This window comes from Allobosea sp. P2_A10 (assembly GCF_056405115.1).
In genome coordinates this window covers 1-55,324 of the sequence record NZ_JBFUCS010000012.1, presented here as the reverse complement: position 1 = coordinate 55,324, position 55,324 = coordinate 1, and the positions used below count along the sequence as shown (strand labels likewise).

Annotated in this window: 56 protein-coding genes (1 of these 56 cut by a window edge); 35 read left to right on the top strand and 21 right to left on the bottom strand. The window is 62.9% G+C overall.

The genetic code is table 11. From position 1 onward, the window contains the following. The 3 genes from AC1DZY_RS17365 to AC1DZY_RS17355 all read left to right on the top strand — a co-directional run. Positions 1-1,630: the 3' portion of a methyl-accepting chemotaxis protein gene (locus AC1DZY_RS17365; RefSeq protein ID WP_476821389.1), read on the top strand. The gene continues 230 nt to the left of window position 1, outside the view; 1,630 of the gene's 1,860 nt are visible here — the last part of the coding sequence; its start codon lies beyond the left edge, outside the window; it ends in the stop codon at positions 1,628-1,630. 108 nt (positions 1,631-1,738) lie between these two features. After that, on the top strand, positions 1,739-2,557 hold the full coding sequence (locus AC1DZY_RS17360) for an RNA methyltransferase (protein ID WP_476821388.1): 819 nt from the start codon (positions 1,739-1,741) through the stop codon (positions 2,555-2,557). A gap of 223 nt (positions 2,558-2,780) precedes the next feature. Next, entirely contained in the window at positions 2,781-4,100 is a 1,320-nt protein-coding gene (locus AC1DZY_RS17355; RefSeq protein WP_476821387.1) for a flavin monoamine oxidase family protein, read from the top strand. Here AC1DZY_RS17355 and AC1DZY_RS17350 read toward each other — a convergent pair. Continuing rightward, positions 4,097-5,029 carry a bifunctional helix-turn-helix transcriptional regulator/GNAT family N-acetyltransferase gene (locus tag AC1DZY_RS17350; protein WP_476821386.1) on the bottom strand — a complete coding sequence of 311 codons (933 nt, stop codon included), beginning with the start codon at positions 5,027-5,029 and terminating at the stop codon, positions 4,097-4,099. The two genes, AC1DZY_RS17355 and AC1DZY_RS17350, sit on opposite strands and share 4 nt — an antisense overlap. Positions 5,030-5,171: 142 nt before the next feature. Here AC1DZY_RS17350 and murI point away from each other — a divergent pair, with 142 nt between their 5' ends. Beyond that, the gene (murI, locus tag AC1DZY_RS17345; RefSeq protein WP_476821385.1) at positions 5,172-6,041 is read left to right on the top strand and encodes a glutamate racemase; all 870 of its coding nucleotides are present in this window, start codon (positions 5,172-5,174) and stop codon (positions 6,039-6,041) included. 367 nt (positions 6,042-6,408) lie between these two features. Continuing rightward, positions 6,409-7,026, top strand: a complete 618-nt coding sequence (gene rpsD, locus AC1DZY_RS17340) for a 30S ribosomal protein S4 (protein ID WP_476821384.1) — start codon at positions 6,409-6,411, stop codon at positions 7,024-7,026. Positions 7,027-7,319: 293 nt separating this feature from the next. On the opposite strand, the gene AC1DZY_RS17335 is transcribed toward rpsD, so the two are convergent. Continuing rightward, a complete protein-coding gene (locus AC1DZY_RS17335; protein WP_476821383.1) occupies positions 7,320-7,799 on the bottom strand; it encodes a hypothetical protein in 480 nt (159 codons plus the stop codon). A 193-nt stretch (positions 7,800-7,992) separates the two neighbouring features. Between AC1DZY_RS17335 and AC1DZY_RS17330 the strand changes: the two genes are divergently transcribed. Continuing rightward, positions 7,993-8,583, top strand: coding sequence for an NnrU family protein (locus AC1DZY_RS17330; protein ID WP_476821382.1), 591 nt, complete (start codon positions 7,993-7,995; stop codon positions 8,581-8,583). A 37-nt stretch (positions 8,584-8,620) separates the two neighbouring features. Here the strand turns inward: AC1DZY_RS17330 and AC1DZY_RS17325 are convergent, their stop codons facing one another. Next, positions 8,621-8,773, bottom strand: a complete 153-nt coding sequence (locus tag AC1DZY_RS17325; RefSeq protein ID WP_476821381.1) for a hypothetical protein — start codon at positions 8,771-8,773, stop codon at positions 8,621-8,623. Positions 8,774-8,958: 185 nt separating this feature from the next. On the opposite strand from AC1DZY_RS17325, the gene AC1DZY_RS17320 reads away from it, so the two are divergent. Continuing rightward, the gene (locus tag AC1DZY_RS17320; RefSeq protein WP_476821380.1) at positions 8,959-9,204 is read left to right on the top strand and encodes a hypothetical protein; all 246 of its coding nucleotides are present in this window, start codon (positions 8,959-8,961) and stop codon (positions 9,202-9,204) included. 83 nt (positions 9,205-9,287) lie between these two features. Here AC1DZY_RS17320 and AC1DZY_RS17315 read toward each other — a convergent pair whose 3' ends face one another. Next, entirely contained in the window at positions 9,288-9,917 is a 630-nt protein-coding gene (locus tag AC1DZY_RS17315) for a Spy/CpxP family protein refolding chaperone (RefSeq protein WP_476821379.1), read from the bottom strand. Positions 9,918-10,101: 184 nt separating this feature from the next. On the opposite strand from AC1DZY_RS17315, the gene AC1DZY_RS17310 reads away from it, so the two are divergent. The 3 genes from AC1DZY_RS17310 (at position 10,102) to AC1DZY_RS17300 (ending at position 12,319) form a co-directional block, all read left to right on the top strand. Next, positions 10,102-11,100, top strand: coding sequence for a P1 family peptidase (locus AC1DZY_RS17310; RefSeq protein WP_476821526.1), 999 nt, complete (start codon positions 10,102-10,104; stop codon positions 11,098-11,100). A 31-nt stretch (positions 11,101-11,131) separates the two neighbouring features. After that, positions 11,132-11,920, top strand: coding sequence for an ATP12 family chaperone protein (locus tag AC1DZY_RS17305; RefSeq protein WP_476821378.1), 789 nt, complete (start codon positions 11,132-11,134; stop codon positions 11,918-11,920). A 168-nt stretch (positions 11,921-12,088) separates the two neighbouring features. Then, positions 12,089-12,319 (top strand): hypothetical protein, encoded by a 231-nt coding sequence (locus AC1DZY_RS17300; RefSeq protein ID WP_476821377.1) that lies wholly within the window; start codon positions 12,089-12,091, stop codon positions 12,317-12,319. 6 nt (positions 12,320-12,325) lie between these two features. On the opposite strand, the gene AC1DZY_RS17295 is transcribed toward AC1DZY_RS17300, so the two are convergent. Next, on the bottom strand, positions 12,326-12,811 hold the full coding sequence (locus tag AC1DZY_RS17295; protein WP_476821376.1) for an RrF2 family transcriptional regulator: 486 nt from the start codon (positions 12,809-12,811) through the stop codon (positions 12,326-12,328). After that, positions 12,811-13,290 carry a carboxymuconolactone decarboxylase family protein gene (locus AC1DZY_RS17290; RefSeq protein ID WP_476821375.1) on the bottom strand — a complete coding sequence of 160 codons (480 nt, stop codon included), beginning with the start codon at positions 13,288-13,290 and terminating at the stop codon, positions 12,811-12,813. The genes AC1DZY_RS17295 and AC1DZY_RS17290 overlap by 1 nt, the downstream gene beginning before the upstream one ends. Before the next feature lie 199 nt (positions 13,291-13,489). Here AC1DZY_RS17290 and AC1DZY_RS17285 point away from each other — a divergent pair, with 199 nt between their 5' ends. The 4 genes from AC1DZY_RS17285 to dksA all read left to right on the top strand — a co-directional run bounded on the left by AC1DZY_RS17285 (position 13,490) and on the right by dksA (position 18,095). Further along, complete coding sequence (locus tag AC1DZY_RS17285) at positions 13,490-15,019, top strand: acyl-CoA carboxylase subunit beta (protein WP_476821374.1); 1,530 nt, start codon at positions 13,490-13,492, stop codon at positions 15,017-15,019. A gap of 92 nt (positions 15,020-15,111) precedes the next feature. Next, entirely contained in the window at positions 15,112-16,485 is a 1,374-nt protein-coding gene (locus AC1DZY_RS17280) for an MBOAT family O-acyltransferase (protein ID WP_476821373.1), read from the top strand. After that, entirely contained in the window at positions 16,460-17,482 is a 1,023-nt protein-coding gene (locus AC1DZY_RS17275) for a hypothetical protein (RefSeq protein WP_476821372.1), read from the top strand. Before AC1DZY_RS17280 ends, AC1DZY_RS17275 begins: the two co-directional genes overlap by 26 nt. Positions 17,483-17,672: 190 nt before the next feature. Further along, a complete protein-coding gene (gene dksA, locus AC1DZY_RS17270) occupies positions 17,673-18,095 on the top strand; it encodes an RNA polymerase-binding protein DksA (protein ID WP_476821371.1) in 423 nt (140 codons plus the stop codon). Positions 18,096-18,484: 389 nt separating this feature from the next. On the opposite strand, the gene flgH is transcribed toward dksA, so the two are convergent. Genes flgH through flgF form a run of 4 tightly spaced genes read right to left on the bottom strand, consistent with a single transcriptional unit; the run spans position 18,485 to position 21,913 of the window. Then, positions 18,485-19,237 (bottom strand): flagellar basal body L-ring protein FlgH, encoded by a 753-nt coding sequence (gene flgH / locus AC1DZY_RS17265; RefSeq protein WP_476821370.1) that lies wholly within the window; start codon positions 19,235-19,237, stop codon positions 18,485-18,487. 29 nt (positions 19,238-19,266) lie between these two features. Continuing rightward, the gene (flgA, locus tag AC1DZY_RS17260; RefSeq protein WP_476821369.1) at positions 19,267-20,340 is read right to left on the bottom strand and encodes a flagellar basal body P-ring formation chaperone FlgA; all 1,074 of its coding nucleotides are present in this window, start codon (positions 20,338-20,340) and stop codon (positions 19,267-19,269) included. A 15-nt stretch (positions 20,341-20,355) separates the two neighbouring features. Continuing rightward, entirely contained in the window at positions 20,356-21,147 is a 792-nt protein-coding gene (flgG, locus tag AC1DZY_RS17255; RefSeq protein WP_476821368.1) for a flagellar basal-body rod protein FlgG, read from the bottom strand. Positions 21,148-21,169: 22 nt separating this feature from the next. Next, the gene (flgF, locus tag AC1DZY_RS17250; RefSeq protein ID WP_476821367.1) at positions 21,170-21,913 is read right to left on the bottom strand and encodes a flagellar basal-body rod protein FlgF; all 744 of its coding nucleotides are present in this window, start codon (positions 21,911-21,913) and stop codon (positions 21,170-21,172) included. A gap of 291 nt (positions 21,914-22,204) precedes the next feature. Between flgF and fliL the strand changes: the two genes are divergently transcribed. The 7 genes from fliL (at position 22,205) to AC1DZY_RS17215 (ending at position 29,645) form a co-directional block, all read left to right on the top strand. Beyond that, positions 22,205-22,726 (top strand): flagellar basal body-associated protein FliL, encoded by a 522-nt coding sequence (gene fliL, locus AC1DZY_RS17245; protein WP_476821366.1) that lies wholly within the window; start codon positions 22,205-22,207, stop codon positions 22,724-22,726. Positions 22,727-22,775: 49 nt separating this feature from the next. Then, positions 22,776-23,912, top strand: coding sequence for a flagellar motor switch protein FliM (gene fliM / locus AC1DZY_RS17240; RefSeq protein ID WP_476821365.1), 1,137 nt, complete (start codon positions 22,776-22,778; stop codon positions 23,910-23,912). A gap of 25 nt (positions 23,913-23,937) precedes the next feature. After that, positions 23,938-24,390 carry a DUF6468 domain-containing protein gene (locus AC1DZY_RS17235; RefSeq protein WP_476821364.1) on the top strand — a complete coding sequence of 151 codons (453 nt, stop codon included), beginning with the start codon at positions 23,938-23,940 and terminating at the stop codon, positions 24,388-24,390. Then, positions 24,387-25,232 carry a MotE family protein gene (locus AC1DZY_RS17230; RefSeq protein WP_476821363.1) on the top strand — a complete coding sequence of 282 codons (846 nt, stop codon included), beginning with the start codon at positions 24,387-24,389 and terminating at the stop codon, positions 25,230-25,232. The genes AC1DZY_RS17235 and AC1DZY_RS17230 overlap by 4 nt, the downstream gene beginning before the upstream one ends. A gap of 82 nt (positions 25,233-25,314) precedes the next feature. Then, a complete protein-coding gene (locus AC1DZY_RS17225; RefSeq protein WP_476821362.1) occupies positions 25,315-25,629 on the top strand; it encodes a type II toxin-antitoxin system RelE/ParE family toxin in 315 nt (104 codons plus the stop codon). Beyond that, positions 25,604-25,903: an addiction module antidote protein gene (locus AC1DZY_RS17220; RefSeq protein WP_476821361.1), complete on the top strand. Its 300-nt coding sequence runs from the start codon at positions 25,604-25,606 to the stop codon at positions 25,901-25,903. The genes AC1DZY_RS17225 and AC1DZY_RS17220 overlap by 26 nt, the downstream gene beginning before the upstream one ends. A gap of 253 nt (positions 25,904-26,156) precedes the next feature. Beyond that, positions 26,157-29,645 carry a tetratricopeptide repeat protein gene (locus AC1DZY_RS17215; protein ID WP_476821360.1) on the top strand — a complete coding sequence of 1,163 codons (3,489 nt, stop codon included), beginning with the start codon at positions 26,157-26,159 and terminating at the stop codon, positions 29,643-29,645. Between the two features lie 738 nt (positions 29,646-30,383). On the opposite strand, the gene fliP is transcribed toward AC1DZY_RS17215, so the two are convergent. Together fliP and AC1DZY_RS17205 are read right to left on the bottom strand one after the other, a co-directional pair. After that, positions 30,384-31,085 carry a flagellar type III secretion system pore protein FliP gene (fliP, locus tag AC1DZY_RS17210; RefSeq protein ID WP_476821359.1) on the bottom strand — a complete coding sequence of 234 codons (702 nt, stop codon included), beginning with the start codon at positions 31,083-31,085 and terminating at the stop codon, positions 30,384-30,386. Positions 31,086-31,327: 242 nt separating this feature from the next. Then, the gene (locus tag AC1DZY_RS17205) at positions 31,328-32,704 is read right to left on the bottom strand and encodes a hypothetical protein (RefSeq protein ID WP_476821358.1); all 1,377 of its coding nucleotides are present in this window, start codon (positions 32,702-32,704) and stop codon (positions 31,328-31,330) included. Positions 32,705-32,952: 248 nt separating this feature from the next. On the opposite strand from AC1DZY_RS17205, the gene flgB reads away from it, so the two are divergent. The 8 genes from flgB (at position 32,953) to AC1DZY_RS17165 (ending at position 40,053) form a co-directional block, all read left to right on the top strand. Beyond that, positions 32,953-33,357 (top strand): flagellar basal body rod protein FlgB, encoded by a 405-nt coding sequence (gene flgB / locus AC1DZY_RS17200; RefSeq protein WP_476821357.1) that lies wholly within the window; start codon positions 32,953-32,955, stop codon positions 33,355-33,357. A 45-nt stretch (positions 33,358-33,402) separates the two neighbouring features. Continuing rightward, complete coding sequence (gene flgC, locus AC1DZY_RS17195) at positions 33,403-33,813, top strand: flagellar basal body rod protein FlgC (RefSeq protein WP_476821356.1); 411 nt, start codon at positions 33,403-33,405, stop codon at positions 33,811-33,813. 29 nt (positions 33,814-33,842) lie between these two features. Continuing rightward, positions 33,843-34,169, top strand: a complete 327-nt coding sequence (gene fliE, locus AC1DZY_RS17190) for a flagellar hook-basal body complex protein FliE (protein ID WP_476821355.1) — start codon at positions 33,843-33,845, stop codon at positions 34,167-34,169. Positions 34,170-34,194: 25 nt separating this feature from the next. Then, complete coding sequence (fliQ, locus tag AC1DZY_RS17185; RefSeq protein WP_476821354.1) at positions 34,195-34,461, top strand: flagellar biosynthesis protein FliQ; 267 nt, start codon at positions 34,195-34,197, stop codon at positions 34,459-34,461. A gap of 83 nt (positions 34,462-34,544) precedes the next feature. Beyond that, on the top strand, positions 34,545-35,303 hold the full coding sequence (gene fliR, locus AC1DZY_RS17180) for a flagellar biosynthetic protein FliR (RefSeq protein WP_476821525.1): 759 nt from the start codon (positions 34,545-34,547) through the stop codon (positions 35,301-35,303). A gap of 7 nt (positions 35,304-35,310) precedes the next feature. Further along, a complete protein-coding gene (gene flhB, locus AC1DZY_RS17175) occupies positions 35,311-36,378 on the top strand; it encodes a flagellar biosynthesis protein FlhB (protein ID WP_476821353.1) in 1,068 nt (355 codons plus the stop codon). A 190-nt stretch (positions 36,379-36,568) separates the two neighbouring features. Continuing rightward, positions 36,569-39,076 (top strand): cell cycle histidine kinase CckA, encoded by a 2,508-nt coding sequence (gene cckA, locus AC1DZY_RS17170; RefSeq protein ID WP_476821352.1) that lies wholly within the window; start codon positions 36,569-36,571, stop codon positions 39,074-39,076. A 176-nt stretch (positions 39,077-39,252) separates the two neighbouring features. Continuing rightward, positions 39,253-40,053: a hypothetical protein gene (locus tag AC1DZY_RS17165; protein WP_476821351.1), complete on the top strand. Its 801-nt coding sequence runs from the start codon at positions 39,253-39,255 to the stop codon at positions 40,051-40,053. A 486-nt stretch (positions 40,054-40,539) separates the two neighbouring features. On the opposite strand, the gene AC1DZY_RS17160 is transcribed toward AC1DZY_RS17165, so the two are convergent. Further along, on the bottom strand, positions 40,540-42,180 hold the full coding sequence (locus AC1DZY_RS17160; protein WP_476821350.1) for a hypothetical protein: 1,641 nt from the start codon (positions 42,178-42,180) through the stop codon (positions 40,540-40,542). 508 nt (positions 42,181-42,688) lie between these two features. Between AC1DZY_RS17160 and AC1DZY_RS17155 the strand changes: the two genes are divergently transcribed. After that, positions 42,689-43,654: a phosphatase PAP2 family protein gene (locus AC1DZY_RS17155; RefSeq protein WP_476821349.1), complete on the top strand. Its 966-nt coding sequence runs from the start codon at positions 42,689-42,691 to the stop codon at positions 43,652-43,654. A 121-nt stretch (positions 43,655-43,775) separates the two neighbouring features. Here the strand turns inward: AC1DZY_RS17155 and AC1DZY_RS17150 are convergent, their stop codons facing one another. After that, the gene (locus AC1DZY_RS17150; protein ID WP_476821524.1) at positions 43,776-44,039 is read right to left on the bottom strand and encodes a helix-turn-helix domain-containing protein; all 264 of its coding nucleotides are present in this window, start codon (positions 44,037-44,039) and stop codon (positions 43,776-43,778) included. 97 nt (positions 44,040-44,136) lie between these two features. On the opposite strand from AC1DZY_RS17150, the gene AC1DZY_RS17145 reads away from it, so the two are divergent. After that, a complete protein-coding gene (locus tag AC1DZY_RS17145) occupies positions 44,137-44,604 on the top strand; it encodes a hypothetical protein (RefSeq protein ID WP_476821348.1) in 468 nt (155 codons plus the stop codon). A gap of 131 nt (positions 44,605-44,735) precedes the next feature. Here AC1DZY_RS17145 and AC1DZY_RS17140 read toward each other — a convergent pair whose 3' ends face one another. The 4 genes from AC1DZY_RS17140 to AC1DZY_RS17125 form a co-directional block, all read right to left on the bottom strand. Then, the gene (locus AC1DZY_RS17140) at positions 44,736-47,867 is read right to left on the bottom strand and encodes a DNA polymerase domain-containing protein (RefSeq protein ID WP_476821347.1); all 3,132 of its coding nucleotides are present in this window, start codon (positions 47,865-47,867) and stop codon (positions 44,736-44,738) included. Beyond that, positions 47,864-48,247, bottom strand: a complete 384-nt coding sequence (locus tag AC1DZY_RS17135) for a hypothetical protein (protein ID WP_476821346.1) — start codon at positions 48,245-48,247, stop codon at positions 47,864-47,866. Before AC1DZY_RS17135 ends, AC1DZY_RS17140 begins: the two co-directional genes overlap by 4 nt. 11 nt (positions 48,248-48,258) lie before the next feature. Continuing rightward, complete coding sequence (locus AC1DZY_RS17130) at positions 48,259-48,690, bottom strand: hypothetical protein (protein ID WP_476821345.1); 432 nt, start codon at positions 48,688-48,690, stop codon at positions 48,259-48,261. 252 nt (positions 48,691-48,942) lie between these two features. Then, positions 48,943-49,641 carry a hypothetical protein gene (locus tag AC1DZY_RS17125; protein WP_476821344.1) on the bottom strand — a complete coding sequence of 233 codons (699 nt, stop codon included), beginning with the start codon at positions 49,639-49,641 and terminating at the stop codon, positions 48,943-48,945. On the opposite strand from AC1DZY_RS17125, the gene cas1 reads away from it, so the two are divergent. Continuing rightward, complete coding sequence (cas1, locus tag AC1DZY_RS17120) at positions 49,640-50,692, top strand: CRISPR-associated endonuclease Cas1 (protein WP_476821343.1); 1,053 nt, start codon at positions 49,640-49,642, stop codon at positions 50,690-50,692. The genes AC1DZY_RS17125 and cas1 overlap by 2 nt on opposite strands. 51 nt (positions 50,693-50,743) lie before the next feature. Here the strand turns inward: cas1 and AC1DZY_RS17115 are convergent, their stop codons facing one another. Further along, positions 50,744-51,505, bottom strand: coding sequence for a hypothetical protein (locus tag AC1DZY_RS17115; protein ID WP_476821342.1), 762 nt, complete (start codon positions 51,503-51,505; stop codon positions 50,744-50,746). Then, positions 51,505-52,560 (bottom strand): ComEC/Rec2 family competence protein, encoded by a 1,056-nt coding sequence (locus AC1DZY_RS17110; RefSeq protein ID WP_476821341.1) that lies wholly within the window; start codon positions 52,558-52,560, stop codon positions 51,505-51,507. Before AC1DZY_RS17110 ends, AC1DZY_RS17115 begins: the two co-directional genes overlap by 1 nt. A 186-nt stretch (positions 52,561-52,746) precedes the next feature. On the opposite strand from AC1DZY_RS17110, the gene AC1DZY_RS17105 reads away from it, so the two are divergent. From AC1DZY_RS17105 to AC1DZY_RS17095, 3 genes are read left to right on the top strand one after another with little or no spacing between them, the layout of a single operon-like run. Next, positions 52,747-53,142 carry a Rap1a/Tai family immunity protein gene (locus AC1DZY_RS17105; RefSeq protein WP_476821340.1) on the top strand — a complete coding sequence of 132 codons (396 nt, stop codon included), beginning with the start codon at positions 52,747-52,749 and terminating at the stop codon, positions 53,140-53,142. Continuing rightward, positions 53,130-53,621, top strand: coding sequence for a hypothetical protein (locus tag AC1DZY_RS17100; protein WP_476821339.1), 492 nt, complete (start codon positions 53,130-53,132; stop codon positions 53,619-53,621). The genes AC1DZY_RS17105 and AC1DZY_RS17100 overlap by 13 nt, the downstream gene beginning before the upstream one ends. Before the next feature lie 10 nt (positions 53,622-53,631). Beyond that, on the top strand, positions 53,632-55,035 hold the full coding sequence (locus AC1DZY_RS17095; protein WP_476821338.1) for a Shedu immune nuclease family protein: 1,404 nt from the start codon (positions 53,632-53,634) through the stop codon (positions 55,033-55,035). 194 nt (positions 55,036-55,229) lie between these two features. Here the strand turns inward: AC1DZY_RS17095 and AC1DZY_RS17090 are convergent. After that, positions 55,230-55,324 (bottom strand): ATP-binding protein (locus AC1DZY_RS17090; protein WP_476821523.1); only part of this gene is annotated, 95 nt, incomplete at its 5' end.

The window sequence follows — 55,324 nt, the reverse complement described above, 5'->3', positions numbered from 1 at the left end:
CTATCCGGCCGGCGCGGCCGGAATCGCCGAAGCCAAGACGCAAGGCGAAACCTCCTACAAGACGACCCTCTCCCATCTTGCCGACGCGGCGACCGCGATGCCCGAGGCGAAGGAGCGTCTGGACGCATTCGCTACGCAGGTGCGCGGTCTGAAAGCGTTCGTCGATCAGGCCGTGACGCTTGGCGAGAAGGATGAAAACGAAAAAGCGCTGATGGTGATGAGCACGCTCGACGGCAGGCTTCGCAGCCTCGTCAACGAGATCGTGGCGCTCAATACCTCGCTCATCAGGGACCTCGACGCCAAGTCCCAGGCTCTCAACGAGACGACGAACCACACTTTTGTCGTCACCATCGCCGCCAGCATCGCCGGGCTTCTGATCGGGCTCGTCGGGGCCATGATGATGTCGTCCATGACGATCACCCGTCCCCTCGATCGACTGAAGCTCGCGATGAGAGAGCTCGCAGCCGGGAATTTCGATGCCGCCGTGGCCGGCGAAGCTCGCAAGGACGAAGTCGGCGACATGGCCCGCACCGTCCTTGTCTTCAAGCAGAACGGCCTCGAAATGCGGCGGCTGGAAGCCGAGACCGAGCAGTCCCGCTCGGCCTCGGACGCCCAGCGCTTGCAGGGCGAGCGTGAACGCGCCGCCCGCGTGCAGGAGCAGGAGCGTCTGGCCGCCGAACAGCGCCAGGTCATGACGCTGCTCGGCGACGGGCTCGACCTGCTTTCCAAGGGCGATCTGACCTGCCAGATCAACGCCGGCGTCGCCGCCGACTACGAGAAGCTGCGCGACGACTTCAACGCGGCGGTCTCCCGGCTCAGCGAGACGGTGACGACGATCCAGGCGACCTCGGCCGAGGTCGGCAATTCGGCGCGCGAGATCAACATGGGCGCCGACGACCTGTCGAAGCGCACCGAAGAGCAGGCCTCCTCGCTGGAGGAGACGGCGGCCACGACCGAGGAACTCGCAGCCTCGGTCAAGGCCTCGGCCAACGCCTCGCGGCAGGCGGTCACGCTTGCCCAGGAGGCCATGACCGTCGCCGAGAAGGGCGGCGCCATCGTCACCGACGCCGTCGAGGCGATGTCGCGCATCGAGGACGCCTCGAAGAAGATCTCCGACATCATCCGGGTGATCGACGACATCGCCTTCCAGACCAACCTGCTGGCGCTGAACGCGGCGGTCGAGGCCGCCCGCGCCGGCGACGCCGGCAAGGGTTTCGCCGTGGTCGCAAGCGAGGTCCGCACGCTGGCACAGCGCTCGGGCGACGCCGCCAAGGACATCTCCGGCCTGATCGGCGAATCCGGTCGCGAGGTCGAGCAGGGTGTGGCGCTGGTGCGCTCGGCCGGCGAGGCGCTGAACCAGATCGTCGAGGCCTCGCGCAAGGTCTCGGCCACGGTCTCCGACATCTCGGCGGCTTCGGCCGAGCAGGCCAACGGCATCGACGAGATGAGCCAGACCGTCGCCCATATGGACGAGATGACCCAGCAGAACGCGGCTCTGGCCGAAGAGAGCGCCGCATCCGCGACCCAGCTCAGCAGCCAGATCGCCCGCCTCAACGAACTCGTCGCGAGCTTCAGGACCAACGACACAGCCACGGGCCGTCAGGCCGCGCCGCGCCGCCGCGCCGCCTGAACACCACCTTCGGCGTTCGCGGCAGAAGGCCAAAGACGCGCAACGCCTTGCCGAAGCCGCCCGATCGGTTAAGGGCTCGCTCTCGATCTCATGAGCGAGCCCTTTTCCATGCCCGGTTCCGGCACCGACCACACCCGCCAGCCTGTCGAAACGCCGGCTCCGATCGTCATCCTGGTCGAGCCGCAGATGGGGCGGAACATCGGCATGTGCGCGCGCGCCATGGCGAATTTCGGCCTGTCCGAGATGCGCCTCGTCGCGCCGCGCGATGGCTGGACGGCCGGCGGCGTGCTGAAGGAGGAAGCCCTGTCGACCGCCTCGGGCGCGGGCCACATCCTCGAAAACGCAGGGCTTTTCGCCACGACGGCGCAGGCCATCGCCGACCTCAACCATGTGCTGGCGACGACGGCGCGCGAACGCGGCCAGATGAAGCGCGTGCTGACGCCGGCCGAAGCGATGCCCCCGGTTGCCGACCGCATCGGGGGCGGCGAGCGCGTCGGCATCCTGTTCGGGCGCGAGCGCATCGGCCTGACCAATGAGGAGATCAGCTTCGCCGACGCGATCCTGACCTTTCCGGTCAACCCCGCCTTCGCCTCCCTGAACCTCGCGCAGGCCGTGCTCCTGACCGGCTATGAATGGCTTCAGGCGACGGGCGGCGAACCGCCTTTCCGGGAGGGTGTGCCCTCCCCGCCGGCAACACGCGCGACCGTTTTGTCCATGTTCGACTACGTCGAGGGCGAACTCGACATCTGCGGCTTCTTCCCGCCCGGCAAGAAGCACATCATGACCGCCAATCTGCGCGACATCCTGCATCGGCTGAGCCTGACAGAGCAGGAAGCCCGCACCCTGCGCGGCATCTTCAAATCGCTGGTCGAGGGGCCAAGGCGCCGGAAACTACCTGTTGCGCCGCAGGAAGAGCCCTCATCCTGAGGAGCGATCCGTCAGGATCGCGTCTCGAAGGATGCTCCAGAAGGCGCTGGCTGGAACATCCTTCGAGACGCCGCTTCGCGGCTCCTCAGGATGAGGGCTCCAACAGGCCGCACCCCTCCCGATCTCGTGATCGCCGTGATCCAGCCGCAATGCTGAGCGCGTATTGCAACGCACAAGCAGGCGCGCATCATGCCGTTCCGCGATGTCATGGACTTGAAGCCGCATGCTGGATCGCCGGAGCTTCCTGATGGGCTCGACCACGCTCGCCGCGAGCCTCGCTGGCGCTCGTCGGCAGGCGCATGCCGCGGATGTCGACGTCGTCGTCATCGGCGCGGGCGCGGCCGGCATCGCAGCCGCCCGCACCCTGAAGGCGGCCGGCCGCAAGGCCGTGGTGCTGGAGGCCCGCGACCGCATCGGCGGGCGCGCCTTTACCGATAGCTCGCTGGGGCCGGCCTTCGACGCAGGCGCGATGTTCATCCACTGGGCAGAGCGCAACCCCTGGGTCCAGATCGCCAAAGAGCTCGGCGTCGAGACGCCGACAGAGCCCTGGGGCGGCGGCTTCCAGGTCTTTGCCGACGGCAAGCCGATGGCCGAGACCGACCGTCTCAAGCGCCGCGGCGCCTTCGGCGAGATCGACCGCCGGCTTGAGACCGTCGACATCACCGCCCGCGACATGTCGGTGGCCGAACTCCTCGGCGATCTCGGCCCCGACATGGCCCCGGTCGCTTCCTCCGGGCTCCTGCTTTCGATTGGCGAGGAATCGGGCAGGATTTCCGCGCGCGACTACCAGCGCCTCTGGTCCGGCGACGACCTCGTCGTGCCGTCGGGCTACGGCAATCTCGTCGCCCGCCATGGCGCGGGCCTCGACATCCGGCTGAACGAGCCGGTCAGCGCCATCCGCTGGGACGGGCCGGGTGTCACGATCACGAGCCGTTCGGGAACGCTGCGCGCCAATTCCGTCATCGTGACGGTGCCCGTCGGCGTGCTGAAGGCGGGCGGCATCCGCTTCACGCCGGAACTGCCGGCCCGCACGCGCGACGCGCTCAATGGCATCGGCATGGGCGCGCTCACCAAGATCGCGTTCAGGGTCGAGGGCGACCGCTTCGGCGTGACGCCGGGCATGAGCTTCCTCGAGGCCGGCTCGCCAAGGAGGCTGGTGAATTTCGACATGTTCCCCGACGACCGGGACATCGTCATCGGTTATTTCGGCGGCGACTATGCCCGCGAACTGGCGCATGCCGGCGCAGCCGAGGCGCAGTCCCAGATCACCGCCCTGCTGGCGCAAATGCTCGGCGCCGATGTCCGGAAAGCCGTGAAAGCCTGCTCCTTCCCGGCATGGTCGACCGATCCCTATGCGCTGGGCTCCTATTCCGTTTGCCTGCCCGGCCAGGAGAAAGCGCGCGACGTCCTGGCGCAACCGATCGGCAACGGCCGCATCCTGCTGGCCGGCGAGGCCACGGCCGGCGGCGGCGCGATGACGGTGGGCGGCGCCACGCTCGCAGGGCGCGCGGCGGCTGCGACCGTGGCGCGGCTCAAGGTTTAGGCAGACAGATCGAGCTCCCAGTTCTGCCCGACCAGATCCTGCCCGAAGGAATGGTGTCGCTCCTCCGCGACCAGCCTGAAGCCTTCCGCAACGTAGATCGCGCGTGCGGCGTGCAGGATGTCGTTGGTCCAGAGCACCATGCGCAGATCACCCGCATTGCGCGCAAAGCCGATCGCCTCCCGCACCAGCGCCTTGCCGAGCTTCAGCCCCTGCGCCCTCTTCTCGACCAGAACGAGCCGAAGCTTGGCGACCTCGTCGCTCTCGCGCACCACGAAAGCCGAACCGACCGGCGCGCCATCCAGCTCTGCGATGAAGCAGCGCTCCAGCTCGGGCCTGAACTCGCGCAGGAACTTCGCCGCGATCTCGGCGACCAGCGCCTCGAACGAGATATCCCAGCCGTACTCCTCCGCATAAAGTCGGGCATGCGCCGAAATCACCCAGCCGATGTCGCCGGGCCGATGCGCGCGGATGACCGGCAACGCGGGCGCGGCCCGCCCGCCCGAAAGCAGTGCCTGCGCGCAACCGAGCGCCTCGACCAGCCGCGACTGATCGGACTCCGGCAGGCGGGCGAGGATGGCCGATGCCTGTTCGCGCGAGGCGGAATCGAGCGGCAGGAAGGCCTCCCGGCCCAACCTCGTCAGTTGCAGCCGCCGCGCCCGGCCATCATCGGGCGAGCGCTCGCGCTCAAGCCAGCCCGAAGCGGCAAAGCGCTTGAGGATGCGCGAGAGATAGGCGGGATCGAGCTCCAGATCGCGCGCCAGTTCGCTGGCGAGCCAGCCGTCGCGCTGCGCCAGTTCATAGAGCACGCGCCCCTCTGTCAGCGCGAAACCCGAGCCGTGCAGACTGCCGCCTAGCGCCCCGATCCAGCGGCTGTGGAACCGGTTAAAGCGGCGGATTGCGGCGATGGCGTTGGTCTCGATGTCGGACATGGCGACCTCCAGGCCGCAGGATCAGTCGATTTGATGGACAAAGTCAACTAAATCACGCGCGCTCTGCAAGGCTCTTGTTGACGATGCCTTAACCCGCATCTGGCGCAATCCCGGCTCAACCTCTCTCCCGCAGGCACGGCGCATGCAGGTCGATCTTCTGGCCGGAACGGCCTATCGCAGTGCGGCGATGCCGCGCCGCCAGCCCACCATCCTCGTCTTCGATTCAGGACTTGGCGGTTTGACCGTGCTGGCGCGCGTCATGCAGCGCCAGGCCAATGCCCGCATCGTCTACGCCGCCGACGACGCCGGCTTTCCCTATGGCCGGCTCAGCGAGGCGCAACTGGTCGACCGCGTGCTGGCGGTGATGGAGCGCCTGGTCGCGCGCTGCCACCCCGATCTCGTCGTGATCGCCTGCAACACGGCCTCGACGCTGGTATTGCCGGCGCTGCGGGCGCGATTTTCGATCCCCTTCGTCGGCACCGTGCCGGCGATCAAGCCGGCAGCCGAACTGACGCGCTCGCGGCTGATCTCGGTGCTGGCCACGCCCGGCACCGTCGCGCGCGACTACACGCGCGGGCTGATCGAAACCTATGCCGGAGCCTGCGAGGTCACGCTCGTCGGCTCGACCCGGCTGGCGGCCTTGGCCGAGGCGGCGCTGAAGGGCGAGCCGGTCGAAGACGACGACATCCGCGCCGAGATCGCGCCCTGCTTCGTCGAGAAAGGCGGCGCATGCACCGATGTGGTCACGCTGTCCTGCACGCATTATCCCCTGCTGATCGAACGGATGAAGCGGCTGGCGCCCTGGGATGTCGCCTGGATCGACCCTGCGCCCGCCATCGCAAGCCGGGTTAGCGCGCTGCTGGGGCCGGCCCTGCCCGATCCGACCGGATTGCCGGCTGAGACGGTGGCGCTCTTCACCAGCGGGGCGGGCCTGACCGGCCCGCTCAGAATCGCGCTGGCGGGCCACGGTCTGGCGCAGGTCGAGATAGAGCCGATGCCGCTGGTGAATTGAGCGCGGGGAACCCCTCTCCTGTAAGGAGAGGGGCAGGGGTGAGGTGTTGGCCCCTGGACCAGTGCACGCCAGCCTCACAGCGTGGCCGCTGTCAGGGCACGGCCATGACGTTCAACGGCCGACCCCTCACCCTGCCCTCTCCCTACGGGAGAGGGTTCCCCGCGCGCTTCGTCGCTGTGACGCCCTTCCGGTTTGACAAACCGGCTCCCGCATGGTTCTAGGCGTGCGTCACGCGGGCCCAAAAGGCCCGCGTGACTTTTTCCGCACCCGTGATCCGCTCTCGAAGAGCCGGATCTGTCGCCCCGGCCACATCGCTGGGGAGCAGGAGGGCGCGGTCCTCACTCGCGAACCTGAGAGGACACGCGATATGTCGAAGCGCCATGAGGCGAAGTACAAGATTGACCGCCGTCTCGGTCAGAACATCTGGGGCCGCCCGAAATCCCCGGTCAACCGTCGTGAATACGGCCCCGGCCAGCACGGCCAGCGCCGCAAGGGCAAGCCCTCCGACTTCGGCACGCAGCTGCGCGCCAAGCAGAAGCTCAAGGGCTATTACGGCTCGATCTCCGAGAAGCAGTTCCGCCGCTATTACGCCGAGGCGATCCGCCTCAAGGGCGATTCGGGCGAGAACCTGATCGGCCTGCTCGAGCGCCGCCTCGACGCGGTGATCTACCGCGCCAAGTTCGTCGCGACGGTCTTCGCCGCCCGCCAGTTCGTCAACCACGGCCACGTCACCGTGAACGGCAAGCGCGTCAACATCGCCTCCTACCAGGTCAAGCCGGGCGACGTGATCGCGGTCAAGGAGAGCTCGCGCCAGCTCGCCATCGTGATCGAGGCAGCAGGGCTCGCCGAGCGCGACGTGCCCGATTATCTCGACACCGACCACACCAAGTCGACCGCCACCTTCACCCGCACGCCGACCCTGACGGACGTGCCCTATGCGGTGCAGATGGAACCGAACCTGGTCATCGAGTTCTACTCGCGCTGATCGGATGGAGACGGCCGAAAGGCCCGTTTGCTGGAGATATTCTGGGGGATGGCGAGCAATCGCCGTCCCCTCTTTTGTTGTCCGGCAGGATTAGGTCACCGGACCATCCACCCAACCTCGACCTCATTACGGACAAGCCGCGAAGCGGCGCTGATCCGGAATCCAGCATAGAGCACGACGGTGCCTTGCGATGGATTCCAGGCCTTTGCTTCGCTCGCCCGGAATGACGGCGAGGGCCTCGTCGAGGGCAGAACGATAGAGCTCGGGAGGGTTCCGGGCGCTCCCCAGTGCGCTTAGGTGGCCCAAACGACAGCAGCTAAGCCGATGACGAAGAAGCCATAGGCTGCCCATAGAAGTCCTTCCTGAGCGTTTCGCATGCCGCCCAAAAAGCCCGGCGTTTGGCCGAGGTCTAACTCACTAAGCTGATCCTTCAGGGATTGCAGTTCGCGTCGAACCTCCGCCGTCCGCGCACTGAGTTCGCCCTGGGCGATTGCGTCGGCGAGACTTCCCTCCAGCTTGTCAGAGAGACTTTGCACCTTCTTGTTGGCCTCAACGCCCTTGCTCTCCAGCGCGTATACAAAACTGCAGACGAGATGCAGCCCACTCGCCACAAGGCCGAGAAAGAAGCACCAAATAGGAAATTTTCCGATGGTTGCGCTAAGCTGGACCACCGGCGTTTTACCGATCGAGCTGAGCGCGAGAGTAAGCGCCGTACCATTGGCGACAGCGGAGTACCTGACGATTTGCTTCCAGAGTTCGCTAGGATCAGTCATACCGCCCCCCCGAGGGCTTAGCTTCTAGAACTGCTCGGCCCGGTTCAACGGACAGCGGCGACTTGTCCCCGCCTAAGCGGCATTAATCGGCCCACTAGACCCTGCCACAATCACCCATGGCCACAGCCCCATGGCCAAACCCCACCCCGCCAGTCCATGGTTGGAATCGCTCCAACTTGAGGCGACCAACCACATGCTCCTGCTGATCCTCGGGCTGATCCTGTTCCTCGGCATGCATGCCGTCACGATCACGCGGGGCTTCCGCGCGCAATTGATCGGCCGGCTCGGCGAGGGCGGCTACAAGGGGCTCTATTCCCTCGTCTCCATCGTCGGCTTCGTCCTGCTGATCTATGGGTACGGGCTCCAACGCGCGGCCGGCTACACGGTCGTCTGGGAGCCGCCGGTCTGGACGCGGCATCTGGCGCTGCTGCTCAACCTTCCGATCTTCATCCTGCTCACTGTGGGCAAGCGGCCGGGCAAGATCCTCTCGATCGTCAAGCATCCCATGCTGCTCGCCGTGAAGATCTGGGCCACGGCCCATCTCATCGCGAATGGCGACCTCGGCAGCATGCTCCTGTTCGGCAGCTTTCTGGCCTGGGCCGTGATGGCGCGGATCTCGATCAAGCGCCGTCCCGAGGAAATTGCGCGCATGGCGACCATGGGCACGGTCGCATTCGGACGCAGTGATGCGATCGCGATCGTCGTCGGGCTTGCGGCCTATGTCGTCTTCGCGGTCTGGCTCCATCCCCTGCTGATCGGCGTGCCCGTCATCACACGCGCCTGAACGGCTGTATCAGGATCGGGCTCGACCCGCTCTCCCCTCACAGATGCGAGCCGGCCTCGTCGCGAAACACGTGGCAGCCCAGCCCGAGGCAGCCGATCAGGATCGAGATCGCATAGGGGCCGAGCAGGCAGAGCAGGAAGACGCCGGCGATGAAGCCGCGCATCAGCACGATCGACCATGATGTCTTCATCGGCCAGGCTCCCGTCCAACTCATGTAACCGAACGTAAAGCCGAAAAAATGAACTCAATTTGAATGATTATGGTAAACCTCTGTTTTCCATGATCTTTACCATGAATCGCCGGCTGGCGGCGCGCTGACAGCGCCGCGCGACTCAGGTAATTCTGCCTTCGCTCACTCCTGCGGAGGACGATCCCATGAAGACCCTGATCGCGGCGCTTGCGCTGACCTGCTTTTCCAGCCTCGCTTTTGCCCAGTCTCCAAGCTGCGCCGTCCAGGCCGGCGACAAGAAACTCGCCGGCGCGGCCAAGAACAGTTTCATGACGAAATGCGAGAAGGACGCCGGCGCGGCCTGCGACAAGCAGGCGGCCGACAAGAAGCTTAATGGCGCGGCCAAGACCAGCTTCACCAACAAATGCGTCAAGGACGCCACCGGCGCCTGAGCCGAACCTGCATGACCACATGAAAAAGGGCGGCTCCGCGGAGCCGCCCTGTTCTGTTGACTTGCCGTCAATGCCGGCCTTGTTCAGCCGCGACGGTCGCCGCGCTCCTCGCGCCAGCGACGCGGGCCGCGATCGTCGTCGTCCCGGTCACGCCCGCCGCGACGCTCCTCGAAGCGCTCGCGCATGCGGTGCATCATGCCGCGCCCCTCGGCCATCGCCTCGCGCACCGCGCGTCGCGCCACGGTCTTCTGCTCGTCGCTGAGCGTCGTCCAGAGCGGGCGAACCGCATCCGCCATCTCCTTGGTCCGGCCGGCGCGCTCGGCCTGACGGCCCGATGTCATGTCGAGCTTTTCCATGATGTCGGCATGGCGGAAGGTCTCGCGCTGCTCGCGCATCGCCGACCAGCCCTCGCGGCGCTTTTCGGCGTTCTTCTTGATGACGTTCTCGACGGCGTCGAACAGCGGCACCTGCTCGGGCTTGAGCTTCATGTCGGTGCGCAGCTTGGCGAGGCGCTCGGTCATGCGGGCCTGCATGCGCTCGGCGCGCTGCTCGCGTGCCTCGCCGCGCCGTGCGTCGCGTCCCTCGGTGCGCTCATGGGGCGGACGATCGCGGTCGGCACCGCCGGCGGGCGGAAGCGGCTGCGGCTGTGCGATCGCCAGCGTGGCGGCGACGGCGGCGGCCGACGAAGCGACGATCAGGGCAATGCGTTTCATAGTGTGTCTCCCAAAGGCTGAAATCGGATATCGGGTCGCTGTGCGGGTCTCGAAGCCGGTTCACGATGCTCGCAGAGTGGCCCGGGCGGCGTGACCCGGCGATGGCGCAAGCATGAAAAGATCGTAATGTGCGCCCCGCGCGCGAGCCAGCGCGATTATGTTTCCAACCGTGCCGGCCTTTGCGATGCGCAACCTGATCACCGATGTCCGTGGCGTCCTCGTCGGGCAGGCCCATGACGAGCATGCCGCGACCGGTGTCACCGTCGCGCTGTTCGAGCGCCCGACCATCGCCTCGGTCGCCGTGCTCGGCGGCGCTCCCGGCACCCGCGACATCAGCCTGCTCGAACCGGAGATGACGGTCCAGCATATCGACGCCATCGCGCTGTCGGGCGGTTCGGTCTGGGGGCTGGCCGCCGCCGACGGCGTGCTCTCGGTGCTGGCGGCGCAGGGGCGCGGCTTTCCGGTCGGGAGCCTGCGCGTCCCGATCGTGCCGCAGGCGATCCTGTTCGACCTGCTCAATGGCGGCCAAAAGCCCTGGGCGCGGGGCGACGCCGAGGCGCCCTATCGCCGTCTCGGCGGGCTCGCCGCCGGTCAGGCCGGCCTCGATTTCGCCCTGGGGACGGCGGGCGCGGGCTATGGCGCGACCACGCAGAACCTCAAGGGCGGAATCGGTTCGGCAAGCGCGCGCGCCGCCACCGGCCATGTCGTCGGCGCGCTCGTGGCGGTCAACGCCGTCGGCAGCGCCACCATCGGTGACGGCGCGCAGTTCTGGGCCGCTCCTTACGAGCAGGCCGGCGAGTTCGGCGGTCTCGGCTGGCCGGCGAAAATGACCCCTCGGGACACCGCCCTGCGCTTCAAGGGAGGAGCCGGCCAGAACACCACGATCGCGCTCGTCGCCACCGACGCGGTGCTGACCAAGGCGCAGGCCAAGCGGCTGGCGCTGGCAGCCCATGACGGGCTTGCCCGCGCATTGCGGCCGGTCCATGCGGCGCTCGATGGCGATGTGGTTTTCGCAGCCGCGACCGGCCATGCCGGCGCGCCGTCGGATGCCTATGCGCTGACCGAAATCTGCGCCACGGCGGCCGACGTGCTCGCGCGCGCCATCGCGCGCGGCGTCCATGCCGCGACCGCCCTGCCCTTCGCCGATGCCCGGCCGGCCTGGCGCGACGTTTTCGGCGGCTGACCTTCCGGGATGTCCATGCTAAAGCGCGGCCATGTCGCTCGATGATTTCCTCGCCCGCTTCGGCGCCGCCGGCCAACGCCAGCCCGACCCCGTCGCCGCCGCGCAATCGGGAATGCGCAACGCCCTGCCCCGGCGCTTCTACGAGACGGCGGCCGTGCTGGAACGCGACGGGCTGTTCCATGTCGCGCTGGACGGCCGCACCGCGCGCACGCCGGCGCGCAACCCGCTCGCCGTCACCTCACAGCCAATCGCAGAGGCGCTGGCGGCCGAATGGCAGGCGCAGGCCGAGAAGATCGACCCCTCGCGGATGCCGCTGTCGCGGCTGGTCAACTCGGCGCTCGACGGCGTCGCCGACCAGCACGAGGCCGTGCGCGCCGAGATCGTCCGCTATGCCGGCAGCGACGCGCTCTGCTACCGCGCCGCCGAGCCCGACACGCTGGTCACCAGCCAGAGCGAGATCTGGGACCCGATCCTGCGCGAGACCGAAAGCGCGCTCGGCGCTCGCTTCGTGCTGGCGCAGGGCGTGATGTTCGCGCAGCAGCCCGCCGCGACGCTGGAAGCGGTCGCCCGTCGCGTCGCCGATATCCCCGCCCCGCTCGCGCTCGCCGGCGCGCATAATGTCATGACCCTGACCGGCTCGACCGTGCTGATGCTGGCGTTGGCCGATGGCCGCCTGAGCCCGGACGAAATCTGGGCCGCGGCCCATCTCGACGAGGACTACCAGATCGCGATCTGGGGCCAGGACGAGGACGCAGCCGAGCGTCGCGCCATACGCCGCATCGAGTTCGACGCGGCGGCGCTATTGCTCAGGCAAGGCTAGAGGTTCGGGCGATGGCGACGATGGGACCGGCAGCCGCCTCGCCCGACGCCTATGTCGTGGCGCTGGGCGGCTGGCAGCCGCCCCTCGTCGAGCAGTTGCGCCGCGACGTGCTCGCCACCTCTGCGCTGGACGAGCGCATCAAATGGACACATCTGGTTTATTTCGCCAATGGCCCTGTCCTTGCTGATCCGGGCAGTAGCGCAGCGCGTGCTCTTCGGATTCTGGCGCGGCAGGCGTCTACAGCAGATCGAGTCGCGGCTGAAGCCCGGCGGCAAGTACGAGATAGCGACGCTCGAACCGCGCAAGGGCGACGCCGTGCACACCGAGACCGTTACGGCACTCGTCACAGCGGCCATCCGCCTCAATGCCGAGCTTAGCGATCCGACGAAGCTCGGCTAGCCCTGCTCACGAGCGCTCGGCGATCCATTCGGCCGTCTTCTCCCGCAGTTCGGCGGGGATATCGTCTTTCAGGGTCACCGCCAGATCCGCGAGACTGACGCCGCCGAGCGTGTCGCGCCAGGCGCGATCCGCCTGCCACATCACCCGCGCGATCGCACAGGGCTTGGCGTCGCAGAGGCCGGCGGGCCGGCAGGGATTGTTGCGGCGGATTTCGGTGCAGGCGAAAGTTCGCGCCTTGCCCTCCACCGCTTCGACGATGTCGAGGAAGCTGATCTCCGCGGCCGGCCGCGCCAGGCGGTACCCACCCGACGGTCCCAGCGTGCTCTCGACCAGCCCCGCCTGCGAAAGCCCCTGCAGGGCCTTCGACAGGTATTCCTTTGGGACGCCATGGAGCTCCGCCAGCGCCTTCGTCGCCAGGTAGCGGCCGGCGGGCAGCCCCCCCAGGATCGCGCTGCAATGCAACGCCCACTCGACCTGGTTCTTGAGCTGCATCAGCTAAGGCCTGCCTTGGTCAGTCCGTAGGCAGCGTCCTGCGAGCCCGGAACCGCCCGGAAGGCCACGCTCGCCCGGTTCCAACCGTTGATGGCCATGACCGCGAAGGTCAAGTCGGAGATCTCCTTCTCGTCAAACTCCTCGCGAACGCGCAGATAGACCTCATCCGGCACGCCCTTGTCGGCGAGCTTCGTCAACGCCTCGGTCCATTCCAGCGCTGCGCGCTCGCGCTTGCTGAACAGCGGCGATTCCCACCACACCGCGACATGGTGCAGGCGCAGTTCGCGTTCGCCGGCGATCTTCGCTTCCTTCGCATGCATGTCCACGCAGAAGGCGCAGCCATTGAGCTGCGAGGCGCGGATGTTCACGAGGTCGCGCAGGCCGGGCTCGATCGCGCTCTTCTTCAGCGCCATCGAGAACTCCGCATACTTCTTGAAGAGGTCGGCCGAGAGCCGGCCGTATTCGACACGCTGTGTCATGACGCTTCTCCATTCTTCGGTGCTCGGGCCAGCCTCCATCAGCCGCCCACAATTACGGATATTAAATATCCTTAAGGATGTCAAATATCCTTATTAAAGTCACCCATCCCCCTCCCGACGTTCGAGCAATGGACAGCGCGCGGCGCGCCCCTTAATCCGGAAGTGGCAAAGACAGTTCGTCGGCTCCGGGGCGTTTTCCATGAAAGACATTCTCGAACAGCTCGAAGACCGTCGCGAGGGTGCGCGGGTCGGTGGCGGCGAGCGCCGCGTCGAGGCACAGCACAAGCGCGGCAAGCTGACCGCGCGCGAACGCATCGAACTCCTGCTCGACCGCGACTCCTTCGAGGAGTTCGACATGTTCGTGCAGCATCGCTGCGTCGATTTCGGCATGGACAAGGCCGAGAAGATCCCCGGCGACGGCGTCGTCACCGGCTGGGGCACGGTCAATGGCCGCACCGTCTTCGTCTTCTCCAAGGATTTCACGGTGTTCGGCGGCTCGCTCTCCGAGACGCATGCGCAGAAGATCACCAAGATCCAGGACATGGCGCTGAAGATGCGCGCGCCCGTCGTCGGCCTGTTCGACGCCGGCGGCGCCCGCATCCAGGAGGGCGTTGCGGCGCTCGGAGGCTATGGCGAGGTCTTCAAGCGCAACGTGCAGGCATCCGGCGTGATCCCGCAGATTTCGGTGATCATGGGCCCCTGCGCCGGCGGCGACGTTTATTCGCCGGCGATGACCGACTTCATCTTCATGGTCCGCGACACCTCCTACATGTTCGTCACCGGCCCCGAGGTGGTGAAGACCGTCACCAACGAGACAGTGACCTCGGAGGAACTCGGCGGGGCGAAGGTCCACACGAGCAAATCCTCGGTCGCCGACGGCTCCTTCGAGAACGATGTCGAGGCGCTGCTGCAGGTGCGCCGGCTGATCGACTTCCTGCCCGCCAACAACACCGTCGGCGTGCCGGAATGGCCGAGCTTCGACGTGCCCGACCGGGTCGACATGAGCCTCGACACGCTGGTTCCCGACAACCCCAACAAGCCCTACGACATCAAGGAACTGATCCTCAAAATCCTCGACGAGGGCGATTTCTTCGAGATCCAGCAGGCCTATGCCGGCAACATCGTTACCGGCTTCGGCCGCATCGAGGGCCGCACCGTCGGCGTCGTCGCCAACCAGCCGATGGTGCTGGCTGGCGTCCTCGACTCCGACGCCTCCCGCAAGGCCGCGCGCTTCGTGCGCTATTGCGACGCCTTCGAGATTCCGATCATCACTTTGGTCGACGTTCCCGGCTTCCTGCCCGGCACGGCGCAGGAATATGGCGGGCTGATCAAGCACGGCGCAAAGCTGCTCTATGCCTACAGCGAATGCACCGTGCCGCTCGTCACCGTGATCACCCGCAAGGCCTTCGGCGGCGCCTATGATGTGATGGCGTCCAAGCATATCGGCGCCGATGTGAACTACGCCTGGCCGACAGCGCAGATCGCGGTGATGGGCGCCAAGGGCGCCGTCGAGATCATCTTCCGGGGCGGCGACGCCGAGACCATCGCGCGCCAGACCAAGGAATACGAGGACCGCTTCATGTCGCCCTTCGTCGCGGCCGAGCGCGGCTATGTCGACGAAGTCATCATGCCGCACGGAACACGCCGTCGAATCGCCCGGGCGCTGGCGATGCTGCGGACCAAGAGCGTCGAGCGGCCCTGGCGCAAGCACGACAACATTCCGCTTTAGCCTGCGGACAGCACGGATCGCGCAATCGTCGGCATGACAGTTGTGCCGCAATCCTCTAAGCCGGCGCGCGACACCTGCCTGCGCCGAGCCCGATGCTTTTCAACTCCTTCGCCTTTCTCCTCGCCTTTCTGCCGCTCGCGCTCGGGCTTCACTGGCTTGCCGAGCGTTACGCGCCACATTGGCGGTTGCCGCTACTGCTGGCGCTCTCGTTCGCGTTCTACGGCTATTGGGACTGGCGCTTCGTGCCGCTGCTGGCGCTGTCGATCGGGCTCAACTGGCTGATTGCCGACGCTTTCGAGAAGACCAGAGCCGGCGGCCTGATCACGCTCGCCATCATCGGCAACCTCGCCGTGCTGGCGCTATTCAAATACTTCAACTTCTTCGCCGATCTTGCTGGGATGATTCCCGGATTGCCTGCCCCCAGGCTCGATCTGGCGCTGCCACTGGGCATCTCCTTCTTCACCTTCCACCATGTCATGTACCTGACCGACCTGCGGCGCGGACAGGCGCCGCGCTACGATCTGGTGCGCTACGGGCTCTACATCGCCTTCTTCCCGCAGGTTCTGGCCGGGCCGCTGGTGCGCTGGCGCGAGATCATGCACCAGTTCGAGGAGCGGCCTTATCAGCGCCCCGACGCGGTCGAGCGCGTCGGGCGCGGGCTGATGCTGCTGACGCTGGGGCTGGCCAAGAAGGTGCTGCTCGGCGACCCCCTGTCGGACTACGCCAATCCGGTGTTTGCGGCGGCTGCCGCAGGCAAGGTCGTCAGCGTGGTCGAGGCTTGGCAGGGCACGCTCGCCTTCACCTTCCAGATCTATTTCGACTTCTCCGGCTACACCGATATGGCGCTCGGCCTGGCGCTGCTCTTCGGCATCGTGCTGCCGCAGAATTTCGAGGCGCCCTATCGCTCTGTGAGCATCCAGGAGTTCTGGCGGCGCTGGCACATGACGCTGTCGCGCTTCCTGCGCGACTATCTCTACATCGCGCTCGGCGGCTCGCGCCACGGCCTGCCGACGCAGCTCTGGGCCTTGTTCGCCACCATGGCGCTGGGCGGGCTCTGGCATGGCGCCGGCCTGACCTTCGTCGCTTGGGGCGTCGCCCATGGCCTGGCCCTGATCGTGGCCCTGCTCTGGCGGCGCGCCGGGCTGCCGATGCCGGCTGCGCTCGGCTGGCTGCTGACTTTCGTCTTCGTGATGCTGTGCTGGGTTCTGTTTCGGGCCGCGAATTTCGAGGCGGCGTTGACGCTCTACAAGGGCCTGTTCGGGCTGGCTCCGGTCGGCTCAAGCGTCAAATGGCGCGCCTTCCTGCCGGCGGCGGCCTGCGCCTTCATCGGCCCGACCGCCTGGGCGCTGGTCCATCGCCTGCCACCGGCGCGCTGGCTCGCGGTGCTCGCCGCGGTGCTGTTCGTGATCGTCCTGCTCAAGATCGGCGACGAAGCCAACTATGAATTCATCTACTTCCAGTTTTGAGGTGAAGGCGCTCGGCGCGGCCTCGGACTGGTCGCGATTCGCGCGGGCCTTTTTCGCGACCGCGCTGCTGCTGACGGCGGGCCTCGTCGCGCTGGCCTTCCTGATCGACCCCTATGACACCGGCCGCTCGCCATTGGCGCTCAAACCCGGCGTCCGCCAGCAGGGACCGCGCATGGCGTCGGCGAGCCGGGGGCGCGACCCGGCCTTCGCGGGCGCGATCGTCGGCAATTCCCATATCCAGCTGATCTCGCCGGAGGAACTTGCTGCGCGTTCGGGCATCGCCTTCGTCTCGCTGACGACGCCGGGCACCGGCCCGCGCGAGGCGCTGGCCATGATCGACTGGTTTCTGCGCCAGAAGCGCCCGGCGACGACGGCGATCATCGTCGGCATCGACGAACAATGGTGCACGCCCGATCCGGCGCTGCCGAATGCGCGCCCCTTCCCGTTCTGGCTGCTCGGCCGCAGCCGGATCGACTACATTCTCGGGCTGATCCGTTTCGACGTCGTGCAGGAACTGCCGCAGCGCCTCGCCTATCTTCTCGGCCGGGACGGCGAACGCGCCCGTGCCGACGGCTACTGGAACTACGAGACGAACTTCGCCTCGGGCCCGGAGGCGGAAAGCGCGCGCCGCGCCCTGTTGCAGAACAGGCTCCAGATCGGCGGTGGCAATCTCTCAGGGCCGTTCCCGGCAGCGCTTGCGCTCGAGGAACTGATGAGGATGGCCCCACCCGAGACGAGCCTCATCCTGCTGCGGCCACCGGCCTATGTCACCAGCCTTGCCGTCCCGGGCAGCGCCGATGCGGCAGCCGATTTTGCCTGCCGCGCGGCCTTCGCCGATCTCGCCGCGCGCCGGCCCCGGTCGGCCCTGATCGACTGGCGTGTCGACCGGCCCGAGACCCGCGATCCGAATCGATTCTTCGACCACACGCATTACCGCCGCAGCCTTGCCGGGCCCGTCGAGGCCGACATCGCCGAGGCTCTCGCGGGAATACGCTGAAAAGCAACATGAAAGACGCGTTCGACGCTTCGTTTACCGGTCGAGGCAATGTGTTCACGCAAGCGGTTGAAGATGCCCGCAACCCCGATTGTTCCCACGGATGTCCCTCGCTATAAGGACGCCAAATCGGCGGGCCTCCCACGGCAGAGTCGGTGGGCGCGACGGTCAGACCAACCCAGAGAGTGCGCCTATGTCGAAGCAAATCATTCTCGAAGCGGACTACAAACCCACCGACGGCGAGCCGTTCATGAACGAGCGCCAGCGCGAGTATTTTCGCGGCAAGCTGATGGCCTGGAAGAACGAGATCCTGAAGGAGGCGAAGGAGACCCTCGTCACCCTGCAGAGCGAAAGCGAAAACCACCCCGATATCGCCGACCGCGCCTCGTCGGAAACCGACCGCGCCATCGAGCTGCGCGCCCGCGACCGCCAGCGCAAGCTGATCGCCAAGATCGAATCCGCCATCGCCCGCATCGACGAGGGCTCCTACGGCTATTGCGAGGACACCGGCGAGCCGATCTCGCTGAAGCGGCTCGAAGCCCGCCCGATCGCGACGCTGTCGCTGGAGGCGCAGGAGCGCCACGAGCGCAACGAGCGCGTGTTCCGGGACGACTGAGCGCCTGGGGAAGGCGCATGCCAGGGAATGACGAAACCCCGCGCGGGAGGCGCGGGGTTTCTTTTTGGCCGCCAGCCGGTTGGCTTGGGGAGCGTGGCAGGCGGCCGGGAGCAAGCATGATCCCGAAAAGTGGACGCCGGTTTTCGGCGCGGATCATGCTTCGAGAAGAGGCGGCTCGGGAGAGACCGCCCGCCGAACGGCGCGGAGGAATGCGGGGAGCGTTCCGCGTCGTTCGGGATTGGCATCGAAGTCCGTCCGGCAATTCGCTCTGGTGAGGTGGCTGGAGCGGTTTTCGAGAACCGGAGCGCAGCGGACCTTTGTCCGTGAGCACCGGAAGCGCAGAAAATCGCTTCAGACGCCCACCAGAGTAGAATTGCCGGACGGACGGCTCAGAAGGGGAGAAGGATGTCCATCACCTGCTGGCCATAGCGCGGCTGCTGGACATCGGTGATCTGGCCGCGTCCGCCATAGGCGATCCGGGCCTGGGCGATCTTGCTCGAATCGATCGTGTTGTCGGATTCGATGTCTTCGGGCCGGATCACCCCGGCGACGATGAGCTCGCGGACCTCGAAATTGACCCGGATTTCCTGCTTGCCCTCGATCACGAGGTTTCCGTTGGGCAGCGTCTGCGTCACCACGGCTGCGACGTTCGTCGCCAGCTGCTCGGCGCGGCGCACCGAACCGGTGCCCTCGCTCGAACTGTCTGAATCGAGTTTGAGCAGCGAGCCCGCCTTGGCGCCGTTGGGCAGGAACTTGTCGACCTTGTTCTCGAAGCCGAAGAGGTTCTCCGCCCCGGCATCCTCGCCATTCTTGCGGCTGCGCTTGGTCGTGTTGTCGAGCTGGGCCCGGTCGGTGACCTTGACCTTGACGGTCACGAGGTCACCCACGAGACGGGCGCGCTGGTCCTTGAAGAAGGCGCGCGAGCCGGTTCGCCAGAGCGAGTTCGGCGCGAACGAGGCATGCTCCATCGCTGGCATCGGCATCTGCACCGGCTTGTAGCCTTTGGCTGCGGTCGGATCCTCGATCGCCGACAGTGCCGGGGCCTGGCCGACATTGGCGAGCCGGTCGGCCGCGCCGCAGGCGCTGAGCGCCACGCCGAGCGTCAGCAGGCCGGAGAGTTTGATGAGGGGACGCATTGTCATGATCGCTATGTCCGCGTTGTCGTGTGTGATCAGGGCGCGCTGGCGACGCGGCCGGCGGCGGAGACCTTGACGGAGACCCGGCCTGGGCCGCTGACCGTGCCCTGCAGCACGCGCTTCGATTGGGGGTTGGTGACGTTGACGACATCGCCCATCGCGCCGGCCTCGCCGGCCTTGCCGCGCATCGAGATCAGCAAACCGGGGCTCTCGTAGACGATGGTGACGAGATCGCCCTTGGCGACGATCTCCTCGCGCTGCACGTCGCCGGCCCGCAACGGCATGCCGACGCTGAGCGAGCGGCGTGCGACCTTGTCGATCGCGGCGCGCGCATCCGAGAGCAATTCGGAAACCTGCCCGTCGCGCGGCCGGCGCTCGACCGTGACATCGGCCTTGCTCAGCGTCTCGCCGCGCGAGATCGCGCGATTGGGCACGACGACCTCGACGGTGTCGACAAGCTGCCCGGAGACACGGACTGGCTTGAGCCGCATCGCGGCGCTGCCTGGCACCATGAAGCGCGCCTGCACCCGGCGCGTACGGGCGTCGTAGCCGAGATCGAACACCGCCACCTCGCCGGTCAGCTCCGGTTCGATCGCGATCGCCGGCGCGCCGCCGTCGATCGCGAGCGCCAAGGCACGGGCATCGACGCCGAAGCGCTCCTGCAGGCCGGTCTTGACCGCCGCTTCCAGGTCAGACGCCATCAGGCGGCGGGCATTCCGCGTCACGATCACCTGCGCAAAGCCATGGGGCTCGAGATCGCCGGCCTCACGCACGATTCCGGCGGCGCGAGCCGCGTCCAGAATCCGGTTGACCTGGATCGTCCCGGTTTCGCCCAGCGCCGGCGCCCGGAAGGCCTGCGTCGCCGCCGCCTCCGCCGAAAGCCCCGAAACCAGATCGCCGAAGGTGACGAGGTCGCTCGTCAGGGTGACCTCTGAGCGCATATAGGGCTTGCGGACCGGCTGCGGCGCGGGCGCCGGCGGCTGCACCGCGGTCAAGACCGGCACCGGCCCGCCGCGAACCACGGGATGAGGCTGGGCGGCGAAGGCGGCCCCGGCCAAGCCTGCCCCGGCGATGGCGAAGCTTGCCAGAAGCGTGAACGAACGGATCATGAGACGCTCTCCCCACTAACCGCGGAACATCTGCGTCGTCGCCGACATCATCTGGTCGGCGGCGGTGATGACCTTGGAATTCATCTCGTAGGCGCGCTGCGCCGCGATCAGCGATGAGAGTTCGGTGACCGCCTGGACGTTGCCTTCCTCGAGATAGTTCTGCTGCAGCGTGCCGAAGCCCTCGCCACCGCCAAAGCCGTCGATCGCCTGGCCCGAGGCCGCCGTCTCGACGAACAGGTTGTCGCCGATCGATTCCAGGCCGACCTTGTTGACGAAGCGCGAGAGCTGGATCTGTCCCAGCGACTGCGGCGCGGTCTGGCCGGGAACCTGCACCTCGACGGTGCCCTGGGCGTTGATGCTGACGCTGGTCGCGTTGTTGGGGATCGTGATGCCCGGCTGCACCTGGTAGCCGTCGCGCGTGACGAGCTGCCCCTGCGAATCGAGATCGAAGGAGCCGTCACGGGAATAACCGGTGCGCCCGTCGGGCATCGTGATCTTGAAGAAGCCCTCGCCGCGGATGGCGAGGTCGTACTGCTTTTCCGTCGGCGTGATGTTGCCCTGCGTCATGACGCGGCCGGTCGAGACCGTCTTGACGCCCGAGCCGACGAAGGTGCCGGCAGGCACCTGCGTGTTCTGGTCCGAGGTGGCCGAGCCCGCGCGCCGGAAGTTCTCGTAGAGAAGATCCTGGAAATGCACGCGCTGGCGCTTGTAGCCGGTGGTGCGCACGTTGGCGATGTTGTTGGAGATCACCTGGACGTTGAGTTCCTGGGCGATCATGCCGGTGGCGGCGGTCTGAAGGGCGCGCATGGGTCTGGCTCCTTATCCGCAATCAGGCCTGCTGGTCGGCAAGGCGCGTGATCGCCCGGCTGCGCAGCTCGTCGGATTTCGTCATGATGTTGGCGATGCCTTGATAGGAACGCTGGACCTCCATCAGGCGGGTCATCTCGATCACCGCCTTGACGTTCGACCCTTCGATCGCGCCGACCTCGACGCGCGCCGTCGGCCCCGCCGGCTGCGCCGGCGCGGTCGAGGCGAACAGGTTGTTGCCGTCGCTGCTCAGGGCGCGCGGATTGTCGAAGCGGACCTGCCGCAGCTTGCCCTTGACGCCCTGGTCGCTGGAGACCGTGCCGTCGGAGGCGATCTTGGCGTCGGATTCGCTGGAGCCGAAGCGGATCGGCCCGCCCTCGCCCAGAACCGGAAGGCCGGTCTGGGTGACGAGTTCACCCTGCTGGTTGATGTTGAGAGAGCCGGCCCGCGTATAGCGCTCGCCATTGGGGCCCTGGACCACGAGATAGTTGTCGCCGCGCAGCGCCACGTCGAGCGGATTGCCGGTGCGCTCGAGCGAGCCTTGGCTCAAATCGATCGGCGTGCCCTTGTCGATGACATAGGAAAGCTGGCGATCGCGCACCGGGAAGCCCTCGGCGCTGGCGATCGGCATGATGAATTCGTTGAAGCGCGCCGAGCGCGCCTTGAAACCGTTGGTTCCGACATTCGCCATGTTGTTGGCGATGACATCCAGCTCGCGCGCCAAGGCCATCTGGCGCGACAGGCCGACGAGAAGCGCGTTCTCCACGGCGTGGTCTCCCGAATTGTCCCGCGATCGCTTCGACGCTCCCCAGCGCAGTGATCGCAGACCGACAGCCGCAAGCGCTGTGCCAACATGGTTAACTTCACTCAAGATATTGATTTACAATGGTTATATGCGATTTTGACTGTGCGCTTCAGCCCGGCAGAACCCGTCCATCCGGCAGAAACGACCCGGCAGGAATTGCCGCCCTTAACGACGCGTTAACCGTGATTGATCAGGGTGTTTGCCAGGGGCCGCGCATTCATGCCGCCTGCCCCTGTCCGAGGCGGTGTTGCGATGTCGAAAAAGCCCCAGAAGACCGAGGAAGCGGGCACTGACGGCGAAGCCGCGCCGGCCGCCGGCGGCGGCGGCAAGAAAAAGCTCATCATGATCGTGGGCGGCGTCGTCGCCCTGGCGGCTGCCGGCGGCGGCGGCTGGTTCTTCTTCCTGAAGAAGCCCTCGGCCGAGCAGATGGCGGCGATGGAATTGGCCAAGGCGGCCAAGAAGCCCGCCTCCTTCGTCGAGATGAAAGACATGATGATCGGAATCTCGGCAGGCAGCTCGCAGGAGCGCCAGCCGATCATGAAGATCAAGGTCGTGCTCGAAATCGCCGACGCGAAGGTTTCCGAGGAGATCAAGCCGCTGCTGCCCCGCGTCGAGGACGCCTTCCAGGTCTTCATGCGCGAGCTCAGGCCAGCCGATCTCGAAGGCTCTGCCGGCATGTACCGGCTGAAGGAAGAGCTGCTGCGCCGCGTCAACGTCACGGTCTACCCGGCCAAGATCGACGCCGTGCTGTTCAAGGAACTGCTGGTCCAGTGAGCCTTCCGGCCGCGAAACCGATCAATACAGACAAGATGACGACACACGCATGAGCAACGACGACCTCGACCTGACCTCGGGCAAGCCCAAGGACGAGCCGCTGACCCCGGAAGGGATGGCGGCCGAATGGGCCACCATGCCCGACACGATCGAGGATGAAGGCGAACAGGAAGGCGGTACCGACCGCCTGATGTCGCAGGACGAAATCGACACGATGCTCGGTTTCTCCACCGGCGACGACAAGGACGCCCGCAGCGGCATCCAGGCGATCGTCGATTCCGGCTCGGTGGCCTATGAACGCCTGCCGATGCTCGAAATCATCTTCGAGCGCATGGTCAGGCTGCTCTCGACCAGCCTGCGCAACTTCTTCACCGACAACGTCGAAGTCTCGCTCGAAAGCATCCGCTCGGTCCGTTTCGGCGACTACATCAACTCGATCTCGCTACCCTCGATGCTCTCGGTCTTCAAATGCGAGGAGTGGGACAATTTCGGCCTGATCACGATCGACTCCTCGCTGATCTATTCGGTTCTGGACACGATGTTCGGCGGCAAGCGCGGCCAGCCGGCGCCGCGCGTCGATGGCCGCCCCTTCACCTCGATCGAGATCACCATCCTCAAGCGCGTCATCGCGCTGATCCTGGCCGATGCCGAGGCCGCCTTCCGTCCGCTCTCGCCGGTGAGCTTCACGGTCGACCGGATCGAATCCAATCCGCGCTTCGTCTCGATCTCGCGGCCCGCCAATGCCGCCATCCGCGTCGAACTGCGCTTCGACATGGAGGGGCGCGGCGGCTGCCTGCACCTGCTCCTGCCCTACGCCACCATCGAGCCGATCCGTGAGTTGCTGCTCGAAAGCTTCATGGGTGAGAAGCTCGGCCGCGATTCGATCTGGGAGAACCATCTCGCGACCGAAGTCTGGCAGGCCGATGTCGATGTGACCTGCGTCCTGCACGAGACCCAGATGCCGCTCAAGCGCGTCATGAAGCTCGCGATCGGCGACACGCTGATGTTCGACGCGAGGCCCGATTCGGTGGTGTCCCTGCGCTGCGGCGACTTCATTGTCAGCGAGGGCCGGATCGGGCGCGTCGACGGCAAGATCGCCGTCCAGGTCGTCAGCCCGCTGCGCCGTTCCAAGACGACCATCGCGGCCTTCGACACCGCCACCAGCCATCTCGGCACCCCGTCCTGACCCTCGCAAGATTGCCTGAAAGCCCATGACGATCACCCTCATCGCCGATGCCCTCGTCGCCAGCCTTCTCGTCGCGACGATCATCACCTGCTACGTGCTGGCCAAGCGGATCGAGCGGCTCAAGGCCGATGAAGGCGCGATGCGCCAGACCATCGGCGCGCTGATCTCGGCGACCGACACCGCCGAGCGCGCCATCTCCGGCCTCAAGCTGACGCTGGGCGATTGCGACCGCACACTGGCCGAACGCCTGCGCACCGCCGAACGCTATGCGGCCGATCTCGCGGCCCAGATCGACGCCGGCCAGACCGTGATGGACCGCATCGGACAGATCGTCAGCGCCGCCACCATGATCGCGCCCAAGCCGGTCGAGGCCCCGCCGCCGGAGCTGAGCCAGGCCTCGCGCATGAGCAGCGCGGCCGACGCCGCCGCCGCGATCCGGGCGCGCGCCGCACGACGCCTGGAGGGCCAGGCTGCGTGATCGAGAAGCCCCGCCTGCTTCCAGCAGTCATCCTCGGCGCCATGGGTCTCCTGGCGCTGAAGCTGCTTGCCTGGACGGCGGAGCCTTATCCCGGGCACATACCAGCGAGCGGCCCGGCCTTCTCGTCGGCGAAGGGTCCCGAAGGCTGGAAATTCGCCCAGACGGTCGCAAAGGCGCATGCGCCCGACACCCTTTTTCCCGCGGGCTCCAATCTGCGCGACCCCGAGACGACGGGCTCGGTGCCGGCGCCCGATCCGAATAAGGAAAAAGAGAAGGCCGAGGCCGAAGCCAAGGCCGACGCCGCGCGCGCCGCCAATCCCAACAACAAGGCCGGCATCGTCAACGGCACGAGCAAGCCGCAATCCCCCGCCGAACGCGCCATCCTCGAACGACTCGGCGAGCGGCGCGAGGAGATCGAGACGCGCATCCGCGAACTGGAGATGCGCGAGCGCCTGCTCGACACCGCCGAGAAGAAGCTCGACGGCCGCGTCGGCGATCTCAAGGTGCTCGAGGACAAGGTCGATGGTCCCAAGGGCAAGCCGGCCGCCGAAGAGGCCAAGGCGCTCAAGAACCTCGTGATCATGTACGAGGCGATGAAGCCCAAGGACGCCGCCCGCGTCTTCGACCGCCTCAACCTCGACGTGCTCGTGCCCGTCGTGCAGCAGATGAACCCGCGCAAGATGTCCGACGTGCTGGCGGCGATGTCGCCCGACCGTGCCGAGAAGCTGACGGTGGCGCTGTCGAGCAGCGGGCGCAGCCCCGGCGTCGACCGTCTCGCCGCCGAGCCCATACCGCTGGGCGGCAACGAATTGCAGGCCATCGCCCCCGCCCCGCGGCGCTGATCGCAAAGCTTCTGCTTGTGTCAGATGTAGCTTATGAGCTACAAATCTTAGCTGTCATCTCCGCCTAACAGGCAAACTCCCGTTGATCACGGTTCGCCAGACCCTTGCATTTCGCGGCTGGCTGAAAGCCTTGAAGGATAGGGCAGCGGCCAAGCGTATTGTTCAGCGCCTCGCGAGGCTCGAAATTAGGAATTTTGGTGACGTAAAATTTTTCGATGGCATCGGCGAACTGCGGATCGACGTTGGCCCCGGCTATCGGGTCTATTTCGCAAAGGAGGGAAACACCGTCGTCATTCTGCTCTGCGGTGGAGACAAGAGCACGCAGCAGAAAGATATCCGGATGGCGAAGACAATGGCCATGGAGGGCCGCGATGGTACTGAAAACGATCCCCTTTGACGCCGCCGAGTTTCTTGAAACCGAGAACGACCGCGCCGAATTCATCGCCGACGCTCTTGCCGAGGGCGATCCTTCCTACATCGCTCACGCGCTCGGGATCGTCGCAAGGGCGCAAGGCATGACGCAGGTCGCCAAGGACGCCGGAGTATCCCGCGAAGCGCTGTATCGCGCGCTGTCGCCCGAGGGCGATCCACGTCTCTCCACTTTTTTTGGTGTGCTCAGATCGCTTGGTCTGAAGCTGACGGTCGCCAATGCCGGGCCAACTTCACCCTAGAGCGGGCGGCTTGCGTCCCTGGACCTGGTCCATTTTCGTCTTGCATGGCGGCCGGCGACTAAAGACTGCACGCGAACCATCGGCGGTCGGCAAGACCTCGACTGTTCTTAGCCTAAGTATCTGATTTCAAACAGGTGGAAACGCGGGAGCGTTAACCGCGCATTATCCTTGACGCGCTAGCGTGACCGACGGGCAGGCCGTGCGAGCATCGCGGCGCGCGCCTGTTCGTGTCGCGTTGCGTGAGTTCCCCGGTTTGCGTGTTCCGCGTTCCATCGCCGTCGGTATCGGATTGGCAGCGCTCGCCATCGGCGCGGGCCTGAGCGGGCCGGCGCTTGCCGCCAGTGCGACGCTGCGCGGGCAGGCCATGCCGCCGGGTTTCGGCCGTCTGGCGCTGTCCTTCACTGAAACGACGCCGACGCGCATACGCCTGGCCAACGGCGTCCTCGTCGTCGCCTTCGCCGGCCCGGTCACGATCGATGTCGGCAAGATCGCCAAGGAACTGCCGGACTACATCTCCGTCGCCCGCGTCGACCCCGACGGGCGCGGCATGCGCTTTGCGCTCTCAAAACCCTATCGCGCCAATCTGATCGAGGCCGGCGACAAGGCTTTCATCGACCTGCTGCCCGAAAGCTGGACCGGGCTGCTGCCGGGCCCGCCGCCCGAGGTCATCGCGGAGTTGGCCGAGCGCCTGCGCAACGCCGAGGCCCGCGCAAAGGAGGTGGCGCGCCAGCCGCAGGTCACGCGCAAGACGCTCGGCCTGCGCAGCGCAAAACTGCCGACGCTGGAGCGCCTGATCTTCCAGACGCCCGCCGAAACCACGCTGACGCCGCAGCTGACGGACGGCGCGCTCGCTTTGACCTTCGATCAGCCGATGACGGTCGATGCCGGCGCGATCCGTCGCGCCCTGCCCGAAGGCGTGACGCTGGTCTCGCAGGAGACGACCGAAAACAGGACGCAGCTGACGCTTGCCATTCCCAAGGACTGGCAATTACGGCACTTCAAAGACGATGAAGGGCTGATGCTCGATCTGCTGCGCCCGGCCAAGCCCGGTGGCGTCACCCTGGCGAGCCTGCAGGACAGCGCGGCCCCGGGCGGCAAGCCCGCCCCCGCCCCTGCCCCTGCTACCGCGCCTGCGGCGTCCAAACCCGCCATGCCGGACGACAAGCCTGCTGTCGCGGCCCAGACCCCGCCGGTCCCTGCCGCGGCACAGGCCAAGCCGGTCGTCGATCCGGCGCCGCAGCCGGTGAAGATCGAAGCCTCAAGCAGCGCGCAGGGCGGTCGCATCGACTTTCGCTTTCCGCGACTGACCGGAGCGGCGGCCTTCGTCGATGCCGGCATCGTCACGCTCGTTTTCGATACGCGCGACACCATCAACCCGGCCGATCTCAAGGGCGTCCTGCCGCAACTGGTGGAGGATGCCGTCGTAACGCGCGAGGGCAAGGTCACGCTGGTGCGCCTGCGCCTGGCAAGCCAACAGCTGGTCCGACTCGCCGATGACGGCCCGGTCTGGGGCCTGTCGTTTGGCGACCAGCCGGCCAGGCCCGCCGATCCGATCGCGCCGCGCCGCGCCGTCGACGAGCGCGGCCAGACGATCCTCACCGTGCCGCTGCCGGGCATGACCGGCATCCACTGGCTCGAACCCGGCCCATCCGGCGCACCGATCGCGGTCGCGACCGCGATCGGCCCGGTCCGCTCGCTGGTCAAACCCTACCAGTTCGTCGAGTTCGCCCTGCTGCCGACCGCCCATGGGCTTGCGGTGTCGCCACGCTCGGACGATCTCGTGGTGCGGGCGGGGACCGAGCAGGCACGGATCGGTCGCCTGGGCGGGCTCACCGTGACGCTCGACGCTGCGCCCGAACCCGGCGGCGAACCGGCCAAGGAAGCGACGGCCCTGCCGCCGCTGCTCGATGCCGAGCTGTGGACGAAATTGCGCATGGGCTCGGTCCGCGATGGCGCGCGCGCCTTGCAGCGCGAGGCCGGCGAAGCCTCGCGCAGCCGCAAATCGGAAGCCCGGCTCGCGCTGGCGCGCTTTTATGCCGCCAACGGCATGATGCCGGAGGCCATCGGGCCGCTCTCCGTGATGATGCTCGACGACGCCGCCATGCGCAGCCATCGCGAGGCGCTCTTTCTCAAGGGGCTGGTTGCGACGCGGATGCATCGCAATCAGGAGGCCATCGCCGCATTCGACGCCGGGCCGATCAAGGAGGATGCGGAAGCCGGGCTCTGGCGTGCTCTGGCCGAGCAGCGGCTCGGCCGCAATGCGCAGGCGCTGGTCGGCTTTCGCCGCGCCGAGGCGCTGCTCGACCGCTATCCGCCCGAACTCCAGGCAGAGCTCCGGCCCGCCATGGTCCGGGCCGCGCTGGCGATGCAGGATCTGACGGTCGCCGAACGCGAGATCGGCAAGCTCGCCGAACGGCCGTCGGACCTGATGGACCCCGAAGAGCTGGCACTGCTGCGGGCGATGCTGGACGACGCCAATGGCCGGCCCGAAGCCGCGCTGAACGGCTACAAGCCGCTGTTTGAATCGCACAACCGGCCGGTTTCGGCCGAGGCGCAACTGCGCGCCGTCAGGCTCGTCGAGACCGAGAAGCGCACCGACATCTCGCCCGACGAGGCCATGGCCCGGCTCGAGACCGTCTCGATCATCTGGCGCGGCGGCGATCTGGAAATCGAGGCGCTGGCGGAACTCGGCCGGCTCTACACCGACAGGCAGCGCTGGCGCGACGCCTTCATGGTCGCGCGCCGCGCCAACGAGGTCTTCCCCGACCATCCGCTGACGCGACGCATTCACGACGAAACCGCGCAGCGCTTCGCGGAGCTGTTCAGCGGCCAGGGCGCCGAAGCGCTGCCGCGCATCGAGGCGCTGGCGCTGTTCTATGATTTCAAGGAGTTCCTGCCGATCGGCCGGCGCGGCGACGAGATCACCCGCCTGCTCGCCGACCGGCTGGTCGAGCTCGACCTGCTCGACCAGGCAAGCGAGATCCTGCGCTACCAGATGGAGAAACGCCTGACCGGCGCCGCCCGCTCGACCGTCGCGGCGCGACTGGCCATGATCGCCCTGATGAACGGCAAGCCCGCCGATGCGCTTCGCGCGCTCAGCACGACACGGCTGGTCGAGCTGCCCGGCGACGTCAAGCGGGCCCGCCTGTTGCTCGAAGCCAAGGCGCTGTCGGACCTCTCGCGCACCGACCAGGCGCTGGAACTGCTGGAAGCCGAGCGCGGCTCCGAAATCGACCGCCTGCGCGCCGACATCTTCTGGACCGGCAAGCGCTGGCGCGAGGCCGGCGAGGCCCATGAACGCATGCTCGGCGAAAGCTGGCGCGGCCAGGCGGCGCTGGGCGAAGGCGAGCGCGCCGACGTGATGCGCGCCGCGATCTCCTATGTGATGTCGAACGAGGCACTCTCGCTCGACCGGCTGCGGAGCAAATTCTCCGCCAAGATGGCCGAGAGCAGCGATGCGCGCACCTTCGCCTTCGTCACCGGCGCGAGCCGCGCCAAGGCCGCCGACATCCGCGAGATGGCCCGCACTGCGGCAGGCGCGGACACGCTCTCGGACTTCATGAAAGCCTATCGCGAGCGCTACCCGAACTACTCGACCGCCGTGCGCCAGAGGCCGAAGCCGGAGGCGGCGCCCGCCGAAGGCGAAGCGGCGACGCCGCCGCCGGCAAGCCCGCAGGGCGCGGCCCAGCCCTCACCGCAGGGCGCGGCGTCGCCCGCGCCGGCCGCGCCGGGCCGGGGTTAAGGCAGCACCGCCGGCTTCGACCAGCCCCTCGGGCGAACAGCATCGGCCGCGACGACCGTGGCGCACTTCATCCCCTGCCGCCTTTCGGCGTCGGGGATAATTTTCGCAAGAAGCACCGCCGCTCTTTCCTTCTTCCCTCCGGGGGAGAAGGTGGGCCGGCGAAGCCGGGTCGGATGAGGGAGGACCGGGTGAGTGGAATCGAGGCGACCAACTCGCGTCGGCGCGGCCCTCATCCGTCAGCGCTCCGCGCTGCCACCTTCTCCCCCGAGGGGAGAAGGAAGAACGCGCGTCCCGCCGAACGTGCGGACGGATACCGGCACGGCGTCGTCTTGGACCGGTTCGAAGATGGCGAGAACGCGGCCGCGATGCCTACGAAGACGGGGTCTGGGATGAGTTGCCGGTACGGGACCGCTACGAGTCGAAAGCAGACGTTAAGAAGCTGAAGTCACAGTTGAAAAAATGAAGCAGCGGACCTTTGAGATCACGCGCCGAGCTTTGGGTTGGTCATCTCTGATCGCTTTAGTCTCGTCGTTTACAGCATGTTCGAACTTCGGTGGTCGGGGGACGCCCTCAGCGCTGGAGACTGCCGCTGCGTTTGTCGCATTGCCAGCCGCAATGACGATGGCGGTTTGCCTTGTGTTGCTGACCATCGACTGGCTTGGCGACACGATAAAATAGGGCTGTACGGCGACCACGGCAGAGGTCTGCGATCGGTCGCAACCAGTCCCCTCACCCCATTTACCCCCCGTAACTCTTCACCAGCGACCCCGCCACCAGCCCCCAGCCGTCCACCAGAACGAAGAAGATCAGCTTGAACGGCAGCGCCACCGTCACCGGCGGCAGCATCATCATGCCCACCGACATCAGGATCGAGGCGACCACGAGGTCGATGATCAGGAACGGCACGAACAGCAGGAAGCCGATCTCGAAGGCGCGCCTGAGTTCGGAGATCATGAAAGCCGGCACAAGCACCTGGATCTGGACCTCCTCGGGGGTCGCCGGAACAGGCTCGCGCGACATCTCCATGAAGAGCTGCAGATCCTTCTCGCGGACATGCTTGAGCATGAAGGTCTTGAAGGGCACGACGCCGCGATTATAGGCCTCCGTCGGCTGAATCTGGCCGGCGACCAGCGGCTGGATCGCGTTGGTGTAGGCCTCGCGCAGGGTCGGCGTCATCACGAAGCCGGTCAGGAACAGCGCAAGCCCGATGATCACGGCGTTGGGCGGCGCGGTTTGCGTGCCCAGCGCCGAACGCAGCAGCGACAGCACGACCGCGATGCGCGTGAACGACGTCACCATGATCAGGATCGACGGCGCCAGCGACAAAACCGTGATGACGGCGATGAGCTGCAGCGCCCGCTCGGCGACGCCCCCGCCCTGCCCGAGATCGAGCGACAACGTCTGGGCAAAGGCCGGCGAGGCGAGCAACGGCAGCAGCATCGCGGCGCCGGTCGCGCGGCAGCCGGTTCGCCGTCTCTGGAGTGTTCTGGTCAAGATCGCGTGGGCCTGAGCCAAGCGCCCGACTCAGTCGATCGGGCGCGCCAACGCTAAGGCGGGGCGCAGCGGCACGGCAACCGGCAGTCCTGCTTCACACGGTCACGGCCGGTGACAATCCTGTTGATCGCGCCCAGGCCTGTCGATCGCGCCCGTGCGGCGCGATCAGGATCGATGCCTTGCAAGGATCAGGATTTGGCCTTGGGATCGCGCCCCAGCAACCTAGCGAACTCCGCCTCGATGGCGTCGACCGAGAAAGGGTCGATGGCGAGCGGCTTCTTCTCGGGCTCCGGCGTCGCGATGGCGGGCGCCGCCTCTGGCTTGGCTTCCGGCTCGCTCGCAGCCGCAGACGCTGGCTCGGAGACGTCGATCTCGGGTTGGGCATCCACCGCGGAGGCTTCAACCGCAGGCTCTCGCTCCGGTGCAGGCTCCGGCTCAGGAGCGGGCTCCGGCTCCGGAGCTGCCGCAACGACCGGTTCGGGCTCGACCACGGGCTCCGGAACGGGAGGCGCCAGCGGCTCTGCCCGGATGAACGGTGCGAAAGCCGGCTCCGGCTTGGCAGGCGCTTCGGCCGGCTGCGCCGGCACGGCCGGCGAGGCAGCGCGCTCAGGCTTGAGACCCAGGGCAAGCTCGAGCTCGGCCTCGACATCGGCGGGCAGCGACACCGGCTTGCCGGTCGTCACGGGAGGAGCCGGCGGCGTCGGCGTCGGCATCACAGGGGCCGGCTCGGTCACGGCCGCGGCCTCCATCGCCGGCGCGACCGGCTCCGGCGCAGGAACCGGCGCTGATGTCGGCTCGATGGACGGCGGAGCCAACGGCACGGGCGGCTCGGGCATGCGCGGCGGCTCGCCAGGGCTGTTGGCGGGGCGCACGGCCGAGAACGGGCGCTTCAGCGCCTCCTCGAGCTGGCGCGCCATGCTGTCGAGCTCGACGGGGCTGGCCGTCGGCGAGGCGTGATCGCGCGCAAAGCTCGGCGGCTGCACTGCTGGCGCGACGCTGATCGCCGTGGCGACGCCGACGGCGGCGATCGCGGCGGCATCGACCTGCGACTGGGTCTGGGCCGGGCGGACCGGCGGCGCGGGCTGGACGGGGCGAACCGGCAAGGGCGGCAGCATGTCCGGCGCAGGCTGCGCGATCGCGGCCGGCGGGATCGACAGGTCCTGACGCGGCAGTTCCTGACGCGGCTCCGGCGGCGGCAGCGGCTCGAATGCCGGCGGCCGTTCCGTCGCGCCGGCATCGAATGGCATTGGCGCGGCGGCGCGGCCGCCGCTGCGCAGGATGTTGGTTTCGACGACGACGTCGGAGGCTCCGCCGATCATGATCAGATGCTCGACATTGTCGCGCCGGATCAGGATGAGCTGGCGCTGACGGTCGAGATCATGGGTGTCGACCACGCCGAGCCGGGGCTGGCGGGCCCGGCCACCGCCCTGCCCCTTCATCCGCAGCCGGCCGCCCTGGATCTGGCGCACGAACAGGCCGAGCAGGATCAGGAGAACGAGGATCACGACGGAGGCGACGATCACCTTCTGCGCCGTGGAGAGTTCGAGACCGAACAACGTCTGCAATGTTTGCCTCATGAGCGACGACGACGCCCCCGGGCGGCCGGTGTTTCCGCCCAAGGTTCAACACCTTGGCTATAGCATAGCGCCTCTCCTTTCGGGAAACATGGTGAATGCGTGGTTAACCGCATCGTCGAAGCGCGCCGATCTTAAGGCTTCGTTAACCATGCACCCGGCAATATTTTCCCAGTCGACGCCGGCCCGCCCGCAAGCGGAAGCCGGTACGGGACATGATCCGCACGGGACCAACGGCCATGGCAGATACGGGTTTGGGCGCAGGCGGCAACCTGATGCAGGCGCTGAAGACGCGCATGCAATGGCACCAGACGCGCCAGAAGCTGCTGGCCGCCAACGTCGCCAATGCCGACAGCCCGGGCTTTCGCCCGCTTGATCTGAAAGCGCCGAAGGTCAACCCCGGCCCCGCCGCCAGCGTCGTGCTGGCCCAGACCAGCAGCAGTCATATGGGCCTGTCGGGCCGCCCCGGCGGCTTCGACAGCACCCGCGCGCAGGTCTTCGATGTCGTGCCTAACGGCAACGCGGTCGTCCTCGAGGACGAGATGATGAAGGTCGCCCAGAACCAGGGCGACTACCAGCTCGCCGCCTCGCTCTACAGCAAGGGGCTGGGCCTGATGAAGATCGCGATCGGCAAGGGCCGCTGACCGGCGTGAACCGGTGAAAGACTTGCAACCGCAGGAGGACACGTCATGGATCTGATCAAGAGCATCGCGGTCGCGGCATCTGGCCTGCGCAGCCAGTCGGGCCGGATGCGCGTCATCGCCGAAAACCTCGCCAACGCCGATTCCGGGCCCGACCGCCTCGGCGCCGACCCCTATCGCCGCAAGATCCCGACCTTCACCCGCCGCTTCGACCGCGAGCTCGACGCGCAGCTGGTCGATCTCGGCCGCGTCCAGCGCGACCAGAGCGCCTTCCGCTCGAAATACGAACCCGGCAACCCAGTCGCCGACGCCTCGGGCAATGTCCGCATGCCCAACGTCAACCAGTTGATCGAGACCATGGACATGCGCGAGGCCCAGCGCAGCTACGAGGCCAACCTCAACGTCATCTCCTCCACGCGCCGGATGCTCCAGCGCACCATCGACATCCTGCGCGCCTGATCGCGCCGCAGGTCAGAGGAACCCGCACCATGGCCACACCCAGCTTCGCCGCCGGAGCCTATGCCTCGATCCAGGGAATGGGCGCGGGCGGCCTGATGCGCAAGCCGATGTCGGCCGCGACAGGCGCCGGCGCGGGCAACCCCGATTTCTCGGCCCTGATCGGCAAGGCGCTGGAAGCAACCGCCGATGTCGGCCGGAAATCCGACGCGCAGACGGCCAGCGTCGCAGCCGGCCGCTCCGACATCGTCGATGTGGTGACGGCGGTCGCCGAGAGCGAGGCCGCGATCGAGACGCTTGTGGCCGTGCGCGACCGGGTCATCGCGGCCTATGAGGAAATCATGCGGATGCCGGTGTGATGCAGCGTAACCCAGGAACGAATTCATGACCTCCGGAGCCATCCTCGACATCGCCCGCGACGGGATCGTCGTCTTTCTCAAGGCGGGCGGCCCGCTGATGATCGTCGCGCTCGCGGTCGGCCTCGCCGTCTCGCTGGTGCAGGCGCTGACCCAGATCCAGGAGCAGACGCTGGTTTATGTGCCCAAGATCATCGCGGTCTTCGCGGCGATGATGCTGTTTCTCCCGTTCATGGGCGACGCGCTTGCGGGTTATATGGGACGGGTCGCCGTCCGAATCGCCACGGGCGAATGAACCTGCCGTCGCTGCATCACGCCATGGCCCTCCATGGCGAGACCCAGCGGCGCCCCGACTGGCGCGGAAGCCCCGACAGGCCGATGCAGATCGCCATCCTCCCCGAGATCAGCGCCCTTTTCGTGCTCGTCTTCGCACGCGTCGGCACCATGGTGATGCTGATGCCGGGCATCGGCGAACGCTTCGTGTTCTCGCGCGCCCGGCTCTCTCTCGCCTTCTTCATCGCCCTGATGCTGTTTCCGGTGGCGCGCCCGCTGCTGCGCGTACCCGTCGATGTGCCCGGCGTCGTCAGCCTGCTCCTGAGCGAAGCGTTGATCGGGCTGTCGATCGGCGTCTGCGCGCGCTTCGTCATGGCCGCCCTGCAATCGGCCGGCGCCATCGTCGCCCAGACCATGGGTCTGGGCTTCGCCATGACGGTCGATCCGTCGGCTGGCCTGCAGAACCCCTCGATCGGCAACCTTTTGACCATGCTCGGCATCACGCTGATCCTGACCAGCGACCTGCACCATGTCGCCATCGTCGCGATCCATGAGAGCTACCGCGTGCTGCCGCCCAACGGCCTGCCCGAGATCGGCGACGTGATGACCCTGGCGATCCGCTCGGTCACGCAAGGTTTTGCGCTGGCGGTGCAGATCTCCGCGCCCTTCATCGTCTTCGGTCTGCTTTTCAACCTCGGGCTTGGCGTGCTCGCCCGGATGATGCCGCAGCTCCAGGTCTTCTTCCTCGCCGTGCCCGCCTCGATCCTCGGTGGCATGCTCGTGCTGCTCGTCGTCGTCGGCGTGATGATGAGCCTCTTCATCGGGGAACTCGGCGACTTCCTGCGTCAGTTGACGGGGAACTGACGCGACCATGTCCGACGAGGCCGACAACGAGGACAAAACAGAAGACCCGACGCAACGAAAGCTCGACCAGGCGATCGAAAAGGGCGACGTCGCCAGATCGCAGGAAATCGGGACCTTCTTCGTGCTCTGCGGCTTCACGCTGGCGTTGCTTGTCGCCGCCGGCTGGTCGGCCCGCGACACCGCGCTCTCGCTGCGCAGCTTCCTGATGAACGCGCATCAGGTGCCCTCCGACGGCACGGCTTTCATGCTCGTCACCAGCCAGGGCGTCATGACGGGGTTTGCAGCCGTCGGCCTGCCATTGGCCTTCATCCTCGTCGCTGCGCTCGCCGGCGCACTGATCCAGCACCGGCCGCTCTGGACCTTCGAGCCGATGACGCCGAAGTTCAGCCGCATCTCGCCGATGGCCGGCGCCAAGCGGATGTTCGGCAAGGAGGCCTGGGTCAATTTCGCAAAGGGCCTCGCCAAGACCGGATTGATCGGCGTCGTTGTCTGGATGACGCTCTGGAACGAGCATGACCGGCTCGAAAGCTTCGCGCAGATGAGCGTGTCGGCGCTGCTGCCGGCGACGCTGGCGCTGGCGATCAAGCTGATGGCGAGCGTGCTGGCGCTCTTCGCGGTGATCGCGCTCGGCGATTTCGGCTGGCAGCGCTTCTCCTGGTATCAGCGCCAGAAGATGACCAAGCAGGAGCTTAAGGACGAGCACAAGAACTCGGAAGGCAATCCCGAGGTCAAGGCCAAGCTGCGCCAGCTTAGGGCCCAGCGCGTGCGCAAGCGCATGATGGCCGCCGTGCCCAAGGCGACCGTGATCATCACCAACCCGACCCACTATGCCGTCGCGCTGCAATACGACCCCGGCATGGGCGCGCCGCTCTGCCTCGCCAAGGGCGTCGATGCCGTCGCGCTGAAAATCCGCGAGGTCGCCGGCGAGCACGATGTGCCCATCGTCGAGAACGTGCCGCTGGCTCGCGCGCTCTACGCCACTGTCGACATCGACGACGAAATTCCTGTCGAACACTACAAGGCGGTCGCTGAAGTCATCGGTTACGTCTTGCGCCTGAAGGGCCGGCGCGCCTAACTCACCAGAGCCGGATGATTTTAGGTCGAATCGACCCAAAATCTGAATCCGCCTCTAAAACATAGGGTTAGAGCAGGATTTCCGCGAAAAACCGGTTCCCACTTTTTCGCATCCTGCTCTATGACGATCAGGCACCTGATGCGGGCGCTGCGACCGCCAGGCTTGCGCCAACGGAACGGACCCCACCGCAATGAGCGGATCGACAGTGACCACCGCAATCGATCGCTCCGACAAGCCCGGACATATCGGCGTGATCCTGCTCGTAGCCGGGCTGCTGGTGGGCGCGGCGATCGCGCTCGGCTTCATCGCCAACGAATGGGCGCAGCCGCTGATCCTGGGCCTGCTCGCGCTGCTTTCGGTCGTCGGCGTGTTCGGCCTGTTCGCCTTCGCCATCGGGCTGGTGCAGTTCTCCGGCCGCGCCGCCCGCAATGACATCACCAAGATCGTCGTCGACAGCGCCGATGACGGCGCGGTCGTGACCGAGGGCGACAACCGCATCGTCTATGCCAACGAGGCCTATCTGACGCTGGCCGGTGCGCGCGGCGCCAGCGACGTGCGTCCGGTCGAGCGTCTCTTCACCGGCCGCGCCGATGTCTCGGAAGCGATCTACCGGCTCGCCACCGCGGCAAGGGAAAACCGCCGGCTGGCCGAGGAAATCCGGCTCGAACCGGCGCTGGCGGGCCGCAGCGGCGTCGGCTGGTACCGCGTCCGTGTCTCGCCCCTGCGCCGCGACGGCAGGCCCGCCACGCTCTGGAGCGTCTCGGACGTGACGCCCGAACGCGAGCGCCAGGAGAACGCCTTCCAGGAACTCCAGCATGCGATCGACTATCTCGACCACGCGCCTGCGGGCTTCGTCTCGATCGACGCCGATGGCGAGGTTTCCTATCTCAACGCCACCCTCTCCGGCTGGCTCGATTTCGATCTCGCCCGCTTCGGCTCCGGCGGCCTGCATCTCGACGATATCGCCACGCCCAATGCGGCCGCGCTCGTGCGCGCCATTCACGGTCAGCCCGGCGATGTCCGTGTCGAAGTGCTCGATGTCGACCTGAAGCGCCGCAACGGCGCGACCTTGCCGGTCAGGCTCCATCATCAGGTCGCCTTCGGCAGCGACGGCCGCGCCGGCCCCTCGCGCACCTTGGTGCTCAACCGCACCTCCGGCGAGGCCGGGGCCGACCAGCGCAGCGACGCCGAGGTCCGCTTCGCGCGCTTTTTCCATTCGACGCCGATGGCGATCGCGACCGTCGACAAGACCGGCGCGATCCTGCGCTCGAACGCGGCCTTCACCCGCCTGACCCAGACCGGGCCGCAGCCCGCAGCGATCCAGAATCTGGTCGCCCCGGGCGCCAACGGGCTGGAGCGCGGCCTCGTCGAGGCGATGGACGGCCGCGCCGACATCGCCCCGCTCGATGTCACGCTAGCCGGCGAGGACGGCCGTTCGGCCAGGCTCTACCTCTCTCCCGTGGCCGCCGCCGAGGATGGCGACGGCGAGCGCGCCATCGTCTACGCGCTGGAAACGACCGACGAGCGCAAGCTCAAGGACAATATGGACCAGGCCGGCAAGATGCAGGCCGTCGGCCAGCTTGCCGGCGGCATCGCGCATGATTTCAACAACGTGCTGCAGGTCATCATCAACGCGTCGGAATTCCTGCTGGCGAGCCACCGACCGACCGACCCGTCCTTCCCCGACATCATGCAGATCAAGCAGAATGCCTACCGGGCGGCAGCCCTGGTCAGGCAACTGCTCGCGTTCTCGCGCCGCCAGACCCTGCGCCCGCAGGTTCTGGAACTCGGCGACGTGCTCTCCGACCTGTCGCTGATGCTCAAGCGCGTCGTCGCCGACAAGGTCGGCCTCGACGTCCGCCAGGGCCGCGACCTTTGGCCGGTCAAGGCCGATCTCGGCCAGCTTGAGCAGGTCATCGTCAACCTCGCGGTCAACGCCCGCGACGCCATGCCCAATGGCGGCAAGCTCACCGTGCGCACCCGCAACGTCGCAGCCGACGAGGTCCCCGGCTTCGGCCACGCCGCTTTGCCCGCCGACGACTATGTCCTGCTCGATGTCGAGGACACCGGCACCGGCATCTCGCCCGAGCATCTCGACAAGATCTTCGAGCCCTTCTTCACCACCAAGGAGGTCGGCAAGGGCACCGGCCTGGGCCTCTCCATGGTCTACGGCATCGTCAAGCAGACCGGCGGCTTCGTCTTCTGCGATTCGGTGATGGGCCAGGGCACGACCTTCCGCATCTTCCTGCCGCGCCATGTCGCGACGCAGGAGGAGATCGCGGCCGAGGCCGCCGCGAAGGAAGCGCCGAAGAAGGTCGCCGCCGACCATACCGGCGCAGGCATCATCCTGCTGGTCGAGGACGAGGACGCGGTGCGCGCGCTCAACGCCCGCATGCTGATCTCGCGCGGTTACACGGTTCATGAGGCGGCGTCTGGCGTCGAGGCGCTGGAGATATTCCTGATGCATGACGGCAAGATCGACCTCGTCGTTTCCGACGTGGTGATGCCCGAAATGGACGGCCCGACGCTCTTGGGCGAACTGCGCCAGCGCAACCCCGACACCAAGGTCGTGTTCGTCTCCGGCTATGCCGAGGAGGCCTTCCGCAAGAACCTGCCGGAGGGGGAGGAATTCCAGTTCCTGCCCAAGCCGTTCACGATGAAGCAGCTCGTCGAGACGGTGAAAGCCGCGATGGGCTGAGGCCCGCGTCAGGTCCGGCATTTTGCCCGTTGCGCGGCGATCGGCTCGAAATGTGCAGGCGAGGTTTGGCGGCCGCGCGGCGTCTTGCAATCGACGCGACGGCGTGCCCGATGCCTGCCTGATCCGCATATCGCGGACGGCGCGCAGAGCTGCGGCCCAAAAGCAGGAACGGAACGATGTGGCCATCGGCATTTGCGAAGATCGTCAGGAAAATCCGAGCCCGACTGCCCAAGCCGGAGTTTCCGACACATCCGATCGACGCCCAATACGGCATCGAAACCTCTTCGCGCGTGAAAGCCGCACAGATGTCGACCGGCGACGATCTCGTCGACCGTGAGAACATCGGCTATGTCGGCTCGCAACCGAGCCTGATCCGGCGCGCGCTGGCCAGGATCGACGACCTTTCGCAGGCGACCTTCATCGATCTCGGCTGCGGCAAGGGCCGCGCGCTTGCCGTCGCGAGCGAATATCCGTTCCGGCGAGTCGTCGGCATCGAGGCTTCCGAACCGATCTGCGTCCAGGCCCGCGCGAATGCGGCCGTCATCGCCCGGAAATTTCCGGAGCGAACCGCGATCGACATCGTCCACGGCAACGCCGCCGCGCCCGCTTTGCCGGAAGCGGGCCTGGCAATCCTGTTTTTGTACAATTCGTTCGGGCTGGAACTGATCGACCAGCTTGTCGCCCATCTCGCGCGCGCGATCGCCGCCAGGCCCGAACTCAAGCTCTTCGTCATCTACTATAACCCGGTCTATTTCGCCTCATTCGACGATTCCGGCGCCTTCGCACGCCATTCCGCCGAGAAGAACAGGTTCTCACCTGAAGAAACCGGCAGTTCGCCCTTCGGCAACGATTTCGACAGCGTCGTGATCTATCAGAGCCTCGGCGCGACGATGCAGCCGCAACATGACGGAGCCGATCGCGAAATCCGGATCACGGTGCCAAGATATGGCGCGGACGTCGCCATGGAGCCGATCTGACGGAGGCGCCGGGAAGCGCGCCCCCGCAAAGCACCGCGCGAGACCGCAGGGATGTGGCTCCCGGCATGATTGCGACGTTAGACCCGGCCTTTCGAACCGATTTGCTCACAGGATTGCGCGAGAACAAAAAGGGGTATGGCGATAGCCGACAGGCTGAACCGCTTCTGACCAGAACAGAATCAGGACGAATTTTCCCGAGGTCACTACCAATATTGGGCGGTGGATGGCTCGCCGAGAGGCGTCGTACAGTTCCTCTGCGCCGCTAACTTCATGATGTGCCTAATTTCGGCATCCGGAAACCGGCAGCAGGCCAGAGGTCAGTACCTATTTGCGGGCTTGGCGGCAGGCTCATCGAGCGGGTCGTGAGGTCAACTACAATGTGAACCGCATCAAGTTTGTTGGAGGCTCCAACTCCAGAGAAGGTGGAGCCACGACGAGAAAAACGATAAACAAGTTTTCTGATTTCTGTTCAATGGTGGCCATGGTTCATGGCTTGTGTAACAGACCGGCGTTAAAACACGCCTTCATCACTGATTCCTTAGTTTTAGGATTGAAAAATGGATATACGGACAAATGTTTATGCCAACTATAACAATTTTCCAATTGATGAATAATTTTTGTTTCTGATATAGCTAAATCATAAGCTCCAATTATACAGTATGATTTTACCAACAGCTTCCTGATATTTGTAAAAGATGGCCTTAATACCAACACGTTATTACATTCGACTATTGATTCTTCGTATTGCTTTGAGAAAAATAGACGTATTGCTTCGCATGCATTAATTATAGACCAATATGGATCATATATTAAGCAATCTTTTGCCCTTGATATAGATATCTTTGATTCTTCACACCGCTCCATATAGCTAAGCGTGATTGAGTGATACATTTGACTTATACCGCAGTTTGGATTTTTTGCTAATGCTTTAACAAAAAGCGAATCGGCCTCTTCGAACCTATGTTCGACGAATGACAACAGATGGGCACGAACAGATAGAGCTATCGAATCATGCGGATCAAGAGATTGAGCACGTTTGGCAAACTGACTTGATTCAGCAAGAGACTTGGCGACATTAGGAGCCCAGCCCTGCGCTACCCCTGTCAGCAAAGAAAGCGCCAGATAGGCATTTACGCGAGCGCTGTCGGGCCTCATTCGTACGCAATCAAGTAGTAGCTGCTCGCTTTCCCTCCATGCGTCGCGATCGAAGTCGTAGATCGCAACCACGGCTCGCATCAGTTTTCCACGGGCCGTCAGGGCGCTGTCCGGCAAGAGAGCAATTGCTTTCGATTCAGCGTAAACGATTTCGGGATCAACGGCCGCCGCAATTCGTCCAGCGCACTTGTAAATCTGGCTATAGTCTAAGTCGAATGAGATTTCCTCTGAATGGTTCCAAATAATAAATGGAGCGTTGATAACGGTCTTAGCATCGGAAACCAATGAAATAGTTAGTAAATATCCGCCTGCCCCCTCGATCAGTGAGCCATTTATATAATACGCCGCACGCTCCAACTGGCCATTTCCGCTAACTGCGACGGTAAGCCATCTGTGGCGCGATAGAGCTGACGCAATCTGAAAGGTCAATTCTTGAGAAAGGCCCTCTAATGCCGATCCAGATCCAACATGAGTAAATTTCTTTATTATAACAGAGCTATTTTCATCGCGTTCTGTTGAAATATTAATATTTTTCAGCCAATTTTTTCTAAATTCGACCTGCCCAGTAGATAATAAACTTTCAATCCATCCATCAAATGGAATCGATATTCCTCTCATATCCTCCAATAATAATTGGAATTTATCCAATGACAAATCTATATCACTATTTTGTAAAGAGACACACAAAACAATCTTATCTAGATCTAATCCAATAAAATTACGGTCAGCAATCAAAATTTCCAGACCGGCGCTTGCGAATGATCGTCTGATATCAGAAAGACTTTGACGTAGACTGGCGTTTGACTGCTCTTGAAACCTGTTGCTCCAAAGCAGCGCTTCGGCACGTTTACGAAGCACCCTTTTTTCGCCGCACATCGCGAGATAAGCTACCAGAGCGGCGGACTTCTTCGTAGAAAAGCGAATCTGCTGCCCATCTTCCGACTGAAGCGCAAATGGTCCAAAGATCTGCATTCGTAGGCTTTGTGCCGCCGGATTCAATCTGGGGAACGACGATCTCTTGGTCTTCGTAGATGACATGAATCGCATTCCCGCCCGCGTGCAATTTACGAAATTCACAAACTTTTCACACCCTTTTTGCACTCAAGCCCCGGTGTTTTGTTTATCAGTAATATTGTAGTCATTCCGGCTACGTTTGCACGACGGGAGATTATCGACATGGCACCGACAATGAATAAGAAATATATTAAGGATCATATGAGCCAAATTCATACGCCGGATTCTTGGGGTCGAGCAATAATCTACCATATGCTTAGCGAATCTGCGGAATCTATTGGCGAAAAATCCGTCTCATCGGCCACTGTGAATGGAGTTTTTCATGTATCTCCCGTTGAGCCGACGGGTTGTATTCAGCTATGTTATGAGACGCCGATCGGCCCGATCTGCGTCCACGTGAACGTTTGACTAGCAATTCACTGCGGCTGCCGATCTTATGATCGGCAGCCGCTCAGAGGATATAGACATGGAACGAGAATTTAGAGTTGGTGCCCAATTGTCGCCATACGGACTTATGGTCAAAGAATGGGCTTCTCTGATTCAGGGAGAAGGGTCCCCTCCCGAAGATTGGCAGGGCGAAGCAAAATATTGGCTTAAATGGCGAACTGATTTATTGGCACTTATCGCCGATATACTTTGGCCGACATACGACCAAAATTCGGGGCTATGGAGCGGAAACTCTACTAATATTATGGAAGAATTGACTTATTGCGATTTTGAATTGTTTAAGAATCTTAGACCGGTTTTCGAACAAGCCGTTAAACTCCCCGATGGACCGTTGTTAAATAGCGATCTATTTCGTATCGAGGATGAACCGGATGTTTCTGATCTAAGATCTGGCGCATTCATTGATCGAAGCGGTGACGCAACTCTTTTTAAATATCTGCTAGGCAATTTGAGCGAACGCCGCGCACGACAAATTACAGACAAATATATATTTCGGATGGGAAAAAAGGCTGGCAATATTGACCTTGAGCTGAAAACATACCTTCAAAGGCCGCGCGCTTTTCAAGCGGCTTACATTCTCAGGATTTTAGATTTTTCTCATCAACACGCAAAGTCGGCAGTAACTCCTTCTATGATAAGCGGCCATTGCTTTGAGGCGTGCATGGGAGGACTGGAGGCCCGAAGAGTTGCTTTAGAGGAAGGTTTCGGAGCTGACACGATAAATTTGATAGCAAGACATACCGTCGATGTGGGGGATCGGCGTGTTTTTGCAGGAGTGCATTACGCCAGTGACAATATAGGATCTTGGATAACAGCAGTAAAAGTGGCTCCGATGGTAGGTTTTAGTAAAACCGACATTTCATGGCTAATTTCATCAATAATCGATAACAGTATCGTTTATCGACATTTATCAAATCATATTGCTAATTCTTCTGCATCACCATATAAAGCATCGCTAGATAATTTTATAAATGGCGACATATAGAGCTTCAGAATTTTTAATAGCGCAATTTTTCGCATTAATATTAGATCTATACGTTTATTATATGATTCATATTCGCAATTACACGACTTCGCAGTCGCCGAGCGGCTTGAAAAGCTATTTCTTATCGCGACGATTTGCGACCGCGCTTCATCGTTTCCGGGACAACTGCCCCTTTACTCGGCTCGCGAAACAATTCTGAGACGTGAATATTTAGAACCCTGGCGAGCTTATCGAGGACATCCACGGTTGGGTTGCCATTATCTCGCTCCAAGCTTCCTACATACGATCGGTCCAGCTGCGCATCGAATGCGAGGCGCTCCTGAGAGACGCCCCTCTCGACCCGTATTCGACGTAGATTCCACGCGACAAGCGCCCGCCCATTCATGGACGCAAGCGGCCATTTCAAGGGGTATTAAACCACTGGATATAACCATCAAATTTCGCTTATTGTAACGGCGGGTGGATTGATGGGGAAATGCGAAATGCGCGGACTTTCGGTCGCGATTGCAGCGGGTTTAATTATTGCGAGCGCCCAGTTTGCGCATTCTAGAACATTCGCAGGCACGACATGCTATATGGGCGAATGCGCTCGTAATTATATTGTCCGGGCTACCATCAAGAAAAATGGCGTCACAGAAATACTCGTCGAGACGCAATTTTATGATTTTAAACGGCCGAAAACAATTCTTGGCCAACCCCAGTTCTCAACTCATTGGGTCTCATGTCGTGCTGGTCACAGTTATATTGAGAACGAAGCTCGTATCCGCAATGTGCAACCCAATCAGGAGCCAAGTCATGCGACAGAGCCTGTCGACAAGCTTTGGTCGAGTGCCTGCAAGCGATCAAACAGCCATGACGTACGAGAGCGCCTTGAGGTTGAACAGCCAGCTGGCAGCATCGCGATGCCCGCCGGCTCGCAGCCGCTCCGATTAGGCGGAGCAATTCGCTAAGTTCGTGAAGGCAGTTCAGCAGGTTCGATTAATTTGGGAAGCAAGGATACCCTTCATACGAATTATATTATTTAAGGAAGATGAGCACCGGCGAACAAGGGCGCGGATTTGGCTAATCTAAGTCATTGATATCATTGACTAAAGTAATTGCGGAATTTGTCTTTTAATTGCATGCCTATTTGCCGCTTCGCGGAAATCGATTTCGAGAGGTTCGACGGGTCGCAGTTCAGTCGCCTTGCGAATTCCGTCAGCCCAATTTCGGCAATTTTGGCTTTCGCTAATTCACGCAATTTGCCGACCTCGGCCATTTCATAGTTTTGTCGACCGATCCCAGCAATTATTTTGGAGACAGTCGGTGCCGTAATTGTTCCACCCTGTCCGGCTTTGCGCAGGGTCGTCCGGGAAATGCCGGAAGCCTCAGCCAGCTTCCGATCACTGCCACATGCTCTGGCGAGCAGGTCGGCAAAGACCGCCTCGATTTCAGGGCTGATGACGTACTCGACATTCTGATCGTCGTCCGATCCAAGATAGTGCTGCTCCTCCCATTTGTTCGCTTCCTTGCCAATGAAGCGGACACGGACCGCCTGGACGTGCCGCCGCGTTGTCACACCGTCATCAAGACGATCGGCGTTTTCGAATTTCGATTCCGGGCTGAGGTGGTAGGTGCGCAGAGCGTCGGAATAGGATTTGAGCTGATCGCGGCCGATGGGGGTCCCCGTCTCACGGTCGAAGCAATGTTTTGCCGCATCGGCCGTGTTGCTGAAATACGGTGCGATCGGTCTCAGCGGGGAACTGCCGGCGCGCGTCTGATTTCTGGGAGCCAACATGGCGTGCTCAGCTTGAAGCGCGCACATGAAGCCGAATGGCTTGACCTGCTCACCATAGAGTCGTGATGCGTTATAGCCTTTGAACCATCTTAGCAGCTCCGGGGTCGTGGCGGCATAGCGCGACACGGCTGGATTGCGCAGGCTACGATGATAGTCGAGCGACACCACGGCTGGCCTGTCGGTGTAGGCAGCGCAAATGATCTTGAACCACAGGTCGTACTGCCAGCGCCGAACACCGATTTCAGAGAGTTTCGCCGATGGCGCTGGGATCGCCAACGGCGCTTCATGCTCTGCGTAAGGATCGAGGAGATGCCCGAGCCCATGCGCCGACGCCTTCCGAATGGTGGGCACGCCGTCGGCATCTAAATTGAACAGGGCGTAGCGCTTCGACGAAATTGCGAGGCAATAAAGCGGGGCAATGTCGCGCGTTCCGATGGCGAAATTCGCCTCCTCGGTTTTAAGCAGCGGTCCTTTCTGCTCATAGGGGTTGAGCGGCAGGAACCAATCACAGACGCCTCTGGCGCGGTCGATGAATTCAGCTTCGCCCATGCCGTCTGGCTTTGCGATCGCCATGCTGTCGGTATCGCAAAATGCCCAATCCAAGCCAGCGTCAACGATCGTCCGCTCCGTCAAAGCCAGCATCAGCCGCGCCGCGCCGGTAATGAGCGTGCCGAGCAGCGGGTGGAAATAGCTGCCGGGCTTTTCCGAAACCGTCGTGCCAATTGGAAATGACTTGTCGCCGCCAAAGTGGCAATCGCGCCGTTCCTTTTTGTCTAGGTCTTCGACATTCACTTCTATGAAGATGCCGTAGCTGGTCGAGTTGGCCAGAATTTTCAGCGCGTATTGTTCGCTGTCCAATCGTTCCCGTTCCGCACCAGTCGCCGCTTCCATGCGCCGCTTGATGCGCGAGCGATGGTCGATGAGATGGCGATAGGCATCGTCTTTATATGGCTCGATCGCGGGACCGTGCTTTCCCGCGATTCGAACTGCTTTCAAGCCAGGCTGCGGCGGGCCAGCTTCGAAGGTTACGGCGCGAATAACCTCGGGAAACTTGCCGATCAGGAATTTCGACGCGAGACAGTCGGCGAGCGTGAACCACAGGTTCCCGTCGTAGCTCAGGTGATTGAGGCCTATCGTGGTCGAGCCGGACGCCACACTCTTACTGGTCGGTGGCTCGTATCGCGCCCGAACCGGCAGAATATCACCATTGGGTTTGATCTGAACCAGCGTCGCAAGGCGCGGCCAATTCTCCGGCTTTTGCAGATCAGCCGGTGTCGCGCTGGCAAGCCAGTCGGATGTGTCGGTGGTGCTATCGCGGTGGTACATCGCGCCGGCGATCACAAATGGCCAAAGACGCATCAACGTGCAGACAGTCGGGTACATCGACAGGAAGTCGCAATAAAGAACCCGAGTTGGAACGCGCCGGATGTGGACCTCAGCCCGGCCGCCGAAATACGTGCTGAGAATGGCGCCCACAATCTCATCGGGAAAATCAGGCTGAAGCTTGCGCCACGGCTGGATACCCATTTCCTTGAGATAGGCTTTGCCCAAGCCGGCTTCGCTGAGGATTTGGCTTACCTCCGACAGCGCCAGACCATGCTCGTCAAACCGCTTTTTCAGCTCGACATAGGCTTCCCAGGTCACCTGCACATCCTGCATGGCGTAGCTAAGATATTCGAGCGTCAGACCTTTGCCGTGGTCGTCGGTGTCGGCCTTCTGCGTCTCGAGTTTGAGAAATTTAGCCAGAGAGCCGAGCGAAAATGACCGGCTCGTCAGCGCAGCAGCGATGGTTTTAAGATCGACGAATGCGCCGCGACGTACGGGCGGCTGGTCGGTTTTTCGGGCCCGGCGATTATCGGGGCGCTTTTTTTTTTGCGCCGCGAATTGAATAAGAGCTGCGCGCCTGGACAAATGCTTGACTTGGACGCGCGGCTTCCAGGGATTGTCCGACAGTCGTAAGGTATAGCCACCCTTCATTTTTTGTCCCCGCGCTGAATCGTGATCCACCGCAAGGCGCGATAGGTCGAACGGCAGATTCAGACCGACGATGCGGGCGCGCAGGTCGAAAGCCATGCCGTAGAACACGTCATCGACGAAGGTGGCGACGGTCATGCATTCGAGACCGCGCTCTTTTGCGAAGGCCTGAAGCAAAACGAGTTCTGCCGGCGACAGTGTGGCAGGGTCGTAAAACATCCCGGCCGTGTAAATCGCATCGCCTTCCCGAAACTGAAATCCGCCAAATCGCAAGCGCTGTGACGGGTCGGTCGTCGTTTCCACATCGAAGACGAGCGTGAATTTCGACGGCCCTGCTTGGCGCTTGCGCTTCCTCGACGTTCGCGGTGCTGCCTTAAGCGGAACATAGGCGCGAACGAATATTTCCTTCGGCTGCAAGATGGTGGTTGCGGCCTGTGTTGTCGGATGATGAAGGATGGTCATGCCTGATCTCCCACGGTCGGGGTTTCTGTGCCCGCAAGTTCGATGAGCTTGCGGCCGAATTCGTCGAGGCGAACGATAAGCAAGCGAAACAAGTCCGCGATCCCGAGTAGGTAGCGCCCGATAATCTCCAGTATATGTGGTGGCATCGGTCCCATTGGCGGATGATCTTTTTGCAATTCTGTCAGCTTTCGGTGGCAGTTACGGCATTCGATGACAGTGTCATCGTGTATCGCCCTGCCGGCGACATGGTGATTTTCAAGGCAATGGGCGAAATCCTCAACGCAATGAAGGCAGCGCGGATCATTTGAGCCAAGTCGTTCGTGAGCGCGTTCCAAACGGATCGCGCGCTTCAATGCAACTTTGTCTTTTGGGATTATCATCTGATGTTTCCTTACTGAATAAGTCGGTAAACCATCTCGAAAGCCTCGAAATCGCTGTTTGCAAGCTGATGGATGGTATTCGGCCTGGTTTCGAGGAAATGCGTTCTGCCTGCCGTGTCTTTGACCGACTGGCCTTTGAACGGCGCAAGCAGCGTCGCGTCGTTCGTTCGGAGAAATTTTTTCACCGTCACATCATGGTTTCCGATGAGCGACGTTTGATCAAAGCCGGCAACTTTCAGGACGCGTTGTCCTGTGGTCGTAAAGGTCGTCATCGCTCGCGGGCGGTGGTCGGTGAAAACCCATTCTCGTCCCTGCCGCTTCGCCAGCGCGTTCTCGCGAATGAACTTGCGAAAGCGCTCGGCTGAGACGCCTGCCTCTGCGGCAGCGCGGGCCTGGCTTTGAGTGCGGCGAAGCTCTTTCAGAGCCGCCTCAAGCCGTGCCATCGACGCCGCTCGTGTCGGCGGGGCGCGGATGGGGGCTTCCCCTGCTTTGGCGTGGCCTCGTGCTTGGGAGCGTGTGAAGCCTCGCAATAGGGCTCTATTCAGCCTCAACTGGTATTCGCGTTTAAAGTCTCTCGAACTTGCCATGTGACGCCTCTACCATCGCCAGACCGTCGGCGGCTGGTGAGGAAAGGAATCGGCAGGATGTCTATCGAGTCCACGACTCAGGTTCTCGCGAACTTGAGAACTTGAGAATCAACCTTTTGACGAGCTGTCTCGCAAGCCTTGCAGAGCTCTGGCGACAGATGCATAAGAAAATCCTCGTCCCGTAGGGCAGTTAATATTATTTTTTGAAAGTATTGGTAACATTTTTTGCCAAATAGCTTTTATTGTTTTGCAATTTTTCAGTCGACCTTCATCGGTCATGCGTAAATATAAATCTCTGATAACATTATTCATTGCGATGGGGCCTGATTTTTTTTGTCGCTTTATCTCAAAACTGTATGAATCATTAATTTTGACTGATGAGCGTAAATTATTCCGAGTTTTTCTGAACTTCATTATCTTTATCTGTACGTATTTTAAATTTGATATCTCAAGAGTTGAACTTTCCCATTTAATTATTGAATCAAAACTAAAAAGATGATTTGGAATTATTTCTAAAGGTGCGTTATCGGCGGGCAATACCTTGATTCCTACTGCGAGGTGCTTTCCGGAGGCGAGAGCCTCCATGATCTCGCGCCATCTCATTTTCCGGTAAACACCGCGCGCCTCGTCGGATTGAATTTGCTGGTAGGCGCGGAGCCCGACTCGATCCTTCACGTCAAGCCAAGCGTCTTCCAGCGGAACGCCTTTCTCCCAAACATGACGTGGATCAGGATTTTCCAAGTGCTTTCCGCTCAATAAATCAATAGAATCAAGGAGGTCGCCGGCTCCGAACAAAAGGATCACCATGCAGCTCGACAATGTCCAGACTGATGATGACCGTTGGGCTTGGCGCTCTCAACTGTGGGCCGGTCGCTCTCATACGCCGAAGCGCCCGGCAAAAACACAGCGACGAACTGAACCGCTAATCTTGTGCGGCCACGGCGTCGCCCTGAAAGTAGAATCCGGCTCGCTCCTGGTGCGCAACGGCTTCACCCACCATCCGCAAGAGCGCGAGGAATTTCGCTTCTTCCAGGGAAGCCTGGATATCCCACCGCAGATCATCATGTTGGACGGCAGCGGAAATATCACATTCGACGTGCTGAACTGGCTTGCTGAGCAGAACGTCACCCTCACCCGGCTTACCTGGCGAGGTGAAATCGCGACCGTCTCTGCCCCCAATGGCTACGCCGCAAATCCGCACCGCGTACAGTGGCAGCGGGAAACCCGCGCAGATCACGCAGCTCGCATGGCTTGGTGCATCGACCTGATCTCGAGCAAAATCGAAGGCTGCATTCTGGCGCTAGAAAAGGCGATCCCGCGTTCGTCGCGGTGGAACGCCGCGATGGAGCGGGCATATGCGGATTTGTCGACGCTGGAATTAACGCCGCCGCGCGACATCGCCGGCTTGCGTATCATCGAAGCCAACAGCGCAGTGGCGTACTTCCGCGCGTGGCGTGACATCCCTATCAAATGGCGGGGCCTTACGCGAAACCCAATTCCGGACGACTGGAAGACAGTTGGCGCGAGAACATCGGAATTTGCATTGGCCGGCAACCGCAATGCCTCCCACCCCGTGAACGCGATGTTGAATTACGCCTACACCGTTTTGGAAAGCCAGCAGCGCCTGAAGGCTGTTGCTGAAGGGTATGACCCCACGATCGGCATCATGCATGAGGGCGGGAACGGCGCGTCGGCTTTCATTTTCGATATCATGGAGCCTGAGCGATCAAAGATCGACCGCGCGATGATGAATTTCATTCGCATCCATACGTTTCATCCGGCCGATTTCACGCTTCGATCTGACGGTGTCGTACGGCTCAATCCGCAGTTGGCGCGGACTTTGACCGCTTTCGCGTAATGATTGGCCCATTCCTGACGACTGGGATGTCCGCTTCAGGGCGGTTCACCTCTAACTGGAGGCCTTCGCCAAGCGCTTCGTTTTTGGCGCTCCTGCAAGCGCCTCGATCGAGAGGATGAGTTGGCGGGAATACGTGTGAGATGCCTCAGTCACACTCTCGACGCTCACGCCGAAAACCATGAACGCGCTATGGACCATTGCGAGCACGATGACGATGACGAGGCGGCGGCTCTGGTCGTCAAACTCAGACCACACGCCGTCGAAGTAAAGCAAGGCCCCGCTTCCGATTATCAACGCGAGGTTCAGGCCAAGCGCGAACGGCTTGAGACCTAAAAGATTGCGCCGAAATCCGTAGGTCACGTTTTCGGAAAAGAGGATCGCGAATTTTGTGGCGCTGCGTGTATTCTCACGCAACCAAGCTCCACAACGCTCGTAGAAGACATCCGCGCCTTCGGGGTCTTCACGCTCTCCCTTCTCTGTGGGCGGTTCGCGCCCAATCTTCGCGCCGACAAATGCATGGTAGTGCCTCTTCGTTTCGCGGTCGAACTCAGTGTCGGAGAACCGGAGCATAACCACAGATGGCTTGTTGGTCCGTTCCGCGAACATCTCCGCCTCCAGGCGCTTTCCCAACCGGCGAGCGGTGTCGGCTGCGGTAAAGACAAGGACCGGGATCGCCAACGTGGCGAGAAGATTGGACAGACCGAATTTGCTCCAAGAGATCAGGATCGCGAGGGCGACCAATGATGGCATTATCGCCAGAAGCGCTGGATAGTAACGCGCTCGGAGCGTGTACGTATCGAAGACCTTACCCATCAGTCGTCCTCGACATTGTCAGAGAACGCCTCAGGGGCCTTCTGAACGCCGCCGCGCGCCTCCGAATATGGCCAGTACATGTAGGTCGCGCTGCGCTCTACGAAAACTGCATAACCCCGACGCAAGAACGCGTTCTTGACCTTCTTGCGGGGATGTTCCGCTTTATTCCGACCGACCATGACGAGTGCCGCCCCTCGCCTCTCGCTACCTCCGTTGGGCTGTCCGAGCCACGCATTCAAGGCTGCGGGGGTGACGTTTCGGCGACTTCCTTGATGAGGAATCTGGATCAAATCCAGGCGGCCCAAGAGCCCGTGCGCGTGTGCGAATTGAGCCGCTTCCATTAGACCGGCAGGCCCCACATCTGCTGTCAACAGCACCTTCTTGTCGCCATACATTCCAAGCTGCACCACACTCGACTCATTGGAAGCAGACGTTGCCGGGGGGGCGGGATCGAGCGTTTCAACCCCGATCGTCTCCTGGATTCTGTCGAGCACGCTCTTGCCCAATCCAAGAAGCGAACCGAGCGCGCCCTCACTCCTGTACGGAGGAGGTGTTTTATCGAGATCAGGGATCAAGGCGACGTATCTTGCCCGCGAAGGCGCAAGTACCAGGAACGGCCCGATCCACTCCCCTTGAAAAACTTCCCGTGGCTCCATGCCTCGCTCACGGGCGAGAGCTTCAAGTTCGACAAGGTATTCGTGATTGCCCCGGACGTACTTGATCCACCCGTCGATGGTCCACGCACCATGGAAATGGTGGATTACTTCCTGAGCGTAGAGCCAGGGTCTGTTCATCCACAATCTGGAGACATTGAACCGCTGGAAAACCGAAATGAGACCCTTCGCGTGATCGTTATCCGCATGAGACAAAACCATATCGGCGATAACTACGTTTTTGCCGTAGCTAGTCTCTATGTGCCTGATCATCTCCAAGCCGATGTCCGTGTAGCCGCCATCGACGACATGGAGGTAGAAGCCGTTCTCGTCTCCGTACTTGACGACAATGGCATCGCCATTGCTGTCACCGACCGGAAGGAAGTCCACTGAAATAGGCATGTTTCCTCTTTGAGTCGCCGCGCCGTCCGACCTCGAATCATCACGCCTGTCCCGCTTCACCGCAACTAAAACGGGAGGCTGCCTTGTGGTTGCACCCAGGATTCATCGGCGGATGAAGATGCCGGGGCTTGCTACGCCAAGAGCAGACGATACGGTGACGCAACTTTCGCGAGATCACGGACGCCGATGACGCCAAAATCCGTCTACCACCTCGCGGTTGCAACGAGCTTTGCTGTCGTGCTTGCGTCCCCCGCCGCGAAGGCGAACCGGACAGCGGGTCAGCTTCACAATGGTTGTGAACGTCTCGACCGTTCGGTCAAATTGACGGGTGACAGCGTCGAGTTCGAGCGAGACTTCGAGACGATCTACTGCTGGGGCTTCGTGTCAGCCATGCAGCAAGCTTCCGGCATGTTCGTTGAGGGCAAGAGCATCTTGATGTCGTGCGTTCCCCCGCAAGCCACCCTCACCCAACTGATCAAGGTGTACGTGGCCTGGGGTAATCGCAATCCGGCGAAGCTTCACCAACCGGCTGCAGCCTCTGTCACCCAAGCATTCATGGAAGCGTTCCCGTGTGGGAAATGAAATTGATGCGACCCGTTTATCTTGGCTGCGCAGCCCTTCTGAGTTTCATCGTAGGTGGGTGCAACCCCGAAGACCTCTTCGCCTCCGATTTCAAGAAGTTCACGAGGTGCGTTGAAAGCACCTCGAAAGACGGGTTAGTCCAGAAGGGCATCGCCAAGCAGGTATGCGCGGCCAAGTACAGCACGACCAAAAAGGTGGATATTGACGCGACCGGAAAATTCAGTTGGTGCGGCGTTGAGCCATGCACGTTGTTCGAGGTCAATGGGCTGAATAAGAACAACAAGACCATCATCACCCGACTGGACGTCGTTGTGACTGCTGGCGGCCGATCCATAAATGGGCATGCCGAAAAACAATGGTTTGAGCCGGGCATGAGCATCACGGTGTGGACCACGCTGGATAGCGCGGTCACACAACAAGAACGCGCTGCGGTCTCTTGGGGCGTCCGCGAGATTCACGGCATAGACATCGACGGCTAGGGGGACGCAAATGGCTCGCGCAATTCCAGGCCAGTCCGATATCGGTCTCCCGAACATCGAGATCGTTCCAAACCCGAGTGCCAACTCATGGGACGTTTACGTGACGCCTTCCGAAGGTCGGATCGCTGCGGCTGGGTATGATCCTTCGACCACATTGGTCGCGCCCATTCCAATGATGGGCATCGACTTTCTAAACAAGCGCTTTTTTATTCGGCCGCACGAGACACTTCCTGGCATCGGGGGCATCTGCGACCCAAAGTACAAGAATATCCAAGCAATTTCGCTAGACCTAAGTCTGTATTTTCACTCAACCGGCCTACCTATTGTTACCAGCGATGACGTTTTCAGTGCGCTTGAGTCACTTCCAAGTGGCATGGTCAAAGACGCGAATTTTGGCCTCGGATTTAAGCAGAGCTACCGTTTTATCGTTTCGGCTCTAAACAGCATAACTCAGAAGAAAGTGATCTATATTGGGAACAATCTCCCGCATTATTGGGAGTATCATATCCCTATGAGCCTTTACCAGGACATCGTAACTCAAATCAATCGCATCGATTCTCGTGCAAAGGCTGCGGAAGCACAAGTCAAAGATACCGTTACGTACAATCTCCTGGCAGAATATGAGGGCCTAAAACCGAGAGAATTCAAACTCGGCAAAGCGAAAATCCGGCACTTGCTCACACGCTTTCTTAGCGATGAGGACTTCGCGGACGAGACGATTCAAGAAGAACTCGTCTCGACTTTGGCACGATCCGCTGAGAAGCTCGCTAGATTGAATTCCAAGGTCACCGAGGAATTGGTCTCAACCATCCAGAAGAACCGGCTGGAGGTGGCGATCGAGCGCTTCGAGCAGATGATGGCTCAAGCTCGCAGCGAACTGGAATGGCAGAAATTCTTCGAGAACGACCCGTTCCTGCTAACATTCGCCTTCGGCCATCCAATCACATTCGTGAACGGGCAATCATTTGTCGGCGGCAAAAGGATTGATGGTAAGGGCGAGAATATCGCCGACTTCTTATTCAAGAACGCGTTGAACAACAATGCTGCTCTCATCGAGATCAAAAAGCCTCAGACGCCACTGCTGAAACCATACCGAGACAGCGCAAAGGGGCCACACAAGGAGCTTTCTGGCGCAATTGTCCAGGTCCTCAATCAAAAGTACGAACTCGCGCGTCGCTTTGACCAAATGCGAACCGATAACGACTGGCACGGCGAAAACGAGGTCAACGACTTCGACATCGATTGCATCTTGGTGGCAGGAACGATGCCGTCAGACAAGATGGACCGGCGATCTTTTCAACTCTACCGTAAAAATTCGCACGGGGTTCGCATAGTTACATTTGACGAAATCCTTCATCAACTCAAGCAAGTTCACGAATACATGAATGAGGGCGACGCGAACTCGCTTGTTTGAGCGTCAGCATCACCGAATCTTTCACGAGGGCTTCAAAAGATGTCAAATCGCGTTGAAGCTCAGCCCTCTTATCGCGTTGAATGTCAGCCCCCTTGGGACCTGCTCGGACGTGCCGATGTCGCCCCGGCTGAGCTGGTCGGGGTTGCTCGGCCGGGGCGATTTCGGCGTCCAGTGCGCGACGGAGGATGACGTTGTCAGGCTCGGTTTTTGAAGCGCCAGCTCTCGTTGCCGGTCTCGATGATGTCGCAGTGATGGGTCAGCCGATCGAGCATCGCGGTCGTCATTTTGG

Excerpts from the sequence above, each read along its gene's own strand:
- AC1DZY_RS17360 (WP_476821388.1), top strand. The coding sequence starts at position 1,739 with ATGCCCGGTTCCGGCACCGACCACACCCGCCAGCCTGTCGAAACGCCG.
- AC1DZY_RS17355 (WP_476821387.1), top strand. The coding sequence starts at position 2,781 with ATGCTGGATCGCCGGAGCTTCCTGATGGGCTCGACCACGCTCGCCGCG.
- AC1DZY_RS17350 (WP_476821386.1), bottom strand. The coding sequence starts at position 5,029 with ATGTCCGACATCGAGACCAACGCCATCGCCGCAATCCGCCGCTTTAAC.
- murI (WP_476821385.1), top strand. The coding sequence starts at position 5,172 with ATGCAGGTCGATCTTCTGGCCGGAACGGCCTATCGCAGTGCGGCGATG.
- rpsD (WP_476821384.1), top strand. The coding sequence starts at position 6,409 with ATGTCGAAGCGCCATGAGGCGAAGTACAAGATTGACCGCCGTCTCGGT.
- AC1DZY_RS17335 (WP_476821383.1), bottom strand. The coding sequence starts at position 7,799 with ATGACTGATCCTAGCGAACTCTGGAAGCAAATCGTCAGGTACTCCGCT.
- AC1DZY_RS17330 (WP_476821382.1), top strand. The coding sequence starts at position 7,993 with ATGCTCCTGCTGATCCTCGGGCTGATCCTGTTCCTCGGCATGCATGCC.
- AC1DZY_RS17325 (WP_476821381.1), bottom strand. The coding sequence starts at position 8,773 with ATGAAGACATCATGGTCGATCGTGCTGATGCGCGGCTTCATCGCCGGC.
- AC1DZY_RS17320 (WP_476821380.1), top strand. The coding sequence starts at position 8,959 with ATGAAGACCCTGATCGCGGCGCTTGCGCTGACCTGCTTTTCCAGCCTC.
- AC1DZY_RS17315 (WP_476821379.1), bottom strand. The coding sequence starts at position 9,917 with ATGAAACGCATTGCCCTGATCGTCGCTTCGTCGGCCGCCGCCGTCGCC.
- AC1DZY_RS17310 (WP_476821526.1), top strand. The coding sequence starts at position 10,102 with ATGCGCAACCTGATCACCGATGTCCGTGGCGTCCTCGTCGGGCAGGCC.
- AC1DZY_RS17305 (WP_476821378.1), top strand. The coding sequence starts at position 11,132 with ATGTCGCTCGATGATTTCCTCGCCCGCTTCGGCGCCGCCGGCCAACGC.
- AC1DZY_RS17300 (WP_476821377.1), top strand. The coding sequence starts at position 12,089 with ATGGCCCTGTCCTTGCTGATCCGGGCAGTAGCGCAGCGCGTGCTCTTC.
- AC1DZY_RS17295 (WP_476821376.1), bottom strand. The coding sequence starts at position 12,811 with ATGCAGCTCAAGAACCAGGTCGAGTGGGCGTTGCATTGCAGCGCGATC.
- AC1DZY_RS17290 (WP_476821375.1), bottom strand. The coding sequence starts at position 13,290 with ATGACACAGCGTGTCGAATACGGCCGGCTCTCGGCCGACCTCTTCAAG.
- AC1DZY_RS17285 (WP_476821374.1), top strand. The coding sequence starts at position 13,490 with ATGAAAGACATTCTCGAACAGCTCGAAGACCGTCGCGAGGGTGCGCGG.
- AC1DZY_RS17280 (WP_476821373.1), top strand. The coding sequence starts at position 15,112 with ATGCTTTTCAACTCCTTCGCCTTTCTCCTCGCCTTTCTGCCGCTCGCG.
- AC1DZY_RS17275 (WP_476821372.1), top strand. The coding sequence starts at position 16,460 with ATGAATTCATCTACTTCCAGTTTTGAGGTGAAGGCGCTCGGCGCGGCC.
- dksA (WP_476821371.1), top strand. The coding sequence starts at position 17,673 with ATGTCGAAGCAAATCATTCTCGAAGCGGACTACAAACCCACCGACGGC.
- flgH (WP_476821370.1), bottom strand. The coding sequence starts at position 19,237 with ATGACAATGCGTCCCCTCATCAAACTCTCCGGCCTGCTGACGCTCGGC.
- flgA (WP_476821369.1), bottom strand. The coding sequence starts at position 20,340 with ATGATCCGTTCGTTCACGCTTCTGGCAAGCTTCGCCATCGCCGGGGCA.
- flgG (WP_476821368.1), bottom strand. The coding sequence starts at position 21,147 with ATGCGCGCCCTTCAGACCGCCGCCACCGGCATGATCGCCCAGGAACTC.
- fliL (WP_476821366.1), top strand. The coding sequence starts at position 22,205 with ATGTCGAAAAAGCCCCAGAAGACCGAGGAAGCGGGCACTGACGGCGAA.
- fliM (WP_476821365.1), top strand. The coding sequence starts at position 22,776 with ATGAGCAACGACGACCTCGACCTGACCTCGGGCAAGCCCAAGGACGAG.
- AC1DZY_RS17235 (WP_476821364.1), top strand. The coding sequence starts at position 23,938 with ATGACGATCACCCTCATCGCCGATGCCCTCGTCGCCAGCCTTCTCGTC.
- AC1DZY_RS17220 (WP_476821361.1), top strand. The coding sequence starts at position 25,604 with ATGGTACTGAAAACGATCCCCTTTGACGCCGCCGAGTTTCTTGAAACC.
- fliP (WP_476821359.1), bottom strand. The coding sequence starts at position 31,085 with ATGCTGCTGCCGTTGCTCGCCTCGCCGGCCTTTGCCCAGACGTTGTCG.
- flgB (WP_476821357.1), top strand. The coding sequence starts at position 32,953 with ATGGCAGATACGGGTTTGGGCGCAGGCGGCAACCTGATGCAGGCGCTG.
- flgC (WP_476821356.1), top strand. The coding sequence starts at position 33,403 with ATGGATCTGATCAAGAGCATCGCGGTCGCGGCATCTGGCCTGCGCAGC.
- fliE (WP_476821355.1), top strand. The coding sequence starts at position 33,843 with ATGGCCACACCCAGCTTCGCCGCCGGAGCCTATGCCTCGATCCAGGGA.
- fliQ (WP_476821354.1), top strand. The coding sequence starts at position 34,195 with ATGACCTCCGGAGCCATCCTCGACATCGCCCGCGACGGGATCGTCGTC.
- fliR (WP_476821525.1), top strand. The coding sequence starts at position 34,545 with ATGCAGATCGCCATCCTCCCCGAGATCAGCGCCCTTTTCGTGCTCGTC.
- flhB (WP_476821353.1), top strand. The coding sequence starts at position 35,311 with ATGTCCGACGAGGCCGACAACGAGGACAAAACAGAAGACCCGACGCAA.
- cckA (WP_476821352.1), top strand. The coding sequence starts at position 36,569 with ATGAGCGGATCGACAGTGACCACCGCAATCGATCGCTCCGACAAGCCC.
- AC1DZY_RS17165 (WP_476821351.1), top strand. The coding sequence starts at position 39,253 with ATGTGGCCATCGGCATTTGCGAAGATCGTCAGGAAAATCCGAGCCCGA.
- AC1DZY_RS17160 (WP_476821350.1), bottom strand. The coding sequence starts at position 42,180 with ATGCAGATCTTTGGACCATTTGCGCTTCAGTCGGAAGATGGGCAGCAG.
- AC1DZY_RS17155 (WP_476821349.1), top strand. The coding sequence starts at position 42,689 with ATGGAACGAGAATTTAGAGTTGGTGCCCAATTGTCGCCATACGGACTT.
- AC1DZY_RS17150 (WP_476821524.1), bottom strand. The coding sequence starts at position 44,039 with ATGAATGGGCGGGCGCTTGTCGCGTGGAATCTACGTCGAATACGGGTC.
- AC1DZY_RS17145 (WP_476821348.1), top strand. The coding sequence starts at position 44,137 with ATGCGCGGACTTTCGGTCGCGATTGCAGCGGGTTTAATTATTGCGAGC.
- AC1DZY_RS17140 (WP_476821347.1), bottom strand. The coding sequence starts at position 47,867 with ATGACCATCCTTCATCATCCGACAACACAGGCCGCAACCACCATCTTG.
- AC1DZY_RS17135 (WP_476821346.1), bottom strand. The coding sequence starts at position 48,247 with ATGATAATCCCAAAAGACAAAGTTGCATTGAAGCGCGCGATCCGTTTG.
- AC1DZY_RS17130 (WP_476821345.1), bottom strand. The coding sequence starts at position 48,690 with ATGGCACGGCTTGAGGCGGCTCTGAAAGAGCTTCGCCGCACTCAAAGC.
- cas1 (WP_476821343.1), top strand. The coding sequence starts at position 49,640 with ATGCAGCTCGACAATGTCCAGACTGATGATGACCGTTGGGCTTGGCGC.
- AC1DZY_RS17125 (WP_476821344.1), bottom strand. The coding sequence starts at position 49,641 with ATGGTGATCCTTTTGTTCGGAGCCGGCGACCTCCTTGATTCTATTGAT.
- AC1DZY_RS17115 (WP_476821342.1), bottom strand. The coding sequence starts at position 51,505 with ATGGGTAAGGTCTTCGATACGTACACGCTCCGAGCGCGTTACTATCCA.
- AC1DZY_RS17110 (WP_476821341.1), bottom strand. The coding sequence starts at position 52,560 with ATGCCTATTTCAGTGGACTTCCTTCCGGTCGGTGACAGCAATGGCGAT.
- AC1DZY_RS17105 (WP_476821340.1), top strand. The coding sequence starts at position 52,747 with ATGACGCCAAAATCCGTCTACCACCTCGCGGTTGCAACGAGCTTTGCT.
- AC1DZY_RS17095 (WP_476821338.1), top strand. The coding sequence starts at position 53,632 with ATGGCTCGCGCAATTCCAGGCCAGTCCGATATCGGTCTCCCGAACATC.